Raw genomic sequence first — 57,671 nt, 5'->3', positions numbered from 1 at the left:
CGATGAGCTGCATGCCAATAATTTATTTGCCAGTAAGGAGATGGCTGAAAAATTACGCAAAAGTTGCAACAACATTCTCCGTATCAAAAGAACGCTAAAAAATTATCCCTCCCAACTTCGAGCAGCCATCGCAAGTGAGAAAGAAGCGTTAATCAATTCTTGTACAGCCGTAGAAATAACCTTGATTCAGAATATTAAGTCTCTGGATAAAGAATTTAAAAAACAAAAAGAAAAATACGGTGAAATGAATGAACTTACGCAAGCAGCGAAGCAGCGGCTTGATGATTTCCGTCGCCATGCCTGGGTTAGACGCATTCTTCCCGCCATTGCCTGGCGTGACGAAAAACAACATCTGCTGATCATGACAACCCAAAAGCTGGTTTCATCATTTTACGATGGGCGACGCAAAGTACGTATGTCCAGTAAAGAGTTGCGAAATCACATCATTTTTATTGACGAGTTCGATTATCAGGCTGAAGTATTACAGGAATATTTGGCTCAGGCTCAGTGGGTTCAAGAGCCGCCAGAATGTCTAGGCCAGTTACTGGATGGGGGGCGCAGGTTGCTACAACGTATGCAGCATGTTGCAACAGAGCCAGCTACGATGATCCGACTACGCTTGGCTGAGTTTCTTGAAAATCTGGAAAAAACTTTAGTTGACAAAGATGTTGATTTAACACACGCCAGATCATTGGTTATGCCACTACAACAATATCTTACAGGCAAGTCATTCGGTGAGCATTACTTATTTCGCTCTGATCATTTAGTCACCAGCGAACGACTCATTATGCGAAAAGCTGAGCATGGATATGAAATTATAAGGCCCAACGCTTTACTTCAGAATAATGAGTCAATAATTGATATCAGCGATTTTTTACGTCTGATGGAAAAATTTATTCGGCAGTTTAACCTGATGCTAACAGATCTGACAGCCAGTGAAGACGAATCGCATGAATATATCAAGAAATTAACCCGACTTCTGTTCGATCCTGTCAATGACTATAGACCATCATACTATGGCTCAACCCTGCCAAATATGTCCCGGTTTTTGTTACCACGCACTGATCTGCCCGAACTGCGGGAACTAAGGGAAAGTAATATTTTGCCCAATACACATGCCAGTATTTTTGGGTTAACTAACTGGTTGCTGAAACAAAATGTCGTGGATACCGATATCGACCCATTACGAATACAGATTAAGCGTGCGTTCTTGCCAACAACAGCAGAAGGCCTACTACTGTCATTAGCCAGTCGTAATCTCGTTTTTGCACTATCGGCCACATCATATATTGAAAGAGCCTGCAACCACTTTGATGTCCGGTGGATAAACTCAGCCTTACGCTATATTGCTGAAGCACGTAATCCCGCAGTTACAGAAAGCTTTCTCGGAACTACTTTTGAAAACCGACCTGACTCCTGGCTTAAAGAACCGATACCCTATGTTCAGACCGATGATGACCTTCAGTTACAGAATACCGCAATTGAAGCGATCAACTTTAGCAAGGAAAATATCAGAAAGACACAACTGAATATTGAAATCCATGATTTTAATAATATAAAGAACAGCACATATTCAGCCGAACTACTCGCTTCTCTCCCCCCCGATTTTTTCCAGAATGATGATGAACCTTCAAGAGATTTCGAATCAGAATATCGCCAGAATATTCTACTTAAACTGCTTGATGTGCTGAATCTGGCAGGAAAAAGGCCTCAGCACCGAGGGCATCTTGCTTTTGTTAATTCCATATTTTATTTAAGAAAATGGTTAACCAGTGCAATAGCGACACAAAGCCGAGATTGCCTAACATGGTTAAAGCTTGATCAGCCTTTATCAGACAATCTTTTGCTAAAGAATTTTACTGATATATTTATACCGTTGATTATACATAACGAGCCCGCACTAATCTGTTTGTTAACCGCAGAATGCCAGAAAAAAAAGGGCTTCAGTGATGCTTATCAAGCTGCATTTGCTTCCCGACGTATTGTTATTGTGCTGACACAAACAGCCTCTTCCACAAACGGTATAAATCTGGATTTCAGCCTGCCTGAATCCGGCAAAAATATGGATTTGACCTGTTTATATTTACTGGAATCACGGCATTTTTACTTTTCCGCTTTCCAGACCAGTGCAGATAGCAATGATGATATGGCACATGCAGGTTTCCAGTTACGCAATCTGGAAAAACTACTACGTGCAGGGGAAATTTCACGTAAACAGCATCAGCGCTTCATCCTGCCACTGATGTTGAACAGGAAGAACGAAATCTCCCGCTTAAACGGAGAGTATAAGAGAACCAGCGATTATATAAAAAATACGGCAGCCAATGTTCAACAGCAGGTTGGTCGTATTGAGAGGGCTTGGTGCGAAGTACCCAACGCTGAGATTCACCTTGATGCTGAACTAGCAAAAGACCTGTCTCGCTTTGCTTCATTACCTATCTATACATCAAATCGTCGACAGCTTTCGGCACTCAATCGCCAATTACTGGATACACTTCTGGAGCGTGATGAACTGACACAGAATAAATTTTTCAGCCAGCTCATGACGCCGACTCAGCCTGGAAAACTAGCATTGGATTATATCGATCAGAGACTAGTTCCAGCTATTCGGTTGTTACGGGAACAGTCAACACCAAGAGATGACATCCCATTACTCTGGCGACAACTCGGTAAAGCAGTACTTCAGCATGATTTAGCCTGGAAACCGGAAAAAAACGCTTTCGACATTAATCTTGAATTATATAAATGGGCTTGCTTTGAAAAGCCGAAAGTAACTAATACTGACGGCAAAATCTGGTACTCCCCACAGACATGGCAGTTTTTTGACAAAGCAGCAGAAGGGCTGCGCCAATACAACCCTCAGAAACTGTACCAGTATATCCAACGTCATCCTATCATTACTGACTGGTTCAACCGTAAGGGTTACAGAACGTCCATTATGCCCTTTGCGAACGATTTGGAAGAGCGTTACGCATTCCATCCACTAGTTATACAACGCCTGCTGATGGGACGTCTGGGAGAAGAAGCTATCCGAGCACTTCTTTATTCAGAGAGCATCATTACAACCAGCCAAGTGTGCAGTCACCGGCTTTTTGAGCAGTATGATTTCAGTATAAAAAATTCTGATTATCGTGTGGATGCTAAGTTTTGGAGACAAGATACTCTCGATAAGGCAGATGAAGAATATCAACAATGGTTGGCATCTGGTGCAAATCAAGAGCATACCCCTCTGGGTCTGAGTAAAAAACTTGCACAAATTCGCGCTATCGAGGGTAATAAAACCAAATTGGTTATCGCCAACTTTGTTGCTCCGCATGCTGATAGTCAATTACTGGGTTTCTCTCACCACTTAACACCTGTTCAAAATCCTTATGAGGCGGACATTCTGGTTCTCGGCGGATGCGTGACCCCGGACACCATTTCAGTGGAAACACCAGGATTCTGGCAATTAAAAAAAATCATCAATCAAAACATTATGGAAAGAGCATAACATCATGGCGAAACGTAATGACGAAATAATCCGTTCTCTTCCCCTTTCACACATGATTTACCGGGACAACGAGATCGATCGAGAGAAAGCTGAGAAACTAGTTGTCTATCATTATCCGTTAAGTAAAAACTATCGCTGGAATGAATGGCAAAGCCGAATTGATGATGAGTTAGGCAGTCGTTATTTTCCTTATTTGATGAAATCTCATAAGGATCAATTTGGGCTATACGTTGCTTTGGACTCAGAGCAAGACAAGCCACCAATAATACAAAATGGTGATGGAATTATTGTTGAGCCAACGCGTGTCCATTACGAGGCTATGCTGAATCCAGTATGGATCCGACTTATCATGCGTAAAGTCTCCGCCTTTGGTTCACATTGCAAAGGTAGTCATACCCTGGGATGCCCATTACTTCAGACTGACGTCTGGAAAAGTAAGAATAGTTGCGGTATCAATGCAATTAGTCTGGACTGTCGCACTCAACAAAGAAGCGATAAAAATATCACTGAGGTTATATTATTTCATAAAAATGTTCCACTACGTCCAGTCGATATAAAAGACGAATTATTTAATATTCATCAACCATTATGGATTTATGATAAAAATAACGTTCTTGCCCGCTGGAAAGCGGAAAAAACGACAAAACCTAAATCTCAAATTTACCGGGAAGTAGCCAAAAATAAAGATAAACGCAAGCTACGCCCTTTTCTCGATCTTTCGTCTTCAACCTCACTCAAAAATAGCTGGCCTTGGATCCTTCAACCAGTTCAAAATGAATTTATTGAGCAAGCAAGAAAATTTGGCTTCGGATTATCTCCAGTAGTACTTAAGTTACGCCCTTTACCGCTTAAAACAAAATTCAAAACAGCTGACAAGGCTAAATTCCCAAGTGTGCAGCTTGACAAAGAGATAAAGGTTCTTGATCTACGTTTTTCAAAAAATGTATCTCCACAATACATTGTTAATAACATTCAGTCCCTGCTGAATGAAAAATATCCTGATGCACGCATGTCATTACTACCTGATATAAAACCGGATCAAATTGTGAACATAGAAATTGATGGATCACAGTGTCTACTTGTTTTGCTGGATCAGACTCCGGGTATCATTGACGATCGCTATCCATTGACACAAATATTAAGAACAAAAGCTGCCTGCCAGCATATTAATGTTAATCCTTTTGATCTCTCAGTCGACCCAATTACGGATAACTTACTAATAGAACAGTCTACACCTGACGGTGACACGAGGCTTATTCCTGCCACAGATTCTCGTTACTATGATTATAGTATCAGTGATTTTAAGAAAAAAGTGGTTCAAGAATCTTTGGCACGTAATGTTGAAATTGTATATAAAGAATTAGCCCTGAAGCATTTGCTGCTATGCAATGAGACCAAAATTAGTGTTACGCTTCCGCAGCAGAAGGATCTACTCACTAGCAGTCTCGCTGTAATCACTAATGGCTGTTTGTTTACTGTGAAACAAGACCGCCCAATAATATTACCTTTCCACCCAGCTATGCCAGATGCTGTTTCATCCTGTGATAATATACTCTGTTCATTTGATACTTCTGTAACAGCACTTCTCGCTTTGCTTAACGAAAAGTGGCCTTACCATTATCGCCCCCAAGATATTACACAAGGGATTTGGAATGAAGCAGAGAAGTTGACCCGATTTATTAATCGGTTGACGGTGATAATTCACAAAACGGAAGAAGTGACTATCCTCCTTCAGGATCCACAATATGGAGCACCTCATATGCTTCCGGAGAAATTAAACGATTTAATGACTATTCTGGATTCTCAACGGCAACAACTCCCTCTTAATAAATGGTTATTGCCTGAAATGGATGAACTAATGTTTCATATAGACCAACTTACCGAAGAAGGTGAATTATCCGATACAAATAAAAATACGTTACTTCGTGAACTTGAGTTGTTGTGTAACTTATGGAAATGTGCTTTAAGAAAATTTTATTCCGACAATGAATTCAATGTCACTTATGATGTTTTAAAAAATTATGTTTTTTCCCAATGGCCTGAAAAGAAAAATGCGCTTATGATGGAAGTCGCTAAAAAATCAGTAAAAAGAGCCAGTACATCATTAATAGCATCATGGAATAAATTATTATCTCGTGTCTTCGATTTACCTTTAGGCGATCCTCGCAACTGGCTCAAGAATGTACCAGGTATTACACGACTCTGGCATGATCCAGAGCAAAATTACGTCATTGTTGGCAGTCTTTCCTCCCCTCAACCTATTATTCAACGTCAACCCAGTATTCGCCAATGGCATGCATTGCAGGGTGAACTTAATTCCGAACTTCTTGCCGGACTAGTTGATGTTGATTGGGTCAGAATGAATCAACTAGCGGGCAATCCCTGTGTGGCTACGCTTGTGCGTCGATGGAAAGAATGTCAGGTTCAGCTGGATGATGTGCGTGATGTATCACTGACAGAGTAAAGTTTCAATGCCTCAGGTAATAATGTAGGACCTGAGGCATTGTGAACAACTAAGCTATTAGAAGAATGAAGTTCACATGCAATGTAATAACATCATCTTTGTCGATATCCTATACACAGATTGAGGGACATATGCGCATTCATCAGGTTCAAATAAAGAATTTCCGACTCTTAGCTGACGTGGAGCTTGTATTAGAGGAACAGACGACAGTTATTGTTGGTCGAAATAACAGTGGAAAAACATCTCTCTCAGAGATAATACGCAGATTTTTAGCGGACGGCAGTGCGACTTTTCAACTCGAAGACTTTTCCAGTTCTTGCTATGACCGTTTTTGTGACGCACTGAAAGCGCTAAACGAAGGGGAAGAGGATCATGTCATTCGTGATCTCGTCCCAGCAATTGAACTTCGATTGAAATTCCAGTACGACTCCACGCAACCTCAATTAGGCCCATTGAGCCCCTTCGTGATTGATTTGGATCCGTCGTGTACCGAAGCGCTCGTGGTAGTCAGGTATGAATTGAAAGATGGCCAACTGGCACGGTTTCTCGAAGGACAGCCCACAGAACCACTAACTCAGGAGACTCAGATTACCTTCTTCCGTGCGTTACGGGAACGAATTCCCAACGATTTTTGCGTAAAAATATGGGCTGAAGATCCCAATGATCCAGAAAATCGTCGCGAGTTACAATCTAGCGCACTGCGCGGTCTGGTCAAGTCGGGCTTTATCAATGCTCAACGGGGACTCGATGATGTAACATCCAGAGAATCGGATGTACTGGCTAAAACGGTAGAACATCTTTTCGCAACAGCGTCCTCGGCCTCTGCGGATACAACTGATAAGCAAATTGCCGATGCGTTGAAAGGTGCAGTTCAAGATATTCAGGCTCAGATTGACACAAACTTTGGTAGCCAACTCAAAAGCCTGATTCCTGCGCTGAAAACGTTTGGATATCCCGGACTAGGAGGGCAAGAATTACACACCGAAACATTGCTCGACGTGCGCAAGTTACTATCAAACTTCACTAAGGTTCGGTATTCGGGTTATAGCGGTGTCACACTACCGGAGTCGTACAACGGTCTTGGCACTCGTAATTTAATATTTATTCTGCTGCAGCTGGCTGGTTTCTATAAGGCATTTCGCGCTGAAATTACTGAGCCGGGTGTACATCTGATCTTTATTGAAGAGCCTGAAGCTCATCTGCACCCACAAATGCAGGAAGTCTTTATTCGTCAACTTTCCAAGATTGTGCAACAACTGGTTGACGGCACTGAGGACAGGAGCCCCTGGCCCGTCCAGTTTGTAGTCTCTACACACTCTTCTCACATTGCCAACGCAGCTGGTTTCGAGACCATTCGCTATTTTCTCGGTGCTACATTGCAGGGAACTCAGGAAGGAGTTCGTACAACCAAAATCAAAGACTTGCGTAAAGGGCTTAGACATATTCCAACGGAAGATAGAAATTTCCTTCATCAATACATGACGCTGACCCGTTGCGATCTCTTTTTCGCAGATAAGGCTATTCTTGTCGAGGGATTGAGCGAGCGATTATTGCTTCCAACTATCATCAAAAAACTAGAATCAGCCGAACCAGAAAGACCGAAGCTGTCGAGCCAGTACGCAACGGTGATGGAAGTCGGTGGTGCTTACGCTCATTTGTTCTTCGAGTTATTAGCATTTCTTGAACTTCAGAGCCTGATCATAACTGACCTGGATGCCGTTCTGGCTCCTCGGGGTAAAGCGTGCGCCGTTCATCTTGGTACATATTCCAGTAATGCTTGTTTGAAAGCATGGTTCTCTGAAGATAATCCTTTCACATTAGCTTGTTTGATTGCCAAGAGTGACGATGATAAAGCTCGCAATGGAAATCGTATTGCCTATCAATGTGCAGAAGTGACAGATGGCCCCTGCGGACGCACATTCGAAGATGCATTTATCCTTGCAAACTCGGCTCTATTCGGGCTGGTAGGGAGAAATACTCAGGAACTTGAAATAGAAGCCCGCGATAAAGCGGCTGAGTGGAAAAAATCAGAATTTGCATTGAAATACGCGATTACAGAGACAGAATGGAACGCCCCTAAATACATCGTCGATGGAATTTGCTGGTTAGCTGGCAGTAAAGAGCCCATGACACAAGATCCAGTATTGGCCCAGGTTGTAGAGGCCACAACTAGTATTGAAGAAGGAGCCAGCGCTGATGTCTGAGATCCATTCCCCCGCCGAAGCTGCTAGCCAGCGAGCTTTGGAATCTATGTATGCTTGCCTCAGTGGAGGGCGAAGCTTCCGACTCGAAGCTGGCGCTGGTGCGGGTAAAACATATTCCCTTATTAAAGCACTTCGTTTCTTGATTGAGCGAAATAAGGATTTATTTGAAAAACGTAGCCAGCAAATTGCCTGCATCACCTTTACTAACGTGGCGAAGGATCAAATCGTCGCGCGAACAGATCGAAGCCCCATCGTTTTTTGTGATACCAATCATGCATTCTGTTGGTCGTTAATCAGTAGCTTTCAAAAACCTTTGAGAGAACTGATCGAAACAATGCCAGAGTGGAGAGAAAAGCTCGATGAGGCTGGCGGAAGCCTTGGTAATCGTAGTGTTGAGTATAATCTTGGACATCGCTCCATCCGCGACCATCGTATAACGCTTCATCATGATGATGTCCTTTCTTTAACTATCTCACTCATGGAACACGATAAGTTCCGCAAAGTGATTACAGAACGCTTCCCGATAATTCTGGTCGATGAGTACCAAGACACAGACAAAGACTGGATTGAGGCAATTAAAAGACATTTTCTTGGTCAAACTGGAGCTCCTCTATTTGGTTTTTTCGGCGACCATTGGCAAAAAATCTATGGTGGTGGGTGTGGTAAACTGGAACATCCAGATGTGGTTGAAATAGGTAAGGAGGCCAATTTTCGTTCGGATAAGACAATTGTCGATGCCCTCAATCTCATGAGGCCCGAGTTACCGCAGTGTGTCAAAGATCCCGAAGCTGAAGGTCTGGTACGGGTGTTCCATACAAACAATTGGCAAGGGGTACGCCAAAAAGGTGTGCACTGGGGTGGAGATCTCCCCTTAGCAGAAGGGCAAGCTACTCTGGAACGTGTCAAAGAAACGTTGCAACAAGATGGTTGGGATTTCTCTCCCGCGCATACCAAAATTCTCATGCTGACTCATCGACTTTTAGCCAATCAGCAAGGTTACTCAAATATAGTAGCAACGTTTCGATATAACGAATCTTTTACAAAAAAAGAAAACGAGCATATAGCCTTCTTTATCGACACGCTTGAACCTGCCTGCGACGCATTTGAGGCTCATAAATATGGTGCGATGTTTGAAGTTTTTGGTGGTGCTACACCACAATTACGTAGCCATTCAGATAAGGAAAGTTGGCACAATGCAATGATGCAGTTACTTGCTATACGCGAAACAGGAACTATCGGTGAAGTGGTTGAATACTTGCGTACTCATCGTAAGCCCAGACTTCCAGATAATGTTGAAAAACACGAGCAGGAATTACTCAATTATGACAGGACTGTTGATGCGGAAATACCAAGAAGGCTAAAAGAACTTGAAAAATTGAAAGATATTCTCTATTCCGAAGTAAAGTCACTTCGCCGTTATCTTGATGGTCATTCCCCTTTTGAGACTAAACACGGTGTGAAAGGTGCTGAATTTGAAAATGTCTTGGTAGTTGTTGGACGAGGGTGGAACCAATATAACTTTGGCGAAATGTTGGGCTTTGCTGGAGAGCAAATGCTCCCAGCAGGAAAAGAAGATTCATTTGAGCGTAACCGAAATTTGTTTTACGTTGCATGCTCCAGACCTCAAAAGCGCCTTGCAATCTTATTTACACAAGCTTTGTCTCCTGAGGCACTTGCAACACTTGGGAATTGGTTCGGAGTGGATACTATTGAGCCTGCACCATAATTGGTACGGTTTGCTGACGTTCAATTGGCTAAAGTCAGTGCCTAAATATGTCATTAGTTCTGTAGTGAAATGGTGATCATTCTGGTGGTCTTGACAGCCCTATTTTTAGATTTTGCTTGTCAGTTAGCCATTTAATTGCTAAGGCGCTCCCAAGCAGATGAGCCAAATTTGAAAAGCCTACTTTTTGAAGCAGGCTTTTTTATTTTCATTTTCTCTTCAAGAACATAAGAATTTTGGGCTTAAGTTAGTTCGATAACGGAGTGCTTGCAAATACCCCTTAACGCCAAAATCAGAAAGTTTATACAATCCGAAAAAGGTTTCTAATATAGTCCTGACGTCACTCACTCATACTAGTCAAACGCGCTTCATGGCTTCATAACGATGCGGCCAAGCGGTTTCGCTGTCTCGGCGTATTCATGGGCCGCGGCGGCGTTAGCCAGGGGGAAGATTCGATCAATGACAACCCTGATGCACCCTGCCGCTACAGCCTGCAACATCTCGTCCACGCTTGCCCGAACCTCAGGCCTTTCAAAAAGGGGGCCCATGAAAACCCCCATGAGCGTCTGGTTAGACTGCATTGCCGGCCATAAGTCGGCTGTCAGGCTGCCACCGCCCGCATTACCGACGAAAACAAGACGCCCTTCCGGCGCGAGTGCAGAAAGCGACGCAGGCAACGTCGTCCCTACCGGATCGATGACGAGGTTAACACCGGTGCCACGAGTGACCTGTCGGACACTCTCCACGACGTTATTCTCTACACGATCCACAACATGATCGGCTCCCAGTTCCAGCAATCGGTTTTTTCGCTGCGTTCCGCTTGCCACGGCGATGACCGTCGCGCCAGCTTGTGAGGCAAGCTGAACGGCCGCGAGCCCCACGCCACCCGCTGCTGCCTGAATCAGAACGGTTTCTCCGTGCCGGAGCATGCCTCGTGTGAAGAGGCAGTGATATGCGGTTCCAAAGGAGATCGGTACCACCGCCGCTTCTGCTGCACCCACTCCGTCTGGTATAAGCCAGGTTCGTTCCGCAGGCACAGCCCAACGTTCCGCATGCGATCCCTTCATGCTAAAAGCAGTCACTCTGTCTCCAACCTTGCGGCTACGGACTTTCGACCCGACGGCAACCACCGTCCCCGCGGCCGCGTAGCCAACAATCCATGAAGGAAAAGGCGGCGGAGTTGAACGACGGTTGATCAGATCTCCCCCTTCAATTGAGATAGCCTCGACAGAAATCAGCACATCGTCAGGCCCTGCGACCGGATCCGGAACATCGACATACTGCAGGACGCCGGGAGCGCCTTCCACGTCATAAACCGCTGCCTTCATAAATTTTCCTCTGACTTGCCTTTTGACCGTCGGAAAGATCCGTAACGCTCAGGGTAGCCTGGCAATCACCTTTATCTCAAACTGGAATCCGTACAGCCACGTCACGCCGATCCCGGTCAAGGTTGGGTAAGGTGCCTCCCCCCAGTATTCTGGCAGGACACTCCAGATTGCGTCGAGGTTTGACTCGGGATCGACAACAAAAAGGGTAACGTCAACCACGTCATCGAACGTGCAGCCCGCAGCCGTGAGAACAGCATTAAGGTTATCAAACGCCAGACGGATCTGCGCTTTTATATCCTCTTCAGGCGAACCATCTTCCCGGCTACCCACCTGCCCCGAAACAAACAAGAAGCCATTAGATTTGATGGCCGGTGAATAGCGATTGCGCTCATAGAGCGCCTGGCGTCCGAAGGGAAAAACGGCTTCGCGTGTTGTCATATTTGTACCTTTGTAATGGGGCGAACTCTGCCCGGTGAACGTAAAGAGACTTTACAGCTGCTGAAGCAGAGGGATAAACAGGCGACTTTGTTCATCATTGTTTGTAATATCCAAACAATCGGTGAAAAGAGAGGACAAGGGATGGATCGTTTTGATGCGATGCGCGCCTTTGCTCGCGTGGTGGAGGCAGGCAGCTTCACAAAGGCTGCCCAAACGCTCCATATGAGCAAAACGACGGTGACGCAGCTTATTCAGCAGCTGGAAGCGCGCCTGCGCGTCAAGCTGCTCCATCGCACCACCCGCAGGCTCGGCGTCACTCCCGATGGCGCGGTCTACTACGAGCGCGTTATCCGCCTGCTGGCGGACATGGAAGATGCAGAAAACAGCCTGTCCAGTGCGGCGATGACGCCCAGGGGACGGTTAAGGGTGGATGTGCCCACTCCTCTCGCCCGCCTTGTGCTGGTGCCCGCGCTACCGGCTTTTCACGCGCGCTACCCTGATATCCAGTTCGACATGGGCGTGAGTGACAGGGTGGTGGATCTGATCGGCGACAACGTGGATTGCGTCCTGCGGGGTGGCGAAATCAATGACCAGTCACTGATCGCGCGCCATGTTGGCGATTTGCAAATCGGTGTTTACGTCGCACCGAGTTATGTGGAACGCCTCGGCGCCCCCGCGCATCCGCGAGAGCTGGAAAACACGGACCATCGCATCGTGGGATTTTTGTCCTCACGCACCGGTAAGATTGATCCTCTGGTGCTGTACGGTGAGAGTGAACGTATTGAAATTACGGGCAACTATGTGCTTGCTGTGGATGATGGCAATGCTTACCTCGAAGCTGGGCTAGCGGGATTGGGCGTGATTGCGCTGCCGGTCTATATGGCGGCAGCACATCAGGCTCGCGGTGCCTTGATTCCGCTATTTGAACGCTGGCGTATCGCTCCAATGCCCCTGTACCTGGCATTCCCGCCTAACCGCCACGTCAACGCTAAACTGCGCGTTTTTATTGACTGGATCGTTGAGTTGATGCAGCGGCATGTCCCCACAACTTACAATAAGTGACGACATCCCTGCCCCCTGATTCGGCAGCGCTACCTGGCAAGCCCGAACCTAAATCTGATAATCAATCGCCACTTCTTCCGGCTCCATCACCTGCCGTTTAATCTCATCCACCGACAGCCCGGCATTGCACAGCTCGATAAAGCGCCACACATAGTTACGCTGCAGCTGACCGCGCTTCAGGCCCAGCCATACGGTATTGGCGTCAAACAGATGCCGCGTATCCAGGCGCACCAGGTTCCCGTCCTCGCGTTCGCCGCTGGACTGTTCCGCCACCAGGCCAATGCCCAGCCCCAGCTCGACGTAGGTTTTGATCACGTCAGAGTCCTGCGCGCTCAGCACGATGTCCGGCGTTAATCCTTTACGGTTGAAGGCCTCGTCTATGCGCGAGCGTCCGGTTATGCCCTGGCGATACGTAATCAGCGGCCATTTCGCGATCGCTTCCAGCGTCAGCGGTGAAACCTGATTCAACGGATGATCGATCGGGAGCAACAGGCTGTGGTACCAGCGGAACCAGGGAAAGGCCACCAGCAGCGGGTCGTTGCTCAATCGCTCGCTGGCAATGCCGATATCTGCCCCACCGTTTTGCAGCAGCCCTTCAATTTCCTGCGGCGTGCCCTGGATAAGCTCCAGACGGACGTCTGGGAAAAGTTCGCGGAAGGCTTTGATTACCGGCGGCAGGCTGTAGCGCGCCTGGGTGTGGGTGGTGGCGATGGTGAGCACGCCGGAGGCATCGTTGGTGAAGAGATCCGCCAGGCGACGCACGTTGCTGGCCTCGTTGAGGATCCGCTCCGCGATGGTGAGCAATGCTTTACCCGGCTCCGTCATGCCGAGCAGCCGCTTGCCGCGACGAATAAAGATCTCTATGCCCAGCTCCTCTTCCAGCTCGCGGATATGGCGGCTGACGCCGGACTGAGAGGTATAAAGCATATTGGCGACCTCGGTCAGGTTGTAGTCCCGCCTGGCCGCCTCACGGATAATTTTAAGTTGCTGGAAATTCACGATTCACTCCGGCGCATCTGACATAGCTCTATTGTTAGAGTCAGCCGAGCTGCAGAACAAATAATAAAAACCAGCATCTTATGCTTTTCTGGAATATCAGCTCACGAGCTGGAGTTCACGGTTCTCAAGCGATGGCTTGCTGACCAGCGACATCAAAATCTCTTTTACCGCCTGCGCCTGCGGCGAAAGCGAGCCGCGAGCGGACATGTTCAGCGACAGCGGCAGGCTCATCGAAGGCGTGGTGATCCGCGCCATCCAGCCGTTTGCCGCACCGCACAGCGAGCGCGCGGCGGATTCCGGCAGTACGGTGACACCCATTCCGCTGGCAATGGCCGCGGTAAGCGTGGAGATTGAGTCGATTTCGCCGATGATTTTGGCCGTCAGGCGGCGCAGGGAGAACGCTTCGTCCACACGCACGCGCACGGCGCTGTAGTCGCGCGGCAGATAGAGGTTCATCTCTGCCACGGCGGTAAGATCGACGCTCTGGCCCGGACAGTCGCGGGTACCCACGAGGTAGAGATCTTCTTTCAGCAGCGGCTGGCTGGTGATCCCGGCAACCGGGGAGCGATCGTAAAGGACCGCCATGTCCAGCTGGCCGTTGAGCAGCTTGTCATTCAGTACAGAGCCACTGTTTTCATGCAGATAGACAAGCACTTCCGGAAGCTCAGCGCGGACGGCCTGCAGAAGCGGCATCGTAATAGAGGACGCCGCCGTTCCCGGCGCCAGCCCGATAGAAACGTGCCCGCTCAGGGTCTGGCCCACGTTGTTCACCGCCAGCTGCGCCTGTTCACACTGACGCAGGATAGTGCGGGCATGGGTATACAGGATCTTGCCTGCTTCCGTTGGCGTGACGCCGCGTTTGGTGCGGATCAGTAACTGCTGATCCATCTCGCCTTCCAGAGTAGCCACCTGCTGGCTCAGCGCAGGCTGCGCGATGTGCAGCACTTCTGCCGCTTGAGTCAGGCTGCCGATATCGACGATTTTTACGAAGTATTTCAGTCGTCTTAAGTTCATTTTGCCCCCTGTTCGAAATGCATTGCCGGAACCGGCTGTCGTTGTTGAACAGGTTTTGCAATATGAATGCCACTTTTACCGTACGGTCTGAATCGGGCGCTAAGCGCCTGAAAATAAGGAAACCTAATCATGGAGGGGGGATTTATTACTGAAACAGCAGTTTACGATCTGCCCCATTAGAGGTATATCCGCACCATTACGGTGCATTCCGCTGTCAAAAACATCATTTTGCCGATTTTGTCAGCAAACGATCAAAAGGCGTTGATCCACCCTTTGACAAGGCGAACGCAGGTCGATAATATGCGCCCCGTTCACACGATTCCTCTGTAGTTCAGTCGGTAGAACGGCGGACTGTTAATCCGTATGTCACTGGTTCGAGTCCAGTCAGAGGAGCCAAATTTGAAAAGCCTGCTTTTAAAGCAGGCTTTTTGCTTTTCTGCGCAAGGTAAATGCAAAACGGCAACTGGGTTGCCGTTTTTAGTGTGTTCCCCCTCTCCCGTGGGAGAGGGTTGGGGTGAGGGCACCAGCCCGCACTATGCCCTTACATGCCGATTTTAACCGGCATCCCCGACCGCCGTTCCAGTTCAGCGCCCGCCCCCTCGTTTATCAACTGTGTCTGCTGTGCGGCGGAGATGGGCAGAGGCACTTTCCGGCTCGATTCAAATTCCGCCCGATTACGCGACAGCGGTTCGTGAACCTCCACCCAGCGGCTGCCGTCCGGCTCCGTGGTCACCTTAACGGGCCGATCGATAAGCTGCACGCGGGTGCCCACGGGGACATTATCGAAAAGATATTTAATGTCGTTGTTACGCAGACGAATACAGCCCTGGCTCACCCGCAGCCCAATGCCGAAATTGGAGTTTGTGCCGTGTATGGCATATAGCCTGCCGATATATATCGCATACAGCCCCATCGGGTTATCCGGCCCGGCGGGCACGAAGGCGGGCAGCGTTTTCCCCTCTGCCGCATAGGCACGACGCGTGTTCGGCGTAGGTGACCAAGTGGGGCCCTCCTGCTTGCGCTCAACCGCCGTGACCCAGTTACGCGGGGTTTCGCGACCGGCCTGACCAATGCCGATGGGCAATACTTCAACGGTATTGCTGCCCGGCGGATAATAGTAAAGACGCATTTCCGCCACGTTAACGACAATCCCCTCGCGCACGGTGTCGGGCAAAATCAGCTGCTGAGGAATGACCAGCCGGGTGCCGGATTTGGGCAAAAAAGGATCCACGCCCGGGTTCGCTTCCAGCATATTGCTGAGCCCCAGCCCGTGCTGTGCAGCAAAGGCCTCAAGCGGTAACGTATTGCGCTCGGGAACGGTGATGGTAATCGGGGTTCCCACCAGCCGACTGCCTTCCGGCGGCAGGGTATAGGTTACGGCAAACGCACTGGGAACAGCGGCACACAGCGTAAGGACGAACCAGGTAAGTCGCATCATAATTTCCTGTGCTCACAAAAGAGAAAGCCTGGACTCAGGCAGGCTTTCTCAGTTTACGCTATTACGCTTCGATTTTACGCCATCTGCGCGTCAGCACTTTTTCCGCCTCGACAATAAGGAACATCACAAAACCAATCAGGAAGGTAATGACCCAGTAGCGGAACGGCAGCGCTTCGGTGCCAAACAGCATCTGCATGAACGGGGCGTAAATGATAAGAAGCTGTAGCGCAAGCAGTACGCCGCTCACGATCCAAATCCCTTTATTCGCCAGCAGACCTTTGCTCAACGAGAAGCCGTCATTAACGCGACAGTTGAGCATGTAGAACCACTGCGCGGTCACCAGGGTTTGCAGCAGCACGGTGCGGATGAATTCCGCCGAGTAGCCGCGCGGCTGTAGCCAGGCTTCCAGCACAAAGGCGCTAATGGCAATCATCAGACCGACAAACACCACGCGCCAGATAGCGTAGCCGTCCATCACATGCAGATTCGCCTTGCGCGGTGGCCGGTTCATGATGTCCTTCTCACCCGCTTCAAACGCCAGGCCAAACGACAGGGTTGCCGACGTCGCCATGTTCATCCACAGGATCAAGACCGGCGTCAGCGGAATCAGGTTCCCCGCCAGCAGCGCGATGATGATCAGCAGGGCCTGCGCGATGTTGCTCGGGATAACGAACAGAATTGTTTTTTTCAGGTTATCGTAAACCCGCCGTCCCTCGTGGACCGCACTGGCAATGGTGGCAAAGTTGTCATCCGTTAACACCATGTCGGCGGCTTCCTTGGTGACCTCAGTCCCCTTAATTCCCATGGCGATACCCACATCCGCCCGCTTGAGCGCCGGGGCATCGTTTACGCCATCCCCGGTCATGCCCACCACTTCCTGTTTACTTTGCAGGGCCTGCACGAGGCGGAACTTATCCTCCGGGCTGGTTCGGGCGAAAATATCGTACTGCTGCGCGGCGTCGCTCAGCTGACGGTCGTCCATCGCCTCCAGCTCACGTCCGGTGATTGCGCTTGCGGCGTTACCAATCCCCAGCATTTGCCCGATGCTCATGGCCGTTTGCGGGTGGTCGCCGGTGATCATTTTCACGCGAATCCCGGCCTGCAGACAGTCGGCAATCGCGGTAATGGCCTCCGGACGCGGCGGATCCATCATTCCTGCAATACCCAGCAGGATCACGCCATCATGGAGGTCCGGGTGATCCAGATCGCGCTGTCCCTCGCGGGCAGGTTTCCAGGCCGCCGCCACCATGCGCAGCCCTTCCCGGGCATACTCTTCAATCTTCCCTTCCCAGTAAGGTTGATCGAACGGCTGCAGTCCGTCATTCGTCTGCTGGTACTGGCAGAGGCGGAACAGGACGTCCGGCGCGCCGGTGATTAAAATCGCCTCTTCTTCACCCAGTCGGTAGAGCGTGGACATGTATTTATACTGCGAATCAAACGGGATTTTACTGCGCATTTCCGTATCAAGCGGTGGGAGCGGGATTTTCGCCGCCAGCACCTTCAGGGCGCCCTCGGTTGGTCCTCCGGTGATTTTCCACAGCCCCTGCTCGTCTTTGATCAGCTGGCTGTCATTACAGAGGTCAATGGTGCGCAGGTAGCGTTCCAGCAGGGAACCCTGCGTCACGCTGACGGGGGTCGCGTCATCTACGGGGTGAATATTCCCCACCGGTTCGTAGCTGTCGCCCTCCACGCGATAGGTCGTGTCAGCGGTAATCACCGCTTTGACCGTCATTTCATTCATCGTCAGGGTGCCGGTTTTATCCGAGCAGATGACCGTCATTGCGCCCAGGGTTTCCACCGTGGGCAACTTGCGAATAATGGCCTTACGACGCGCCATGGCCTGTACGCCAAGCGAAAGGATGATGGAAATGATGGCCGGCAGGCCTTCCGGCACGGCGGCAACGGCGAGGCTGATAAGCGACAGCACCAGTTCAGAAACCGGCATATCCCGGAACAGGAGGCTAAAGACGAACAGCGCTACCATCATCACCAGGATAGTGATGAAAATGGTCTTACCGAGCTTGTCCATCTGCACCATCAGCGGCGTGCGGTGCTTTTCAATGTCGGACATCATCTGGTTGATGTGGCCAAGCTCGGTCTCCCCCCCGGTGGCCACCACCACGCCTTTACCGCCGCCGGAGCTGACGGTGGTGCCTGAGTAGAGCAGATTATAGCGATCGCCTAAGGGCAGTTCCCCGCTTAACGCATCGCTGTTTTTCTCAACAACGGTGGATTCGCCAGTCAGGATGGCCTCCTCCACGCGAAGGTTATGCGCCTCAATCACGCGCAGGTCCGCAGGGATACGATCCCCGGCGCGGATCACCACGATATCGCCCGGGACCAGCGCCGTAGTGGGGATCGTTTCATGATTCCCCTGTCGTACCACCACGGCTTCGCTGGAGAGCATATTGCGAATACTCTGCAACGATTTCTCAGCATTGCTCTCCTGGATATGGCCGATCAGCGCGTTAATGATGGCAACCCCAAGGATCACAAACATGTCTACCCAGTGGCCCATAAAGAGCTTAAGCAACGCGGCCACCAGCAGAACGTAAATCAGTACATCGTTAAAATGCGCCAGGAAGCGCAGCCAGGCGGGTTTGCCCTTTTTTTGCGGTAACGCATTCTCACCATGCTGCTGAAGTCGGGCTGATGCCTCAGTACCACTAAGTCCTTCCAGAGTGGAGTGGATATTCGACAGGGTTTCATCAACGGTTTGTTGATAATACAGACGTTCAGGTTTTCCTGTTTTCATTGTTACTTCCTCAGGTTCTATTCAGAAATCACCTTGCTTTCATGAAATTAACGAATAACGAAAACAGGAACATGGGCGTAACGAACAATACTTGCCGCCTCCGATCCTAACAAATGGGTTTGAATATTTGGATTGCGGGAGCCGACGATAATCGCGCCAGCAGCAAGTTCATCCGCCAGCTTAATAACCTCATCACGAACATTTCCGCTGCGAACATGGAGGTGAACGCGCTCTTCTGGCAAATTCAATTTTTTGACCAGGTCAGACAGTTTTTCTTTTGAATTATTAATCATATATTCATCCATCTTTCGCGCATCTGAAATAAAACCGCGCGTCAGCTCGGCTGAAAATTTTGGCATGACGTGCAGCAAATGAATGTCACCCAATGCGCTTTGCGCCAGAAACTGTGCATGCTGCAACGCTTTATCCGCCAGGCTTGTCTCGTAGACATCCACCGGAACGAGAATGTTTTTATACATATCGAGCATCCTTTTTATAACCAACATGAGAGTGAATGAAGCAAAAAAAAACGCATTAAATGCAGGGGGTTGCCCTTAATGCCAGTTACGGTAAAAGAGATGAATAATATTAAACGTAGCACAGGAATTTCAGGTTTAGCGCGTCCCCACTGCTAATGGTTATTTAACATTTATCTTTTCGCCGACTATGCTCATAGTGAGTTACCGCTTCCGGCTCATGGAGGAATGTATGTATGGCATAAGCCTGATCCGACTGGGTATGTTTATTGCGCTTGCCATTATCGCCAGCACGGCGATTGGTTTATTTACCTATATGGTCGTCACTGTTCTGGCAGAATAGTGTCACCCCTGTCCAGGTTATGGAATAAATAAAACAGTTATTTATTAGGGGAATACAGTGAACCGCTACCTCTCTCTTTTACCGTTCGTTTTGTTAACGCTCACGGCGTGCGATCCTAAACCTGAACAAGCCTCCCCCCTGCCCAGAATGGTTAAAGTGGCGGAGGTGACGGTTCCCGGTCATGCCCAGCAGCGCGTTTTTCCCGCCCGCATTGAATCGGGCGATGCCACAGACCTTTCCTTCAAGCGCGCTGGTCAAATTGAAGCGCTCGATGTGCGTCAGGGCGCAGCCATCAAGCAGGGCCAACAGCTTGCAAGATTGAACGCCCGTGAAGCCCAGCAGCGGGTTAACGACAGGCAGACGGCGGCGACGCTGGCCCAGAGGCAGTTCGATCGCTTCCAGACGCTGGCGGGCCGCCAGGCGATTTCGAAAGCCGAAATGGACGTGCAGCGTGCGAACCGCGATTCGGCGAATGCGGCGCTGCAGATTGCCCGAGAAGAGTTGAATCAGATGACGCTCGTCGCCCCCTTCAGCGGGACGGCGGCCAGCGTACATGTCCGAAACCATCAGGTGGTGTCTGCCGGTCAGCCCATCGCGACGTTAACCCGCACCGATCTGCTTGACGTGGTGTTCAGCATCCCTGAAAACCTGTTTAAGACCTTTGATATCCGCAACGCGCAGTATCGTCCGGTCGTGAGAATTAACGCCATTCCGGATCGGGAATTTACCGCCGTCTACAAAGAGCACTCGGGCAGCAGCGACAGTAATACCCTGACCTGGCAGGTGATACTGACCATGCCGCGACCAGATGATTTTCCCGCCGTCGGTGGCGTAAGCGGTACGGTGACCATCAATTTAACCAACCTCCCGGCTGGCGCGGACGCTCAGGCGCTGGTTGTACCGGTTGAGGCCGTCTTTAACCCGGACAACAGCCCACGCAATGAGCCGCACGTCTGGGTTGTGGCGGGAGAAGGCGACACGCTCCATCTTGAAGACCGCAAGGTCAGCGTGGGGCAAGTGATAACCGAAGGCGTGACGATCACCAGCGGGCTTAAGGCGGGCGAGCGCGTGGTGGCCGCAGGCGTGGGAGAGCTCCATGCTAACCAGCCGGTGCGTATCTGGACGCGTGAGCGGGGACTGTAATGGATATCACTCGTCAATTTATTAATAACCCGGTTCGCGTCTGGCTAACGATTCTGCTGCTGGGCATTGGGGGGGTTTTCGCCCTGTTGAATATCGGCAGGCTGGAAGATCCCGCCTTTACCATCAAAACCGCTGTGGTGGTTACCCACTACCCCGGCGCATCCGCTCAGCAGGTTGAAGAAGAGGTGACGCTGCCGCTGGAGAATGCCCTTCAGCAGCTGCCTTATCTGGACAACGTGAGCTCCATCTCATCAAACGGGCTGTCGCAAATCACCGTTAACATCGCTTCACGCTATCACTCGAACGAACTGCCGCAGATTTGGGATGAGCTGCGCCGCCGAGTGGGCGATGCCTCGCGTCAGTTCCCGCCCGGCGTCGTCACGCCCTTTGTGAATGACGATTTCGGCGACGTGTTCGGCTTCTTCTTCGCCATTTCCGGGGATGAATTCAGTAATCCTGAACTGGTGAGATATGCAGAGCAGCTGCGCCGCGCGTTGATTCTCGTTCCCGGCGTCGCGAAGGTCGCCATCGGCGGGGCCATTAGCCAACAGGTCAACATCGATATTTCCCTGACCAAAATGGCCGCGCGCGGCATTACGCTGAACCAGCTTTCCGCCCTGCTCAGCAGGCTCAACGTCGTTTCCAGCGCCGGAGAAATCACCTCGGGCAGCGAATCCATTCGTCTGCACCCCACCGGTGAGTTCGAGAATCTCGATGAACTGGCGGATCTCATCATCACGCCTTCCGGCACCGGGGCGGCGACGCGCCTGCGGGATATCGCCACGCTGTCGCGCGGGCTGAACGAATCGCCCGCCAGTATCTACCATGCCAACGGCAAAAAAGCCGTCACCATGGGCGTCTCGTTTATTCCCGGCGTGAACGTGATCGACGTGGGCCACGCGCTGGAGGCGAAGCTAAACCAGATGTCGGCGGAAAAACCGGCAGGCATACAGATAGATCTGTTTTACGATCAGGCAGCCGAAGTGGGCCACTCTGTTAACGGTTTTATTATTAACTTCCTGATGGCGCTGGCGATTGTCATCGGCGTGCTGCTGATCTTTATGGGCGTACGCAGCGGGATCATCATCGCGGTTTCTCTCGCCCTTAACGTGCTGGGCACGCTGCTGATTATGTATCTGTGTGGCATTGAGCTACAGCGCATCTCGCTCGGGGCGCTGATTATCGCCCTCAGCATGCTGGTGGATAACGCCATCGTGATTGTCGAAGGGGTGTTGATTGCCCGGCAGCAGGGCTCCCCGCTGTTAACCGCCGTTAACAACATCATTCGCCGCTCCGCCCTGCCGCTGCTGGGGGCGACGGTGATCGCCATCCTTGCGTTTGCCCCTATCGGGCTATCGCAGGATTCCACCGGGGAATACTGTAAATCTCTGTTCCAGGTGCTGCTGATTTCCTTGATGCTGAGCTGGTTCTCGGCGCTCACCCTCACCCCGGTGCTGATTAAGTGGTGGTTGTTTAAAAACGACAGCGCGCCGGACACTACTGACGAGTCAGATCCTTACGACAAACGTCTCTACCGCCTTTACCAGCACCTGCTGAACGCACTGCTGCACCATAAAGCGCCGACGCTGGTAGTGATGGCCGCCCTGCTGGCCGCGTCTGTCTGGGGGTTTGGCGCGGTGCGGCAAAACTTTTTCCCGTCGTCCAATACGCCGATTTTCTTTGTCGACCTCTGGTTACCCTACGGGACCGATATCAAATGGACCGAGAAAATGACCGGCGACATTGAGAAAACCATCAAGGGACGGCCCGGCGTGGAAACCACCGTCTCGACCATCGGTCAGGGGAGCATGCGCTTTATTCTGACCTACAGCGGACAGCGGCAATACAGCAACTACGCGCAGATCATGGTGCGAATGGATGACCAGCGCAGCATCTCCGCGCTGACGCGCTACGTGGATGAGTACATCGCGCGTAACTACCCGCAGGTCAACGCCAGCACGAAACGGGTGATGTTTGGGCCCTCCGGCGACAGCGCCATTGAAGTGCGCATTAAAGGCCCGGATCCTGACAGGCTGCGTCTGATTGCCAGCCAGGTGGACGATATCCTGGCGCGCGACCCGGCCACGGGGAGCGTCCGAAACGACTGGCAAAACCGCAGCAAAGTGATCCGTCCGCAGTACGTCGCCGCGCTGGGACGCGAGCTTGGCGTGGATAAGCAGGACGTCGACAACGCGCTGGAGATGAATTTCTCCGGCAGCCGGGCGGGGCTTTATCGGGAAGGCAGTGACCTGCTGCCCGTGGTGGTGAGGCCTCCGGAAAGCGAAAGGCTGGACGCCAGCCACCTGAACAACGTGCTGGTGTGGAGCCATGCGCGACAGCAGTATATCCCGCTGAGTAACGTCGTTAGCAGCTTCACGCTGGAGTGGGAAGATCCGCTCATCCTTCGACGCGACCGCTCGCGGGTACTAACGGTTCAGACGGATCCGGACCCGCTGAGCCAGCAAACCTCCGGTGATATTCTCGCCCGCGTGAAGCCGCAGGTGGATGCCCTTCCCCTGCCACACGGCTACAGCATCGAGTGGGGGGGCGACGCGGAAAACTCCAGCGAAGCGCAGCAAGGACTGTTCACTACGCTACCTCTCGGGTATCTGGTGATGTTTGTTATTACAGTGCTGATGTTCAGCTCGGTAAAAAATGCCGTCGCGATCTGGCTGACCGTACCGCTGGCGTTGATTGGCGTCACGCCAGGATTTTTAATTACCGGCATTCCCTTTGGCTTTATGGCGCTGATTGGTCTGCTGAGCCTGAGCGGAATGCTCATCCGCAACGGCATCGTGCTGGTGGAAGAGATTGAACAGCAGAAAACGCACAAGGATCAGCACAGCGCGATCGTTTATGCCGCCACCTCGCGCCTGCGCCCTATCCTGCTCACCGCGTTCACGACCGTACTTGGCCTGGCACCGCTGCTGCTGGATGTTTTCTTCCAGAGCATGGCCGTTGTGATTATGTTTGGACTGGGGTTTGCTACAATCCTGACGCTACTGGTACTCCCCGTGATCTATGCGTGTTTCCATCGTAAGGACGAAGCCAAACAACAATGAATGCGACAGGGCTGAACATTATCAAGACGCTGGGCTGTATGACGGCGGTCACCTTCTTCACCATCTACAATACCTGGGATCATTATGACTATGACTATCACTGGATCCTGGGCTTTTTAACCTTTATCTCGACCATCGCCACGCCGCTGTTCTTTGTGGTGTCGGGCTATCTCGACGGGCAATCCCGGCACGGCACACGCTGGCAGCTGGGTAAAATAAAAAGTCTGGTGATTGTTTTTCTGTTCTGGATAACGATCTACTACCTGTGGGAGCCTTATCAGCGCGGGTATTTAATTCAGCCCTGGTTCGTGTTCGCCTTTGTCGTGATTTACACCTTCCACCCGGCGGTGGAGTGGCTTAGCCAGCGGAGATCGCTGTTCTGCGGCGCGATTGCTGCTCTGCTGTGCTTTTCCTACGGATACGATCTGTTATCGGCGCTTTATCCTGAAACGCACGTCCTTTCGCTTTCGCCGCAGTATCGGCTGTGGACATGGCTGCTGTTTTATCTGACCGGGCAGCTCTTCTGCGACCCAAAAGTCGCCGAGTGGATAAGCCGCAAAAACGTGGTTCGGGCGGCGGTTGTCGCCATCCCGTTTATCTATCTCTTCACCTGGTTTTACGAGCGCCACTTCTTTTTTGCCCTGTTTAAGGCCGACAGAAACGCCTTTATTCTCACCGGCTCGCAGATCTACATCCTGATTATTGCCCTGGTGATTGCGGCGAACGGCGTTCGCTTTCGCCGCAATGCTGAATTAAAGGAGTCCATTCTGGCCGCCATCAGCAAAACGATGACCGGCGTATATATTGTGCACTACTCGGTGTTTCATCTGCTGACGGCGCTGATACCGGTGACCTCTCTCGGCATGAAGCTGGCGCTGATTGTGCTTACGTTCGTCACCTCTGTTCTATTCTCCATGCTGGTCTTGTCTAACGCCGTGGCAAAAAAGGTGATCACCCTTTAAAAGCCTAAGCGCAGCCAGGCAAAGAGCACGTTGCCGTTGTTATACGTTCCGGGAATATAGGTGAACTGGACGGTAACGCGCTTATAGCCAGCTGAAAACAGCGGGAAGATGAACGGCAGAGGCACATAGTTTGCAAAATCATCTCGCGCCGTGATGCCCGCGGCGGCACCGAGCCCAAGGCGGAAATCTTTGGCATTATCCAGATACCAGCCCTTCTCCCAGCCATAGCCCATCGCGGGCTGCCATTCGTTGTGCGAGTCCTTGAACATCATTGCGAAAAGCGCGCTCCAGTTGCCCTCTTCGTTATAGCGGGACACGCCCAGGCCGCCGCCCCACGGCATTTCGTTGTACTCGTCGGTTTTTTCTTTGTCGTACATAAAGCGGGCGTGCCAGCTCAGAAACGGCAGGTACAAATCGTAACGTTGCGGCTCTTCCCAGGTCTGGGAGATATTATCCGTCAGCGCATTCCACCAGCCGCTAATACGCTGTTCGCCATAGACTTTCGGCTCGGCATGAAGCGGTGCGGCGAATAAAAACAGGACCATCCAGAATGCCGAAAAGTTACGTTGCATCGTTTTTCCCTCAGCTTTAGTCACGCAGCGGTATCTATTACTGTAATCCATTCAGCACGAACCGGAGCCAAACAGACGGATTTATCTCGAGGCAGGGGAAGATGAAATTTATTTATTCAGCGCCTATCGGAAAGATAAAAACGTTTTCTCAGGCGTTTTGTCGCGGTAGTCTCAGAGGTTCCGTTTATATGACGGCAGCTATGTGAGTGACATTTTCTTATACCAATAATAAAAAACAGTACGGACAGGATAACTATGGACTCCACCCTCATCTCCGATCGTCCCAACGAGGAGACACCTTCGCTCAATCGCGCCCGCCGCGCTGCACTCGGCAGCTTCGCAGGTGCCGTCGTCGACTGGTATGATTTTCTGCTCTACGGCATCACCGCCGCGCTGGTGTTTAACCGCGAGTTTTTCCCTCAGGTTAGCCCCGCGATGGGCACCCTCGCCGCGTTTGCCACCTTCGGCGTTGGCTTTCTGTTTCGCCCGCTGGGCGGGGTGATTTTCGGCCACTTCGGCGACCGGCTTGGCCGCAAGCGGATGCTGATGCTTACCGTCTGGATGATGGGGATTGCCACCGCGCTGATTGGCATTCTTCCTTCGTTTTCCGCTATTGGCTGGTGGGCGCCGGTGCTGCTGGTGACGCTGCGCGCCATTCAGGGCTTCGCCGTGGGCGGCGAATGGGGCGGCGCGGCGCTGTTATCCGTTGAGAGCGCGCCAAAAAACAAGAAAGCGTTTTACAGCAGCGGCGTGCAGGTCGGGTACGGCGTCGGGCTGTTGCTTTCCACCGGGCTGGTGTCGTTAATCAGCCAGCTCACCACCGACGAGCAGTTTCTGAGCTGGGGCTGGCGCATCCCGTTTATCTTCAGTATCGTGCTGGTGATTGCCGCACTGTGGATCCGCAACGGGATGGATGAGTCGGCAGAGTTCGAACAGCAGCAGCGTGAGGAGCCGTCCGTCAAAAAGCGGCTGCCGGTGATGGAAGCCCTGATTCGGCACCCTGGCGCTTTTCTGAAAATCATCGCCCTGCGCCTGTGCGAGCTGCTGACGATGTATATCGTCACCGCCTTTGCGCTGAACTACTCGACGCAGAATCTCGGCCTGCCGCGCGAACTGTTCCTGAATATCGGCCTGGTGGTTGGCGGGATAAGCTGTCTGACCATCCCCTGCTTCGCCTGGCTGGCGGACCGGTTTGGTCGCCGCCGCGTCTATATCACCGGCGCGCTGATTGGGACCCTCAGCGCCTGGCCGTTCTTTATGGCGCTGGAGGCGCAGTCTGTGTTCTGGATTGTCTTCTTCGCCATTATGCTCGCCAACATCGCCCACGATATGGTGGTCTGCGTGCAGCAGCCGATGTTTACCGAACTGTTCGGCGCCAGCTACCGCTACAGCGGCGCGGGCGTGGGCTACCAGGTGGCAAGCGTGGTCGGCGGCGGGTTTACGCCGTTTATTGCCGCCGCGCTGGTGACCTTCTCCGGCGGTAACTGGCACAGCGTGGCGATTTATCTGCTGGCCGGCTGCCTGCTGTCGGCAGCGACGGCGCTTCTGATGAAAGAGACGAGCCACCGCTGATCTCCCTTTTGTTTCACAGGCGTGTGACATACTATCGGATAGAGTCGCACACCTGTGGAACAAGGAGACAGAGATGAATAATAAGGGCTCCAGCCTGACCCCGGCTCAGGCGCTGGAAAAACTCGACGCGCTGTATGAACAGTCCGTCAACGCGCTGCGCAGCGCCATCAGCGAATACATCGAAACGGGGAAACTTCCCGATCAAAAGGCCAGAAACGAAGGCCTTTTTGTTTATCCATCGCTCTCTGTGACCTGGGACGGCAGCGCAAGCACGACGCCGAAAACCCGCGCCTACGCCCGTTTTACCCACTCCGGCTGCTACAGCACCACCGTCACCCGCCCTGCACTGTTCCGCCCCTATCTGGAAGAGCAGCTAACGCTGTTGTATCAGGATTACGGCGCGCACATTGCCGTGGAGCCTTCGCAGCACGAGATCCCGTATCCGTACGTGATTGACGGTTCGGCGCTAACTCTTGACCGCTCCATGAGCGCGGGACTGACCCGCCACTTCCCAACGACGGAACTGTCACAGATTGGCGATGAGACGGCTGACGGGATTTATCACCCGGCAGAGTTTTCACCCCTGTCGCACTTTGACGCCCGTCGGGTGGATTTCTCCCTGGCGCGCCTGCGCCACTACACCGGCACGCCCGCCGAGCATTTCCAGCCGTTTGTGCTGTTTACCAACTACACCCGCTACGTGGACGAGTTCGTTCGCTGGGGCTGTAGCCAAATCCTCGATCCGGACAGTCCATATATCGCCCTCTCCTGCGCGGGCGGGATCTGGATCACCGCCGAGACCGAAGCGCCCGAGCAGGCCATCTCCGATCTGGCGTGGAAAAAACACCAGATGCCCGCCTGGCACCTGATCACCGCCGACGGTCAGGGGATCACCCTGATCAACATCGGCGTCGGTCCGTCGAACGCCAAAACCATCTGTGACCATCTGGCGGTGCTGCGCCCCGACGTGTGGCTGATGATTGGCCACTGCGGCGGCCTGCGCGAAAGCCAGCTGATTGGCGATTACGTGCTGGCCCACGCCTATCTGCGCGACGACCATGTGCTGGATGCGGTACTGCCGCCGGATATCCCAATCCCGAGCATCGCCGAAGTACAGCGCGCGCTGTATGACGCCACCAAAGAGGTGAGCGGCATGCCGGGTGAAGAGGTGAAGCAGCGCCTGCGTACCGGTACGGTGGTGACAACGGATGACCGCAACTGGGAGCTGCGTTACTCCGCCTCCGCGCTGCGCTTCAACCTGAGCCGAGCGGTGGCGATTGATATGGAGAGCGCCACCATCGCCGCCCAGGGGTATCGCTTCCGCGTTCCTTACGGCACGCTGCTGTGCGTGTCCGATAAGCCGCTGCACGGCGAAATTAAGCTGCCGGGTCAGGCCAACCGTTTCTATGAAGGGGCGATTTCCGAACATTTGCAGATCGGCATTCGCGCCATCGACCTGCTGCGGGCGGAAGGCGACCGACTGCATTCGCGTAAGCTGCGCACCTTCAACGAGCCGCCGTTCCGCTAATAACAATAAGGAAAAACCATGCACACCCCTACTCCGCTCTCTGCCCTGCGTCAGTGGCTTCAGGAAAACAGCCTCGACGGGATGATCGTTCCGCGCACCGATGCCTGGCAAAGCGAGAATTGCGCGTCGAACGACGAAAAGCTGGCCTGGCTGACAGGCTTTAACGGCTCTGCTGGCGTCGCGCTGGTACTGAGGGATAAAGCGCTGCTGTTCGTCGACGGGCGCTATCAGGTGCAGGCCCGCGTTCAGGTGAATATGGATGAGGTTGAGATCCACCATCTGCACAACGAGCCGCTGGCAGACTGGCTGACGGCCAACGTCGCGGCGGGCACGCGCATCGGTTTCGACCCAATGCTGATGACGAATACCGAGTTTACGCAGCTGTCTGCCACACCGTGCGCGCTCGTGCCGCTGAATGCGTCACCGTTTGACGCCTTATGGACCGATCGCCCTGCCGCACCGGCGGGGCTTATCCGTGAGATGCCGGTTGCGATAAGCGGTGAAAGCAGCGAAGACAAATGTCAGCGCGTTGCCGCCGTGCTGGCCGCGAACAACGCTGACTACCTGGCCGTTACGCTGCCGGATAACATTGCGTGGCTGCTCAACGTGCGCGGCTCAGATATCCCCACCAGTCCGGTACCGCTCTCATTTGCCCTGCTCGGTCGCGACGGCCGCGTTGAGTGGTTTGTTAACGATAATAAGCTCGCAGAACTCCCTGATGCAGTTCTGAACGCCTTCACGATTGCGCCACAGGACACCTTTATTGAGCGCTGTCAGCAACTTGCTGAAGGGAAGCGGGTGATGGTTGATGCCGACTCCGCGCCGGTGGCCCTGCGTTTTGCCATTGAACCGCGCGGTGAAATTGTCTGGCGAACCGATCCCATTACCCTAATTAAGGCTACCAAAAACCCGGTCGAGCTGGCAGGGTATCGCGAGTGCCATCTCCAGGACGGCGCCGCGTGGGTCAACTTCCTGGCCTGGCTGAGCCGCGAAGTGCCGCTGCGTGCGGCGGCGGGACAACCGCTAACGGAGCTGGAAGTGCAGGCGCAGCAGCTGGCATTTCGCAAACAGCAGCCCGATTTTATCGAGCAGAGTTTCGCGACCATTTCCGCCTCTTCGAGCAATGCGGCGATGTGCCACTATCATTCAAGCGAGGCCAGCAACAAGCCCATCGGCCATAACCATTTTTACCTGAACGATTCGGGCGGTCAGTACGCTAACGGCACCACCGATGCCACGCGCACGCTGGCGTGGGGTAATGTCCCCTCGCAGCAGCGTCTGCACTACACCGCCGTGCTGAGAGGTTTTCTGTCGCTGATTACCCTGCAGTTCCCTTCCGGTACGCAGGGGCACCAGCTGGATGCTTTCGCGCGTCGTCCGCTGTGGGAGATGGGGCTGGATTACGATCACGGTACCGGGCACGGCGTGGGCCACCAGCTTCTGATCCACGAAAACCCGCATCGCATCGCCAAAAAGGTCAACCCGTGGCCGCTGGTGGCAGGGAACATCATGACCATTGAGCCGGGATACTATCTGGGCGATAGCCACGGTATCCGTATTGAAAACCAGGTGGAGATAGTGGAGAGCCGTCCGGGGTTTTGCAAATTTGCTTCTCTGACGCTGATCCCGATTGATTTAAGCCAGGTCGAGCTGGATCTGTTGAGCGAGCAGGAAAAGCAGTGGCTGGATGAGTATCATCAGCAGGTACGTGAGGCGCTGACGCCGCTGGTGAATAGCGAGGCGCGTTCGTGGCTGGAGGCGGCGACGGCGCCGGTTCGTATGTAATTTCGTGCGGTATGATGCCCTCACCCCATCCCTCTCCCACGGGAGAGGGTGAAAACACTAAAAACGGCAATAAGGTTGCCGTTTTGCATTTACTTGACGCAGAAAAGCAAAAAGCCTGCTTTAAAAGCAGGCTTTTCAAATTTGGCTCCTCTGACTGGACTCGAACCAGTGACATACGGATTAACAGTCCGCCGTTCTACCGACTGAACTACAGAGGAATCGTGTGAACGGGGCGCATATTATCGATGCTCCCCGATGATGTCAAAGGCAGAATGCATATTTCCGATCGTTTGCCGAATTATTCTCCATTTCGCGCAATTGTCAGGCATTTTGTCGCGGATATTTCCACAGCCAGCGCCCGCTGACCATGCGCCAGTAGAACAGCGCCCCGCGTACGGCCCAGTCCAGGAACATCCCCAGCCAGACGCCCACCACGCCCCAGCCCAGCACCACGCCCAGCGTATAGCCCGCCACAACGCGACACCCCCACATGCCAAGCATGGACACCCACATGGCAAAACGGGCATCGCGCGCCCCTTTCAGCCCGGCAGGTAACACCCAGGATGCCGCCCAGATGGGCATAAAGGCGGCGTTGAGCCAGATAAGGATCTTCACCACCTCTTTCACGTCATCTTCGTGGGTATAGAACGCGGCCATCAGCCCGGCAAACGGCGCGGTGCCCCAGGCGATCAGCGTCAACCCAATCGTCGACAGCCAGAACACATGGCGCAGCTGCCGCTCCGCCTGGCCTATCTGCCCTTTCCCGAGCCGTTTACCCGTGATGATGGTTGATGCCGACCCAAGGGCGTTACCCGGCAGGTTAATCATCGAGGCGATGGAGAAGGCGATAAAGTTACCGGCGATAACGTCGGTGCCCATTCCGGCGACAAACATCTGCGTGAGCAGCTTCCCGCCGTTGAACAACACGGATTCAATGCTCGCGGGTATACCAATCCCCATCACTTCCCAGATAATGGCGAAATTAAAGGGCCGGAAGTAGCTCTTAAGCGTGAGACGCAGCGAGGGGGTAATCCCCGTCATCAGCACCCCGATGATGGCCGCCGCACCAATATAGCGTGATATGGTTAATCCCAGCCCGGCCCCGACGAACCCCAGACCATCCCACGAGAACGCGCCGTAGATCAGAACGCTGCTGATGATGATATTCAGGATATTCATCCCACCGTTGATCAGCAGCGGGATTTTGGTGTTACCTGCCCCGCGCAGCGCGCCGCTGCCAATCAACGCGATGGCCGCCGCCGGATAGCTTAAGACGGTCATTTCGAGATAGGTCAGCGCCAGTTCCTTCACCTCGTTCGTGGCTTCCCCGGCGACAAAATCGATAATCTCTTTACCGAAATAGTGGATCACCGCCGCAAGAACAATCGAAAAGAGGGTCATGATCATCAGCGACTGACGTGCAGCCTCGCGCGCGCGTTTGGGATCCAGCTTGCCGAGACTAAAGGCCACCACAACCGTCGTCCCGAGATCGATGGCGGCAAAGAATGACATCACCACCATGTTAAAGCTGTCTGCCAGCCCGACCCCCGCCATCGCCTCTTTCCCCAGCCAGCTCACCAGGAAGGTGCTCAGCACTCCCATCAGCAGAACGCAGGTATTTTCCAGGAAAATAGGCACGGCAAGAGGGGTGATTTCACGCCAGAACAGAACACGATAGCTTTTACGTTTTGCGTACCATGGCGTGCGCACGATCGCCTGGCGCAGAGGGGCAGTGACGTTCAAAATGGACCTTAGCGAGAATAGTTGAAACTCCATTTCAAATGATGGGGGAGAAATGCTAATCCTGCAAAGTATTTTCCTGAAAAAGATGTGTGTATTTACAACAAACTGACGACAGAATCGGCAATCAGTCGATTTTCCCTAAGATCAGGTTTGACAAAAGTTTTTTCGCCGCTAAGATAAGCCTCCACAACGATTCCTCTGTAGTTCAGTCGGTAGAACGGCGGACTGTTAATCCGTATGTCACTGGTTCGAGTCCAGTCAGAGGAGCCAATTTCCTGTTTTCATGCATCCTTTCGAATCATTATATGATGTTGGTTCAATAGGTTAGCGTGAAAAGTCTTCCCGGTGCATTTTGATTTTACCCTCCGCATCGGGAAAAATTGGTGGTCAAATCTGGGGTCAGGTTAGTTCGATAATGGAGTGACCCCCATATGTTCCTTACCGACGCGAAAATCCGCACTCTCAAGCCTTCTGATAAACCCTTTAAAGTATCCGATTCCCACGGTCTGTATCTGCTGGTCAAGCCGGGTGGCTCACGTCACTGGTATCTCAAGTACCGTATTAACGGTAAAGAATCCCGCATTGCGCTGGGTGCCTATCCTGCCATCTCCCTGTCTGAGGCGCGACAGCAGCGTGAAGGTGTCCGTAAAATGCTGGCGCTGAACATCAACCCGGTACAGCAGCGGGCTGCTGAACGTGACTCACGAACACCGGATAAAGTTTTTAAAAACGTGGCGCTGGTGTGGCATAAAAGTAACCGGAAATGGTCGCAGAACACCGCTGACCGTCTGCTTGCCAGCCTGAACAATCACATCTTTCCGGTCATCGGGAACCTGCCTGTATCAGAACTTAAACCCCGTCATTTCATTGACCTGCTGAAAGGGATCGAGGAAAAAGGTCTGCTGGAAGTTGCGTCCCGCACGCGGCAGCACCTGAGTAACATAATGCGCCATGCGGTCCATCAGGGGTTAATCGATACGAACCCGGCAGCAAACCTTGGCGGCGTGACCACACCTCCTGTCAGACGGCACTATCCTGCCCTGCCACTGGAGCGGCTGCCTGAACTGCTTGAACGTATTGAGGCATATCATCAGGGCCGCGAACTTACCCGGCTTGCCGTCCTGCTGATGCTGCATGTGTTCATTCGCTCCAGTGAACTGCGTTTCGCCCGCTGGTCAGAGATTGATTTCACAAACCGGGTCTGGACGATACCCGCGACGCGAGAACCCATTATTGGCGTGCGTTATTCCGGGCGCGGGGCCAAAATGCGAATGCCGCATATCGTCCCCCTCTCAGAACATGTCATCGCCATTCTGAAACAGATTAAAGATATCACCGGTAATAATGAACTGGTCTTCCCCGGCGACCATAACCCGTATAAGCCAATGTGTGAAAACACGGTTAACAAGGCATTGCGGGTGATGGGCTACGACACAAAAAAGGATATCTGTGGCCACGGCTTTCGGGCGATGGCATGCAGTGCGCTGATGGAATCGGGTTTATGGTCAAAGGACGCAGTAGAACGCCAGATGAGTCATCAGGAGCGTAATACCGTGCGCATGGCTTATATTCACAAGGCAGAACATCTGGAAGCCCGCAAGGCGATGATGCAGTGGTGGTCCGATTATCTGGATATATGCCGTGAAGCCTACGTTCCACCATATTTTCTTATCAGAAAATAAAGCATTACGCCAGATAGTTCATGAACTATCTGGCGTAACAAATCAACCCCATATCGGCGTCAATTGATATGGTTTTTTTAGTTTAAATCCCATGACTGCGAAGGAGTAATGGCTCCTGTAAGGTATTTTCTTTTGAAAAAGACTATAGCCTCTTTACGGAGGTTCTCTACAGGACATTTACAGTGAACATTTGCGCATGAATATCGACAGTTGCAGATTAGTGTGTCGCCGTCGCTGCTTCGAGTTGCGCAGGTTCCATCAGTGCGAATGCTGTGCGCATTTTACGCGTCTCCTCTCCGGGGCTGCGACCAAACAGTCTTTTGAACTCCCGATTGAACTGCGACGCACTTTCGTAGCCGACCCGCGCTGCTGCCCCTGCTGCAGTAACGTTGTCCCGTATCATCATCAGTCGCGCCTGATGAAGACGCACTGACTTGATGTACTGGATGGGAGAAGTCGCCGCAACGGCTTTGAAATGTGCATGAAAAGCCGGAACGCTCAGGCCAGCTTCGTGCGCAAGTGAAGCCACATCCAGTGGCCGGGCGTAATCGAGGTGGATACGCCGTAACGTACGCGCAATACGTCCAAAGTTGCCATGACAGGCCAGCGCAGCACGAATGGCTCCGCCCTGTTCACCCAGCAGAACACGAAAAATGAGCTCTCGCACAATCCCCGGCCCCAGAACCCGCGCTTCAAGTGGTGAAAATAATACCTTCAGAAGACGAACTGTCGTATCTGCCAGCGTGTTGTCAAGTGGTGTGGAGACAATGCCAACGGGTGAACCTGATGCAGTGGCATGGTGATCGACAGCCATAACCAAGTCTACCACAGCTGTCATATCCAGACGAATGGTCACAGCAAGCAAAGGCTCTGCCGGACTGGCATCTGTCTCGCTTGAAAATGGCAGAGGTACTGACAGCACCAGGTAGTGCAATGTGTCGTAGTGGTAAACCCTGTCGGCCAGGTAACCTCTTTTGTGCCCCTGACAGACAATAACAATGCCTGGTTCGTACAACACGGGGGTAGGCCCCAGCGCGCCGTCAGCACGCATCAGACGCACGCCATTCAGCAATGTAAGGTTGTGGCCTTGGTATGTGTCAAGAACACTGAGTAACTACGGCTTCACTTACATCTCAAGGGGCAATAAACATTCCACAGGAAGCCCAACACCAGCTATATTCCCGGTGAAATATCCTTTTGCAAAGGGAAATAAACCTCAGGTCGCCATTAAAGCTGTGGCCCGAAAGTTGATGGATTTTATGTGAGACATTGCATTCACTGCCTGACCGTCTAATTGCGCTCTTATTTCTTCTCAAATCTTGCGCTTTACCATATGTACTGTATAGTACAGTACATATTAATATTCAGACTGAAATAATGAAATGTTAGCTAACGAAAGAACCTCACCCCCTATGCACAGGACTGCCAGAGGAGCCCAACGAGTCCGTGACCTGATTGATGCCGCCAGCGAGTTGTTCCTTGAACGGGGCTTTGATGCAGTCGCTGTTGATGACTTGATTGCACGTGTTGGCGGGTCACGAAGCACCATTTACAGCCACTTTGGAGGCAAAGAAGGTCTTTTCAGGCATGCAATGATCGACCTATGTACCGAGGTTGCCAAGCCGCTAGAGCAACTGAACATCGCGGATGGAGAGCCAAGTAAGGTACTCCCAGTTCTCGGCCAGCAACTGCTGAGATCCGCCCTGTCTCCGCGCACACTGGCTTTGCATCGACTTCTGGTCAATGAAGGCCGGCGCTTTCCAGACGTTGCCAGGGCTATGTGGGACGTTAGCTACGGCAAAGCCATTCAAATTCTTTCTGTCTGGATTGCCGCGCAACAGCAGCCGGGAAAAGGATTAGGCCACGACGTCCCCGCCAAAGCGCTGGCGGAACATTTTGTCAGTCTGGTGGCCGCTAACACTAAGCTTCATGTTGCATCAGGACTTCGATCACCATCATTGTCCGATGCCGAGATTGAGGAAATCGTTGGTCATGCAGTACAAATCTTTCTTCACGGCGCATCAGCGGGTGGGCGTACGGACTAGAACTGTAAGAAATGACACGTTTTTTAACCACGTAGCAACCAGTAGAAAGGATCGAGGTAGAAACGTATGAATACACAAATTAGTCAGACTGGTAAAGAGCAGGCCAAAAAGAATGCGGTCAATGAAAAAGTTGCCAGCCCCCAAAAAAAACACTGGGCACAACCGAGTTTTTTCAACGACAACGTGCTGCTTGATGCGCTGGTCAAGCACATACTAGGCTTAATGCCCTATGGCATGACCGACTTCGGCGAGGTCATGGATGTGGTGCACCAGCTCAGGGGCAGCGACGAAGAGGCCTGGGTCAGTGCCTGGGCCGCGCTGGCAACCCGGTTGCAAGACAGGGCCGAAGATGCGGACAGAAATGGCAGGTCCATCACTGCGGCCAGCGCCTACCTTCGCGCTTCGACGTACTGGCGCTGTGCTTTGCTGTACTTCAGCGACTTCGAAGATAAGCGTATGAAGGAGTACGCAATCGCCAGCGCATCGTGCTATGAACGACACATCTCTCTGTCCGGCTATCCAGCCGAACGCATCGAAATTCCCTACGAAGGCAGCTTCCTACCTGGCTATTTCTACAGATCACCTCATGCTGGCGAGAAAGCCCCGCTGCTCATCGTCACACCGGGTAGGGATACCTGGGCCGAGGACACCCGATGGGTTTGCGAAGGTGCGCTTCAGCGGGGCATCCATTGCCTGACCTACGATGGTCCTGGGCAGGGTTTCGCACTACGTATGAACAACCTGACATTCCGCCCCGACTGGGAGAAGGTTGTCAGCCCGCTGATCGACTTCGCGCTCGAGAAATTCGCGGAGATAGACGCCTCCAATATCGCGCTGATGGGCCTGAGCTTCGGCGGCTATCTGGTGCCTCGCGTGGCTGCGTTCGATAAACGCATCAAGCTCTGCATCACTGATCCGGGCAATATCAGTTGGGGACGTCAGATCATCGCGGAACTGGAGCGTTTCGCCGACCGGCCGCTGGCCGAGCTTCCTAAGCAGTTGCAGAATCTGGTAAGCGATTACGCATGGAAGCATGGCGTACCCAACTCTATTAAGGATGTAGTGCAGGCACTCAAGCCCTATGACAACTCGGCTATCCTAGACCAGGTGACCTGCGAAACGCTCGTGCTGGACGGCACCGGCGAGGTCTTCCACGGAGCCAGGCCGTTCTTCGAAGCCTTGAATTGCCCCAAAGAGTATCTGTTATTCGATGAATCTTCGACGGCACAGTCGCACTGCCAGATCGGAGGCTACGCCACGGCCACCGAACTCATTTTCGACCGGATTGCAGACCGGCTTGAGCGCGCGTAAATGCGCATCTCGCTGAACCTTTCGGTCCTCTCAAATTTTATCGGAGCATGACATGGACTTATCGGCTACACCCTCCCTTGAATTCCATCTCGGCGGAGATCTACCGATCAGTAGGCTCGGCTTTGGCGCCATGCGACTGCCTTGCAATGGTTTTCGCGGTCCGGCTCGCGATCCGGAGACCGGCCGCGCAGTGCTAAGCCGCGCGGTTGAACTTGGCGTCAACCTGATCGACACGGCCGAGTTCTACCAAAGCACAGATGGTACAGTACGAGCCAATGCGCTCATTCGCGACGCGCTACACCCCTATCCATCCAATTTGGTGATCGCAACTAAGGTTGGTGTTGTATTCAATTCAGACGGCAGCCACCGGCCCGCTTCGGGTGGGGATATGCGCAAGCTTGTCGAGGAGAACCTAGCAAGCCTCGGCGTAAACCGCCTCGACCTTGTGTACCTGCGCATCGGTGAGATGACTGTGCCCCACGGTGAGTCGCTGGCGGAGCGCTTCGAGGCGTTGGCCGCACTTCGCGAAGAAGGCTTGATTCGCCACCTCGGCATCAGTAATGTCGATATCGGGCATTTCAATGAGGCCCGCGCTATCGCTCCGGTCGTGGCTGTGCAAAACAACTTCCATATCGGCAAGCGCGAGGATCGGAACATGTTGCTGACGTGCGAAGCATCAGGTATCGCCTTCTGCCCATTTTTCCCGCTAGGCGGCGGTATGGGCGAGATCGACGATGGGCGGCTTACCCGCGCGGCAAAGCGGCACGGTGCTACGCCTGCCCAAGTCGCGCTAGCGTGGTTGCTGGCGTCCTCGCCGGTCATGCTGGCCATACCTGGTACAGGGTCGGTCAAACATCTTGAAGAAAATGTCGCCGCTCTCGGCATCCGGCTCACTGATGAAGATCATGCCGAACTGGCCTAAACCGGTTCGCCGCAGAATTCTGGGTCGCCCGAGGTGCCGTTTTATGCTGTTCGCAACGGCCGTGGTCGCAGCGGGCATATTGGCCGGCTGCGTAAGCGTAAAACTAAGCGCCCCGCCCGCTGCAGCAGTGAGCTTCGAGGACTATCGACGAGAAGCGATCCAACATATACAGGCAAGTCGTAGCTTCCAGCTTGCCGATCACGATGTCGAACTGACGTGGAATACACCGCAGGAGTGGCGGCCCTCGTCGTCGGAGAACGGCAGTCGTCCCCGAAAGGGAATATTGCTTGTGCATGGTTTGGGCGACTCGCCGTGGTCATTCTGGGACCTTGGCCAGCCGCTGGCAATGCAAGGGTTTCTTGTGCGAACGGTGCTTCTCCCCGGACACGGGACCCGCCCTGAGGATCTGTTACAAACCACAGTAGAGCAATGGCAGCAGGTCGTGTGGGAACAGGCCAACGCATTGCAGAAGGATGTCGAAGGACCAGTCTACATGGGGGGCTTCTCCACGGGCGCCAATCTGGTTCTCGACTACGCCTACTCCCATCCAGAAATCGCAGGGCTGGTGCTGTTTTCGCCAGGGTTCAAGAGCATGCCATTCGATTGGCTTGCGCCACTGGCAGCCCATATCAGGCCCTGGCTCATCACGCCGGACGGCAACGTTCCGATGCAGAATGCCGTCAAATACTTCAATATACCGGCCAACGGTTTCGCACAATTCTACCGGACCAGCGCCAACGCACGCCGACTATTGCGCGAGCGGGCCTATGACAGGCCGGTGTTTATGGTGGTCGCCGGGCATGACTCCGTGCTGGACACCGGCTATCTGCTAGACGTTTTCCAGCGGCGCTTCACACACCCGGACAGCCGCCTGATCTGGTACGGCGTTGCACCGGACGGTCTGGTGGATAAGCAACGCGTTATGATTCGTCCCGACAGGCTCGCCGCATGGCGCATTAGTCAGTTCTCGCACATGAGCCTGACATTTGACCCGGCCAACCCCGTGTATGGCGAAGGCGGAATTATTCGTATCTGCCTGAATGGCTTTAGTGCAAAAGACACGCAGGCCTGCGAGCAAGGCGTACCTGTCTGGTATTCGGACTGGGGCTATCGTGAGGAGGGAAAAGTCCACGCGCGGCTGACTTTCAATCCCTATTTCAACTGGCAGAACTCGGTGATGGCGACGGTTTTGGGCAGGCCGCAGACAGCGGATGCTTCCTGCGAAAGGCCGACAGCTGCCAGAGGCAAAGACATCGACATCACTATTGCGCTGCGCGACGCGGTGACGTTCTAAATACCATTGTCATTACGAGGCATCCATGAAGAGAGTCCAGTTCAACCGCTACGGCGGCCCCGAAAAAATGTCGCTTGCAGAATATTCGCTGCCAGCCCTCGAACCCCGGCGAGTCCGCGTGCGCGTGAAGGCCGCAGCAATCAACCCCCTCGACTGGAAGATTCGGCGTGGCGTCATGAAGTTCGTGACTGGCAACCGGTTTCCCCAAGGCATGGGGTCTGACTTTGCAGGCATTGTCGACGAGGTTGGCACCGCCGTGACAGACGTCCGGGTGGGCGATGAGGTGTTCGGCACAGTAGAAATCAAAAGGCAGGGTGCGTTTGCCGAGGTCGTCGATGCTGACGCGAGGCTAGTTGCCCCCAAGCCCGCCGCGCTGTCTTTCAGTGAAGCTGCGTGCTTACCCATTCCATTCGCTACCGCTTGGGCGGCCATTGTGGGCGCAGCGTGTGCAGGCAGCGAGTCGCGGATATTCATTCACGGCTGCAGCGGCGCGGTCGGCAGCAGTGCTTTGCAACTAGCTCAGGCCTATGGAGCGCAGGTTTCTGGCGCCTGCGGCGAAGCCTCGCTGGCAAGCGTAGAGCTGGCCGGTGTACGCCCGGCCTTTACCTACGTGAACAAAACGTCCTTCGCCGCTTATGGTCCTTACGACGCGGTGTTCGACACGCTCGGCACGCTCGACGTCGCCGATGGCCTGGCGATGCTGAAGTCCGGGGGACGCTTCATCGACATTAATCCGACACCGGGCAGAATGCTGCGCGGCTTTATTTCAGGGCGCTACCGGATGGTGTTCGCAACAGGGGGATTCAGGAACCTGCGGGAGATAGCCCGACTGGCCTGTGAAGGAAAAATCCATGTATCCATTGGACTGGAAGCTCCGTTCACCGACGCGCTGACTGTCATCAGGAACGCAGAACTCGGCCGGCGGCCTGCCGGGCGGATTGTGCTGATCATGTAATCAGCTACAGACCTGTCTCAGTAACCCGGCAATAGCCGTTTTCTGCCATTGCCGAACATAATACCAACTGAAACTCAGTGGTGATCATGACGGTGCATGGCGACTCTGATTAAACAAGATTGTTCATGGAAGAGCAATGCCACAGCAATATCGCATGGACTAAAGCAACGAAACGACTCCAGCCTAGCCCGGGCGGCAAGGTACACGGATCGCCAGTGGTGCACGAGAATACGGGTCTTACAGCGACACAGGTATCGGCACCTACTGCTGTACCGTGACGAAGGTTCCGGGCAGCATGTTGTCGGTGGTGACCTGTGCTCTTTCGCTCTGAATTTGGGCTTTGCGATGAGAAGGTCAGACCGAGAACAATGGTTACTGTCCTCCGTCGTTGCTGCCACTGCCATAAGCCCGAAGGAACACATCGACCGCTGTTGCTACAGCTTCCTTTGGTGTAAACCAGGGTTGAGCACCAAATAACAATGGTTCAATAAATCCGATTTCTATCAAACCCTTTAGATGCGCCGCGGCTACTCGAGCGTCTACCGGACGAATCACACCATTCTCCTGCTGACGAGCAATATAGTTTGTCATTTGTTCCCACGCTCGCCCGGCCCCCATCTCGTAGAGAATGGCTCCCAGCGTAGAATTTGCCCCTTCGGCAATGGCAGCTCGCATGATGGCAAGCGTATCTGCAGAAGTCAGCAAAGCAAGCAGGGCCTCACCAAAACGCCGAAGTGCCAGTGAAACATTCGGTTCGGAAAGGTCAAGCAGCGCCATGAGTTCATCTGCCTGCTTTTCCATAACTGCCATCATGGCAGCAGCGAATAACGCTTCCTTGGATTTGAAGTAACCATACAGGGTGCCTTTCGATCCTCCGATTCGCGCTGAGATCATCGCCATGCTGGCGCGCGCATAACCGACCTCGCGAAAAATCTCGATTGCCACATCAAGGATCGCCTTACGACGATCGTCTGTCTTTACTCTCATTCAAAGCCTCACTTTTTTCATACAGCACTGTACGATTTTGCATTGACACCTGCAAGATCATATATCTAAAATGACCATACAGTATGGTTATAAAGAGACATATTATGGTGTCGTCAAATTTCCGATGGCGGACCACGGCGTCGGGAGGGGTCACCGCCTTTGTGGTTGTGCTCATGCTAAGCAGCTGTGCTCCCATGCCACAAAAAAATGACGTGGTGCCTGCAGGGCCAGAAAGCTTCGCGAGTTCAACAAGCTTTTCCGCACCCGGGAGGGTTTGGCCCTCGGATCGCTGGTGGGAAGAATTTGGCGACGCCCAGCTCAATGCACTGATCACCGAGGGATTGAAGGGAGCGACCGATTTGCGCGTGGCTTCAGCACGTTTTGCCCGTGCCGAAGCACTCGTTCAGGAGACCGGGAGTCGGTTGTTTCCCGCCGTCACAGCAAATGGTGAGGTCGGATCGAGCAAGCAAAGCTACAACTATCTTTCCCCGGCAAGTGGGCTGCCCGAGGGCTGGCGTGATTATGGTCAGACAACCCTCAATCTTACCTGGGAGCTCGACTTCTGGGGCCGCAACCGCGCTGCATTAGCAGCAGCGCGCTCACAAGCCGAAGCAACAGGTGCCGAAGCTGCGGCCACTCGTCTGGCTGTGTCAGCAGGCATCGCCAGCGCCTACGGAGTTCTGGCCGGAGATTATGCCGAACATGATGCCGCCGAACATGCTATTGAAGTGCGTAAGCGCACACTGGAACTGATAGAGGGTCGTAATAAGCAAGGGCTGGAAAATAAAGGTGCGGTTGAGCGCGCCCGTTCAGCACTCGCCACAGCTCAGGGCGATCTGGCTGAACAGAATGAATCCCTATCCCTCACTCGTCACCGGATTGCAGCACTGATTGGGGCTGGCCCTGATCGCGGACTGACTATATCGCGTCCGGGCGCGACCATTACTGTCAGCTTCGGCCTGCCAGCCAATCTACCGGCCGAATTAATCGGACGACGCCCTGACATCATTGCCGCACGGCTCCGGGCAGAAGCTGCTGCGAGCCAGATCAAGGAAGCCAGGGCGGCCTTCTATCCAAACGTCAATCTGACAGGTCTGATTGGCCTGCAGGCTCTCGGCATTGGAAATGTGTTTGAGTCAGGCTCCGATTTTGGAACAGTCGGCCCGGCCATCAGTTTGCCGATCTTCGACGGCGGGCGTTTGCGCGGACAGTACCGTGCCGCCGAAGCCGATTACCAGGTGGCCGTTGCTCAGTATGACGGCGCATTAACGCAGGCGCTGCGAGATGTGGCAGATGCAGCCACAAGCACACGCGCGCTGGACCTGCGGCTTGACCACGCACAGGAGGCAGAGCGCGCTGCCAGTGCCGCATGGTTCGTTGCCAGCAATCGTTATCGTGGCGGCCTTGCGACCTATCTTGATGTGCTGGCTGCCGAAGACGCCCTCATCAGCACCCGCCGCACGGTTGCGTCTCTGAAAAGCCGCGCCCTTGTCCTCAAGATCGCCCTCATCCGTGCGCTCGGTGGCGGCTATCGCTCATGAAGGAAATCCGAGCCATGTCTGAGTCCACCAACACCATTGAACAAGATGTTCCCGCTGCAAACAATACTGCTGCGGATAGCAGAACGCAAAACTCCAAGAGAAAGCGGCTATTTCTGGGCCTGCTGGCGAGCGTTGCTACGCTCGGTGGTGGCTATTACGCATATGATCTTTTCGTCGCATCCCGTCATGCTGAAACCGACAACGCCTACGTTGGGGCCAATATCGCGCAAGTGACGCCACTGATCGGTGGTCCTGTACGCGAAGTGCTGGTGGATGACGCTGTGCCCGTGCGGCAGGGCGACGTTCTTATTCGACTGGATGATACGGATGCCAGAATCGCGCTAGCACGCGCCGAAGCGCAACTGGCGTTAACCGAGCGCCGCGTGCGCGGACTTATTGCCACCGATGGGGGCCTTGACGCGCAAATAGCGGCACGGGCTGCCGACGAAGTGCGCGCCCAGGCGCAGGTCTCTTCTGCACAGGCTGACCTTGCCAGAGCGAAAATCGATCTTGACCGCCGCAACGCCTTGGCTGAGTCGGGCTCCGTCTCAGGCGAAGAGTTGACGACAGCGCGCAATGCCTACAGCACTGCGCTCGCCAGTCTGAGAGTTGCTGAAGCAGCCCGTACGCAGGCCGCGGCCAATCGTGCCACTGCCATCGGGAACCGTGACGCCAACCGGGCACTTATAGACAAGAGTACACCTGACACCAATCCCGAGGTGCTGGCAGCCCGTGCTGCACGGGAGCAGGCTCAGGTCGACCTCGAACGCACCATTCTTCGTGCACCCGTTGATGGGATCATCTCCCGTCGCCAGGTGCAGGTTGGTCAGCGTGTGCAGCCTGGTGCAATGTTGATGGTCGTGGTCCCGATCCACGCCAGCTATGTGGACGCTAACTTTAAGGAGGGTCAACTCAGGAAGGTTAAGCCTGGCCAGTCAGTTAAGCTCACCTCAGACCTCTACGGTAATAGCGTTAAGTATGACGGCAAAGTCGTCGGTTTCTCCGGCGGTACCGGCTCGGCCTTTTCTGTAGTGCCGGCGCAAAACGCAACCGGCAACTGGATCAAGGTCGTCCAGCGCCTGCCAGTGAGGATTGCACTCGATCCCAAACAACTTGCAGAGCATCCTCTTCGTGTCGGTCTGTCTATGACCGCCGATATCGACGTTTCCAACTGATTGCGAGGAACCAGACGATAATGGTTGATTCCATGTCTCAGCATGAAAATCCAACCGCCCGGTCATTAAGGGGCGGGAAACTCATCCTCGCCGCTATCCTGATCGGGCTGGGCAATTTTTTGGTCGTACTGGATACCACTATCGCCAACGTCTCGATCCCCCATATCGCCGGCGGGTTAGGGGTCTCGTCCAGCCAGGCAAGCTGGGTTATCACCTCCTACGCAGTGGCCGAAGCGATTACTGTGCCGCTTACCGGGTGGCTCATGCGCCGCTTCGGTGGTTATCGTGTGTTCATTACCTCTTATCTGGCCTTCGGCGTGCTCTCGCTAGTGTGTGGCCTGTCGGGCACGCTTGGCATGCTCGTCGCCGGGCGCATATTCCTGGGTTTGGCTGGTGGCACGATCATTCCCCTGTCGCAGACTCTTCTGCTGCGTATCTTCCCACCGGAGAAGGCGACAATCGCGACAATCATATGGGCGATGACAACCACAGTCGCACCGATCGCCGGCCCCATTCTTGGCGGCACGATCTCCGATAACATCGGGTGGGAGTGGATATTCTTCATCAATGTGCCGGTTGCTGCCGCCGGTGGCCTTGGACTTCTGTACCTGATGCGAGGCCAGCAGGAAACGGTCACCCAGTCTCCGATTGATGTAGTGGGTCTTGGCCTGCTTATTGTGTGGGTTGGTGCTCTCCAAATCATGCTTGATGAAGGCCGCAACCATGACTGGTTCGCTGCAACAGAAATCCGCGTGCTTGCCGTGATTGCAGTAATCGGCTTTGTCGCCTTCTTGATATGGGAACTAACTGAGAAAAACCCCATCGTTAATCTGCAGGTGTTTCGCCATCGCGGCTTCGTCGCTGCTTCCGTGACCTATTCCGTTGCCTTCGGTGCATTTTTCGCGGGCATTGTTCTGATCCCGCTTTGGCTGCAGCAAAACATGGGCTACACCGCCACATGGGCAGGTTACGCCACTGGAATCATGGGTATCTTCGCGGTACTTAGTTCACCCGTTATCGGTCAGGTCGCCGGAAAGCTTGACCCTCGGTTAATCGTATCGATCGGAGTGTTGGGGCTAGGCGGCATATCCGCATGGCGCGTGGGATTCACGCCCGACATCACCTTCCTCCAAATGGCGTGGCCCATGCTGTTAACGGGACCATTCCTAATGATGTTCTTCATTCCCGTCACCGGCCTGTGCATGGCCAGCGTCAAGGCAGAGGAACAGGCCGACGCCGCCGGGATCTCGAACTTCATGCGCACGCTCGCCGGCGCATTCGCGACCTCGATAGTTCAGACCGGCTGGGCTAGCGCGACACGTGAAAACCAAACCGAGCTGGCCAGCGCGATGACGCAAGGGCAGATTACCCTCGACGGCATGATGGCAAGCGGCATGTCGAGGGAAGCCGCCACGGCCATGTTGACCAGCATCGTCGAGGGCCAGAGCGTCATGCTAGCTACGCTCAATATGTTCGCCGCGATTGCCATCTGTTTCGCCTTCGCAGCCGCATTGATCTGGTTCTCTCCGAGACCAAAGGGACCCATTGACATGAGCGGCGGCCACTAGAAAGACGGGTATGCGACTTTGACAAAGAAACTATATGTCTCCGAGAGCCTCGCGGTGTTTCCGGACCTCGTTGTCTGCGAGCACTGCGATAGCGTGTACCGGCGCATCGCTCTGACCTCGGGCGAGGTGGCACGCTGCGACCAATGCGCCGCCATTCTCTACCGTGCCAACCGTCTCGATGTCGATCGCTGGCTGGCGCTGACCCTCACCGCGGCCATCTTGGCCGTGATCGCCAACGTGTGCCCAGTCGTGCGCATCAGTCTGCAGGGGTTGCACAACGAGGCCACGCTCTGGCAGTCGGCGGCGGCGCTCGCGCACGGGCCAGCCTCTCCCATCGCAGTGCCGACGGCAATATCGATCATTGTGGTGCCACTCATCCAGATCGGTCTGCTGGCTTGGGTACTGACTTATGCTCGCATGGGACGTCGCGCACCAGGTTTCGCGCAGGCAATGAGGATACTGGTCATGCTACGCCCCTGGAGCATGATCGAGGTCGGTCTACTCGGCATTTTGGTGGCAGTCATCAAACTGTCTAGTTTTCTCCAAGTGGCCCCTGGACCGGGTATCTGGGCTACAGCCGGGTTGATGCTGCTGATCACGTTGATCGCCAACCGCGACGTCCATTGGCTGTGGGACCTGACTGAATACAACCGGCCGCGCAAGGCGGCACTTGTATGACCCCGCCGCCTCGCGCAGGACAGCTGGGCGTCCTCGGCTGCCATACCTGCGGGCTGGTCTGCAAGGACACGCCCGCTGATGCCGGGCGTGCGCGTTGTCCGCGCTGCGGGGTAGCACTGCATCGCACACACCCCGACAGCATTGCACGCGCCTGGGCTTTGTTGATCGCTGGTGTGATCTTCTACATCCCGGCCAACGTGTTGCCAGTTATGTATACCAGCTTACTCGGCAGCGGGACCGACAGCACCATCATGGACGGTGTCATCGAATTCTGGAAATCAGGATCTTACGGCATCGCCGTGGTTATTTTCATCGCTAGCGTGGCAGTCCCTTGCACCAAGTTTCTTGTCCTCGGACTGCTACTGATGACTTCACAGCAACGCAGCAGCTGGGCCAGGCGCGAGCGCGCCAAGCTCTATCGCCTCGTTGAGTTGATTGGTTATTGGTCAATGCTCGACGTACTGGTGGTAGCTGTAATTGCCGCATTGGTCCAGTTCCCGGGCCTGAGTGATATCGAGCCACGCATTGGAATTTTCTTCTTTGGCATGGTGGTGATTCTGACCATGCTCTCGGCCATGAATTTCGACCCTCGCCTAATATGGGATGGTGACAAGGAATGAACGACGTGCGCACACAGACGCAAGAACCACGCTATCCCACTGTGAACCAACGCCGCTGGCGAATTTCGCTAGTTTGGCTGGTGCCAGCCTTGGCCGCACTGATCGGTCTGTCCATGCTGGCGCATGCTTGGCTATCGGCGGGTCCCGAAATCACCATCACCTTCCGCACGGCGGCGGGACTGGAGGCTGGCAAAACACCGGTCAAATACAAGGACGTGACTGTGGGCGCGGTAACGGCGATAACGCTGAGTGACGATGGATCACACGTGGTCGCCACGGTATCATTGGCCAAGAGCGCGGGGAGTCTGACACGCAAGGACACGCGGTTCTGGGTCGTCCGCCCGCGCATCGGAACCGGGGGGGTATCAGGCATCGATACACTGCTTTCTGGTGCATACATCGCAGTTGATGCAGGATCGGAGCAGGCGTCCAGCAAAGTGTTTACCGGCCTTGAAATGCCGCCTACGGTGATTGGTGGAATGCCCGGGAAGTCATTTATCCTGCATACCGAGGATCTGGGATCGTTGGACGTTGGCTCGCCGGTTTACTATCGGCGCATTCAGGTGGGCCGTGTGGCCTCCTACAAGCTTGATGATGATGGCAATCACGTCAGCTTGCAGGTCTTCGTCGACGAACCCTACGACAGCTTCGTCACTACCGACACCCGGTTTTGGAACGCCAGTGGGGTAGATGTCTCGTTGGGTGCCGACGGGCTCAAGCTCAAAACGCAATCCGTGGCCACGATTGTTGCGGGCGGGATTGCCTTCGCCGCCCTCCCGCGCACCCAGGATAATGTTGAAAAAGCGCCTGAATATGCGCAGTTCACACTCTCTCCAGACCAGGCCAGCGCCATGGCGCCGCCGGATGGTCCGGCGCAGTATGTCCAGCTACGCTTCGATCAGTCGTTACGCGGCTTGTCCATCGGTGCTCCCGTGCAATTCTCAGGGGTAGATCTGGGCAAGGTTGTCTCCATAGACCTCGACTACGATCCGAGCACGCGTCGCTTTCCCACGACTGTTGGCATCGTGGTGTACCCCCAACGGCTCGGACGTCTGCTAGATAAGCTGCCGGGTACAGATACCGAACAACAAGCTGCACAGTTTCTGCGTGATATGGTCCAACATGGTCTCCGAGCACAAGCGCGCTCGGGCAATCTACTGACCGGGCAGCTCTATGTTTCGCTGGAATTTTTTCCGAATGCCCCGAAAAGAACGATTGACGTATCGGCACGGCCACTAACTGTTCCCACGATCAGTGGAAGTTTCGATCACTTGCAGGCGCAGGTGGCCAATATCGTCGCCAAGATCGAGAAGATGCCGCTCGACTCGATTGGGCGCAACCTCGATACCACACTGGCAGAATTGGATAAGACCCTGAAGCAAGTCAATGCCCAGACGTTGCCACAAACCACTCGTACCTTACTGCAGGCTCAGCAAATCTTCGGAGCTGCACAAGGTGCACTGGCTGAGGATGCACCATTGCAGCAAAACCTGGGCCAGACGTTACAGGAGGTGCAGCGGGCGTCACGCTCACTGCGTGTGCTCACCGACATGCTCAGCAGGCATCCTGAATCCCTGCTGCGTGGCCGACCAGTTGATCAGTCCTCGCCACCAACAGGAACTGACAGGACAACCGCTTCACAGGAACCCCTTCGATGAATTATTTCCGTCTTCTTGGGCCTGCCGTGCTTGCCTTGCTCCTGAATGCTTGCACCTCCGCGCCGATCAATTACTACACGCTTCTCGCACCGTCTTTAGGAACAGGGACGGCGGAGCCACCTGCTCCTTTCGTGATTGACGTGTTACCTGTTGGCATCCCGTCACAGTACGACCAGTCGCAACTGGTGGTGCGCCAGGGCGGCACAGGCGCCGTCGTCCTTGATGGCGAGCGTTGGACTGGCTCATTCGATGACGAAATTCGCAGTGCTTTGTCGTCGGCGCTGACACATCAGTTGGCCACTCAAGATGCTGCGGGGTTGCCCCCGCCCTCTGCCAAGCCTGTAATGAGGATCAAGCTCCAGCTTCGGCGGCTCGATGCCTGGCCCGGACAGCGGGTTCAGCTCGATGCCGACTGGAGTTTGAGCTTCGCGAATGAGCAGGGAAAACCACGACTAATTTGCCGTAGCCAATTGGGGGAGCCTGCACCAGGTGGCTATGCTGAAATGGTTCAAGCCCAACAACGTATGATCGCAGCCCTTGCGAAAAGAATTGCGACCAACGCTCGTGCGTGGGAACGTTCACGCCAAGGACTTTGCACGGATCGGCAGTAGTAGTAATAACTTAAAACCCTGTGTTCCTCCAGAAGACTAGGCTTAATTCAACGAGGTGAGCACCTACATCAAGCAAGGTTTCTCTTGAATCTTCAATCCGACATCGCGATATAGCATCTGGGACTAAGCCCGCCCTGCCCCAAAGCGGCGCCGACCAAAGTGTGAGTCAGGTTGTCCACGACAAGAAACTCCCAGTTTGGTTGTTTATTGGGCGAATCGGCCCTCTTGAGAAGCTCATGCAGACGACTCCTCCAAGCCCACCATCACGGCACTCTCGCGCCACAAGCGCTCCTGGGCCTCACGGTCGCGAGCCAGCTCCGAGGGATCGGGAAAGGTGGGATTACCCTTGACGAGGGAGATGTAAATGCGTCCATCCGGCAGGGAAAGCGTTCCGAGCGCCACGTCGGACAGCATTCGACCCGAGTGCTCGGGCGCATTCATCACGAACTCGGGGCGGAAGAGACCGACCAGAGGGAAGATCGTGCGCATCACGATGCCAAGGAGCGCCTTCTGCAACGCAGACGCCTCGCGGCCGGCAGCGCCACCCGTTAGGCCCGGGTTGAAGGCGATGACCTCGATCTGGCGCGCCACCACCGTGTCATGCCGGGCCAAGGATAGTGCCGTCATCTGGTTGCACAGTTTCGAGGCCGTGTAGGAGCGTATGCCGTCGCCCGCCCCGCCTTTTGACGGATGCGCCCACTCCTGAAGGTCGAGTGTCTTGGGGCCGATCGCCTTGATGGGTGGGTTGTGCATGTTGCTCGACGTGATCACCACCCGGCCCTGCTCGGCAATGTGCGGCAGCAGGAGCCGCGCCAGCAGATAGTGGGCAAGGTGATTGACCGCGAACGTGAGGCCATAGCCCTCAGCGCTTCGCTTATCAGCGGCCGTGCCGTGCAGGCCGGCATTGAGGATAAGGATGTCGATGCGCTTGTCACCGAGCTGCCGTATCACGGCACCAACAAAGTCACGGACGCTGGCCAGAGAGGAAAGATCGAGTGGGAGCACCTCGACGCCCTTCGGCACTGTGCGGTTGTTTCCTCGCGCGCCCACGATCACTCTCGTGTCAGGAGAAACGGCGAGATCCTGGAGGGTGAATACACCAAAGCCACTTGTGGCTCCGGTCATCACGACGACATACTGCGAGTTCACGGGTTCCACCTCGTTTCTTCTTGGGTCAGACCATCTGCGCGACGGTCTAGTCGCTGCAGCGAGAACGCGATTTCTTCCATCAGAACCGCCTGCCAATGGTGAAGCTCCCAAAGGCCGGCCGCTCGCGCTGTCCATCGAACTCGCGGGTCCGGTGGTAGCGCGCGAAGGCGAAGCGCCAGTGGCCATGGGTCAATGCGAAACCGAAGCCGATATCTGCAACCAGTGGGCGCTTGTCCACGCTGTGGCTGGAGCGGAAGGTATTGCCGTCAAGCGTGATGTCGCGCTGGACCCAACGCGCATCGGCAGCGACGAAGAAGTGGCCGCGCCAGCCCTGTGTCGGGCTCGTGCGGATCGGCGATGTGTTTTCACCCGCCGGCCGCAATGGCGCCGTACCGAAGTCGTCCGGCAGCAAGTAGCCGAACCGAAACTCAATCCCGGTATTGGCGTAGGTGGCGAAGTTGCCCAGACTGCCGCCCCAATGGGCGATCGCATCCCACCGCCATGGGCCAGCAGGCTGCTGCAACGCGAAGCGCTTGCGCCGCTCGTGAATGAACTGGACCACGGGTTCATTGTGTAGTTGGTTGTCCCAGCCATTGAACCTGTCCACGCCAATGACGCCGTGCCACCAGTCCTGAACTTCTCCGGCTTTGGCAGCCGGCCCCACGATGCCCAACCGTAGTTGCGAAGTCCGCAGGTCGTCGCCTTTTCGAGCGTTGTAGCCCACGCTGAACATCAATGCGCCAGCGTAAGGCCGGTCGTCTGCAATGAGTTCGCGCGGCTCGCGGTCGGTAGGCGTGTACATCATCTGACCGAGTCCGATGGTCATGTTCAACTCATCGAACCCGCCAGGCTGCAAGCCGGAAAACGCGTGGTTCAACCGTCTGGCGATATCGGGCAGGCACGGGTCGTCCGCACGGTGGATCAGGTTCGGCGAAACCAGCGTGAGCAGGAAGCCATTGGAGTAGCCCTGGTCCTGCCCGAGACCGCCGAACATATCGTTATCGATCCGCAGATTCACCGTGGATTCGGCCGCAATGCCTTTGCGGTCGCAGCGCTCCTCAGCCAGCGCCGAGCCACTCCAGAGCATTGCCCCAATCGCCATCCAGCCTTTCCACGCAGGGGATTCACTCGCTACATGTGGCAAGCGGCCAGAGCGCTTCGCCGCCAGGCGAACGGAGCACAGCGTCTCCAGTTCGGGCATTTCTGTCTGGCACATGACCGGCTCGCATGCGCCGTCGATGAAGCGTTGTCGGCGCGGCGTTGCAGCACGTGACGGCGCGGACCGCCGCTGTAGAGCCGGCTTATTCATTTGGACGTCGCACTTCTGCGGTTTCGCCAACGGCGAGAACCCGCTTTCCTGATGCATTCAGCCCAAGTCTTTCCCACTCCGTCGCCAGGCGAACCGGAGGTTCATCGAGCGGTTCGTAGGTCAACTTGAACGTCCCCCAGTGCATGGCGAAAAAGCTCCGCGCACCCAGGTTCAGATAGGCCTGGACAGCTTCCTCTGGATTCATGTGTTGCGCCCGCATGAACCAAGCCGGTTCGTAGGCGCCGATCGGGAGAAGCGCCGCGTCAATCGCCGGAAAGCGACGGCCGATTTCCCGGAAGCCGTCGAAATATCCCGTATCGCCCGAGTGATAGACGCAGGCGGATGGCCCTTCGACAACGAATCCGCCCCACAGCGTTTCGTTGGCGTCGGTGAGGCCTCGACGGCTGTAGTGCTGAGCAGGCACGAACGACACCTTGGTGGAGCCAAGTTCGATGGATTGCCACCAATCCAATTCGCTTGCGGGAATGCCCTTCTTCGCCAGGAACGCCTGCATGCCCAGACCGGCGATTACCGGCGCACCGACCTGCTGTACGGAGGGAAGATCGAGGTGATCGTAGTGGTTGTGCGTGATCAGCACGGCGTGGATGGGCGGTAGATGCTCGGGCAACACGCCGGCCGGAACATTGCGCCCCCCTGGCCCCAGGGCAAGGTCGCCAAAGATCGGATCAATGAGAAGCGACTTGCCCTCTAGCTGTACCAGCCAGCTTGCATGTCCAATCCAGGTAAGGCGAGCGCCTTCGCCCGGTCCCGGCGGAATCGCGATCCCTGCGAGGTCGGCCTCGATACGCGGGACGGGTGCTTTTCTTGAAACACCACGGCCACGCCCGGCAAGGCTGTCCAGGACCAACATGCGAAATGCCGGCACCACCGTACCGGGAGCCGCGCTGCCGTCGAGATTCCTGAAACGTCTGGAGCCATTGCGAGTTGCCATAGCTACCCCTCTCACAAAAGAAGATCGAGATGAACGCAGTTGGAAGTGGCCCGCCAGCACACATTCCCAATGCCCTGCGTCCCGCTCATTTCGAGTCAAATCCCAAACACGGCAAAAGCCCACAACGGGCCATGCCATGAATCGCTTTCTCAGAACCGATACTGGTAGCCGAGTCCCACGCCGTACTGCGTGCTCTTTTCGACCAGCGGGCTGTTGCGGATTGAACTGCCCATGTGCTTGGCGCCCATATCGAGGAACACCGTGTGCTTGGGCACAGGCTGCCAGTCAACGCGAAGTCCGATTTCGGTATTGACCGAGGAACTGCCGCTGTAGGCCGGACGCCAGCTTTGCGCTTCGTCCGACCTCACGCCGTAGTAGTAATCCACGTACTTGCTGTCCACCCACTCGGCCGCGAGCCGCGGTGTCAAACCGATCGGACCTGCGGTGAAACGCCGATCGATCTGCAGCGTCGCCCGCGTTCCCTTGCTGTTGCTCATGGCATCGGTCAGCACTTCGGCGGACAGGTTGGCAATGCCGGTGCGCCAGATGGCGGCACCGCCGACCCAGAAGCTGGAATCCCGGTCACGCATACCCGCGAAGTACGGCGAGTCGCCAGAATCGAACTCCTCCATGAGATACCGGCCACGCAGCCTGAAAGACACCGGCCCCAACGACGGGAGCTTGACGTCCAGGCCAGGGCCGGCCACCTGAATCCACTTGTTCTCATAGGTGATCATCGGCAAGCCACGCACGCGGTTATCGAAGTCCCGGTAAACCCGGTACTGCATGCCACCGGCGACGCCGATCCCCCACGTCGATTCACTGCGCTCGGCTTCGGCCATGGCCTGGCCTCTCGCGGACTTCTTCGTGTCGTCGGTCTGAGCAAATGCGGCTGGAGCGGAAAAAATGCCAGCGACCAGAATCGGCAACGCTGCATAAGACGGATGGCGTCGCAGCCGGGCTGCGCAATGAAGGCGTGATGACATGATTGATCCCTTTCAAGGAGAACGTGAAAAATGCCTCTCCCCATGCAGGGGAACGGCTGCTGGCAGACCGCGCCATCGAACTGCGCCGATAGGCTCGCGGACCATCGGCAGATGGCCGCACTCCACCGTCTGCCTGACTTCCATCTCGCTTTGACGACCCGACGTCGTCTCGCACCAGTCCGGCCACACGCTGCTCGCCATGCAGGGATGCGACGGACGTGCTGCGGGAGTGCCGCATCGTGGCGAAGGCTGCTGTGTCATCGTTCAAGCGCCCCCTCGCCGGCGGTTGCGCGCTCGGCGTGTCGAAAGAACCCGAGCGATGCCAGCCATTTCTCGAATTTGTCCACGTACAGGAATACCGCAGGCACGACGAGCAGGCTCAATGCGGTCGATGTGATCAGGCCGCCGATCACCGCCATGGCCATGGGCCGGCGGAAGCTCGAATCCGCGCCAAGCCCCAGCGCGATGGGCAACATGCCGGCGATCATTGCGATGGTGGTCATCACGATGGGGCGCGCGCGCTTGTGGCACGCGTCCAGCAAGGCGTCGTGAACCGACAAGCCGCGATCGCGCATGCCGATGACCGCATACTCGACGAGCAGAATGGAGTTCTTGGTGACGATCCCCATCAGCATGACCAGCCCGATCATTGAAGGCACGCTCAACTGGCTGCGCGTGACCAGCAACGCGAGGAACGCACCACCGATGGACAGCGGTATGGCCGAAAGTATGGTGATGGGCTGGAGGAAGTCCCTGAACAGCAGCACCAGCACGCAGTAGATGCACAGGACACCGACCACGAGCGCCATGCCGAAGCCCGCGCCGAGTTCGGCAACGATCTCTGCATCGCCGGCCTCGACCACCTTCACGCTGGACGGAAGGGACTTGATCGACGGCAGGTTGGCGGCTGCCGCTTGCGCCGTTCCGAGTGCGGTGCCCCCCAGGTCAGCCGAAATGGTGACGTTGCGAAGGCGGTCGTGCCGGTCGATCTGCGCAGGACCACTCTCCACGGACAGACTGGCAACGCTGGCAAGTGGCACCGGCCCGTCGCGGCCCGGAACACGCATGTTGCCGATCGTGTCAATGTCCTGCCGTGCTGCATCGGGAATGCGCGCACGGATATAGACCTGCCGGTTGTCCAGGTTCAGGCGCGCGACCTGCGAATCGAAATCGCCGCTCGTCGCCACCCGTACCACGTCGCCGATCGCTGCGGTCGTCACGCCACGCTCGGCCGCGCGCTCCGGGTCGGGGCGGATGATGATCTCGGGACGTTCCAGGCTCGCGGTGGAGGCGATGCCCGTGAGGCCCTTGACGTTGCGCAGTTCGGATTCCACCGCCTCTGCGCTCGCCTTGAGCACCTCGGCATTGTCGCTGGCGAGGATGATCGAAAGTTTCTCACCCGGCCCTCCACCACCAACAGCGAAGCGCGCGCCTGCAACGTTGAGCAGGCGCTCTCGCACAGCTTTCTCAATGACCTGCTGCGATGGCCGATCGCCACGCGGCCCCATCGTGAGCGTGAGCGACGCCCGCCGAACTTCGCCAGCACGCGTGCCTCCTGGCCCGGCACTCTGCGCAGTGCCCACCGTGGCGAAGACGTGGGCGATGCCATCGACATCGCTGACGGCCTTGCGCGCAAACTCGGCAACCGCCAATGTGTCCGCCATCGAACTGGCCGGCGGCAACTCGATGCTCACGGTCGTCGTGCCACTGTCGGAGGCCGGGATGAAGCCCGTCTCGATGAAGGGTACAAGGGCGAGCGAAGCGGCCAGAAAGATGACCGCGCCGCCCAAGGTGGTCTTGCGGTGCTTCAGGCACCAGCGCGCCGTTGCCATGTACCAGCGCATGACCCGGCCATCTTCCTTCTCGGGAATCGGCTCGGGCTTGAGCAGGTAGGCTGCCATCATTGGCGTGAGCAAGCGCGCGACGAGCAGCGACGCGAGCACGGCGATCACGGCGGTCCAGCCGAACTGCTTGAAGACCAGGCCGCCAATGCCGCTCATCATGGCGGTCGGCAGGAAGACGACCACCAGGCTCATGGTGGTCGCCATGACGGCCAGGGCGATCTCGGTCACGGCATCCTCTGCTGCCTTCCGGATCGATTTGCCCATGTGCCGGTGGCGCTCGATGTTCTCGATCTCGACGATGGCGTCATCGACCAGGATGCCCACGACCACCGCAAGCGCCAGCAGCGTGACGGTGTTGAGCGTGAAGCCCAGCCAAGCCATGGCCGCGAACGCGGGCAGGATGGACAGCGGTAGCGCGGTCGAGGCGATCAGTGTCGCGCGCCAGTCGCGCAGGAAGAGCCAGACGACGATCATCGCCAGGATGGCGCCTTCGTACAGCATCGCCATCGAACCTTCGTATTGCTCCAGCGTCTGGCCGACCGACCCCGAAATCTCCGTCAGGCTGAGCGCCGGGTCGGCCTGCTGGAGGCTGGCCAGGGCCTCGCGAACGCCCTCGGCCAGCCGCACTTCGTCAAAGCCCCTGGCGCGATACACGCTGAAGCCGACCACGTGCTTGCCATCAAGCAAGGCCGCGTGCGTGGGATCAGCCTGACCATCGATGATGGTCGCGATCTGGTCCAGCCTGAAGCTCGTGCCGTTCGACAGCGAGATCCGCAGGCCCGCAAGCTCCGATGCCTGGCGAACCGTGGCGATCGTGCGAACCGACTGCTCCTCGCCGCCGAGCTGTCCGCGGCCACCAGAGGACTGCTGCTGTACCTGGCGCAACGCTCGGGAGACATCCGCCGCGGTGATGCCAAGGGCAGACATGCGCAGCGGATCGACCTCGATCCGAACCTCGCGTTCGATACCGCCAAGCCGCTCGAACCGGCCAACACCGGACACGCCGAGCACGGTCTTGGCGACTGTATCGTCCACGAACCAGGAAAGCTGCTCCTCGCTAAGACGGGAGGAAGCGATGGCATAGGTGAGCACCGGAGCACCGACGCTGTTGGACGCGCTGACCGTCGGTTGCAGCAGATCAGGCGGGAGGTCGGAGCGAATGCCGTCCACCGCGTTCTTGGTCTCGATCAGCGCGTCCGACAGATTCTTTTCCAGTACGAATTGCACCTGGATCGACACCAAGCCATCCGTGACTGATGTGGTCAGATGGTTCAGCCCGCTCAAGGTCGCGAGCGCGTCCTCGACCTTGCGTGCGACCTCCGCTTCGAGTTGAGCGGGGGCCGCCCCCGGCTGCGACAACGCTACCGTAACCATCGGCAGATCGAGGTCGGGCAAGTCCTGCGTGGGCAGCTTCTGGAATCCCCACAATCCGGCGAGCGCCAGCAGCGCGAACAGCAGGATCGAGGGTATGGGATTGCGAATGGACCAGGTGGCGAAGTTCATGGCTTGGCCGCTCCTGCCGGACGGCCTTGGGAGATGCGCACCAGATCACGATCCTTGAGGAACCCTGCGCCCTGGACGACGACATGTTCATCCTTGCCAAGCCCGTCGGTGATCTCGACCTCCCGGCCATTGCGCCGGCCGACAGTGACGCTTCGCAGCGACACCCGGGGCGTTGAGCTGGCGTCGGCCAACGCGAGCACATGGCTGCGCCCATCGCGAATGACGACGCTCTCGGCGGGCACGACCAACGCCGCGCCGCTCCCCAGCCCAAGGCTGCCGCTGGCGTACATGCCAGCCCGGGCCGAGCTACCTGGTCGGAGGTCGGCATAGACGATGGCCAGGCGCGAGGCGCTGTCCAGCACGGGCGAAGTCTGTCGAACGGTCGCCGTCGCGGTGTTGCCGTCGGGAAGTTCAAGAGTGACTTCCTGGCCGATCTTGACTTGGGCCAGTTGTCCGGCTGTCAGCTCGCCACGCCATTCCAGGCGCGCCTGGCGAATCATCCGGAACAGTTCCTGGCCCACCGGGACGACGGTGCCGAGGGTCGCCGTTCTGGCGCTGATGACACCATCATCGGGCGCCCTGACGTCGGTGTAGCGCAGCCGTAGCGCATTGGCCGCGAGCAAGGCATCGGCGGTCTTGGATTGGGTCACGAGCTGCAGCACGTCCTGATCGCTGATGGCGCTGCTACGCTGCAACGCCAGACCGCGCTGGCGGTTGGCGGCCGCTTGATCGGCATTCGCCTTCAGTTGCGCGTGTTCCGCCTCCAACAGCGCGCGATCG

At 55.2% G+C, this 57,671-nt stretch carries 42 protein-coding genes and 3 tRNA genes (2 of these 45 only partly in view); 26 read left to right on the top strand and 19 right to left on the bottom strand.

The window, feature by feature from the left end:
* The 4 genes from IM303_RS05325 to IM303_RS05310 form a co-directional block, all read left to right on the top strand.
* Positions 1-3,490: the 3' portion of a hypothetical protein gene (locus IM303_RS05325; RefSeq protein WP_193359685.1), read on the top strand. It extends 410 nt beyond the left edge of the window; only the last 3,490 of its 3,900 coding nucleotides appear in the window; its start codon lies off the left edge, out of view; the stop codon is at positions 3,488-3,490.
* Between the two features lie 4 nt (positions 3,491-3,494).
* Complete coding sequence (locus IM303_RS05320) at positions 3,495-5,954, top strand: hypothetical protein (protein ID WP_193359684.1); 2,460 nt, start codon at positions 3,495-3,497, stop codon at positions 5,952-5,954.
* Positions 5,955-6,085: 131 nt separating this feature from the next.
* Positions 6,086-8,158 carry an ATP-dependent endonuclease gene (locus tag IM303_RS05315; protein WP_193359683.1) on the top strand — a complete coding sequence of 691 codons (2,073 nt, stop codon included), beginning with the start codon at positions 6,086-6,088 and terminating at the stop codon, positions 8,156-8,158.
* Positions 8,151-9,884, top strand: a complete 1,734-nt coding sequence (locus tag IM303_RS05310; protein ID WP_193359682.1) for a UvrD-helicase domain-containing protein — start codon at positions 8,151-8,153, stop codon at positions 9,882-9,884. Before IM303_RS05315 ends, IM303_RS05310 begins: the two co-directional genes overlap by 8 nt.
* Before the next feature lie 365 nt (positions 9,885-10,249).
* Here the strand turns inward: IM303_RS05310 and IM303_RS05305 are convergent, their stop codons facing one another.
* Both IM303_RS05305 and IM303_RS05300 read right to left on the bottom strand, forming a co-directional pair.
* Complete coding sequence (locus tag IM303_RS05305) at positions 10,250-11,209, bottom strand: zinc-binding alcohol dehydrogenase family protein (RefSeq protein WP_193359681.1); 960 nt, start codon at positions 11,207-11,209, stop codon at positions 10,250-10,252.
* Positions 11,210-11,257: 48 nt separating this feature from the next.
* Positions 11,258-11,647, bottom strand: a complete 390-nt coding sequence (locus IM303_RS05300; protein ID WP_041909204.1) for a RidA family protein — start codon at positions 11,645-11,647, stop codon at positions 11,258-11,260.
* A 141-nt stretch (positions 11,648-11,788) separates the two neighbouring features.
* Between IM303_RS05300 and IM303_RS05295 the strand changes: the two genes are divergently transcribed.
* The gene (locus tag IM303_RS05295) at positions 11,789-12,709 is read left to right on the top strand and encodes a LysR family transcriptional regulator (RefSeq protein WP_193359680.1); all 921 of its coding nucleotides are present in this window, start codon (positions 11,789-11,791) and stop codon (positions 12,707-12,709) included.
* Positions 12,710-12,757: 48 nt separating this feature from the next.
* On the opposite strand, the gene cbl is transcribed toward IM303_RS05295, so the two are convergent.
* Both cbl and nac read right to left on the bottom strand, forming a co-directional pair.
* Positions 12,758-13,708, bottom strand: a complete 951-nt coding sequence (cbl, locus tag IM303_RS05290; RefSeq protein WP_192972127.1) for an HTH-type transcriptional regulator Cbl — start codon at positions 13,706-13,708, stop codon at positions 12,758-12,760.
* Positions 13,709-13,804: 96 nt separating this feature from the next.
* Positions 13,805-14,722: a nitrogen assimilation transcriptional regulator NAC gene (gene nac, locus IM303_RS05285; protein WP_028013742.1), complete on the bottom strand. Its 918-nt coding sequence runs from the start codon at positions 14,720-14,722 to the stop codon at positions 13,805-13,807.
* Between the two features lie 320 nt (positions 14,723-15,042).
* On the opposite strand from nac, the gene IM303_RS05280 reads away from it, so the two are divergent.
* Positions 15,043-15,118 (top strand) — tRNA-Asn (locus IM303_RS05280).
* A 145-nt stretch (positions 15,119-15,263) separates the two neighbouring features.
* Here the strand turns inward: IM303_RS05280 and ldtA are convergent.
* The 3 genes from ldtA to IM303_RS05265 all read right to left on the bottom strand — a co-directional run bounded on the left by ldtA (position 15,264) and on the right by IM303_RS05265 (position 19,394).
* On the bottom strand, positions 15,264-16,160 hold the full coding sequence (gene ldtA, locus IM303_RS05275) for a L,D-transpeptidase (protein WP_045260382.1): 897 nt from the start codon (positions 16,158-16,160) through the stop codon (positions 15,264-15,266).
* A 61-nt stretch (positions 16,161-16,221) separates the two neighbouring features.
* Entirely contained in the window at positions 16,222-18,915 is a 2,694-nt protein-coding gene (locus IM303_RS05270) for a cation-transporting P-type ATPase (RefSeq protein WP_193359679.1), read from the bottom strand.
* Positions 18,916-18,962: 47 nt separating this feature from the next.
* Positions 18,963-19,394 (bottom strand): universal stress protein, encoded by a 432-nt coding sequence (locus IM303_RS05265; RefSeq protein WP_028013745.1) that lies wholly within the window; start codon positions 19,392-19,394, stop codon positions 18,963-18,965.
* A 397-nt stretch (positions 19,395-19,791) separates the two neighbouring features.
* Between IM303_RS05265 and IM303_RS05260 the strand changes: the two genes are divergently transcribed.
* Genes IM303_RS05260 through IM303_RS05250 form a run of 3 tightly spaced genes read left to right on the top strand, consistent with a single transcriptional unit; the run spans position 19,792 to position 24,901 of the window.
* On the top strand, positions 19,792-20,877 hold the full coding sequence (locus tag IM303_RS05260; protein ID WP_028013746.1) for an efflux RND transporter periplasmic adaptor subunit: 1,086 nt from the start codon (positions 19,792-19,794) through the stop codon (positions 20,875-20,877).
* Entirely contained in the window at positions 20,877-23,939 is a 3,063-nt protein-coding gene (locus IM303_RS05255) for an efflux RND transporter permease subunit (protein ID WP_192987325.1), read from the top strand. The genes IM303_RS05260 and IM303_RS05255 overlap by 1 nt, the downstream gene beginning before the upstream one ends.
* On the top strand, positions 23,936-24,901 hold the full coding sequence (locus tag IM303_RS05250) for an acyltransferase (protein ID WP_045629806.1): 966 nt from the start codon (positions 23,936-23,938) through the stop codon (positions 24,899-24,901). The genes IM303_RS05255 and IM303_RS05250 overlap by 4 nt, the downstream gene beginning before the upstream one ends.
* Here the strand turns inward: IM303_RS05250 and pagP are convergent.
* Positions 24,898-25,473: a lipid IV(A) palmitoyltransferase PagP gene (gene pagP, locus IM303_RS05245; protein WP_192987327.1), complete on the bottom strand. Its 576-nt coding sequence runs from the start codon at positions 25,471-25,473 to the stop codon at positions 24,898-24,900. The two genes, IM303_RS05250 and pagP, sit on opposite strands and share 4 nt — an antisense overlap.
* A gap of 255 nt (positions 25,474-25,728) precedes the next feature.
* Between pagP and shiA the strand changes: the two genes are divergently transcribed.
* The 3 genes from shiA to IM303_RS05230 all read left to right on the top strand — a co-directional run bounded on the left by shiA (position 25,729) and on the right by IM303_RS05230 (position 30,358).
* Positions 25,729-27,045, top strand: coding sequence for a shikimate transporter (gene shiA / locus IM303_RS05240; protein ID WP_047367875.1), 1,317 nt, complete (start codon positions 25,729-25,731; stop codon positions 27,043-27,045).
* 73 nt (positions 27,046-27,118) lie between these two features.
* On the top strand, positions 27,119-28,573 hold the full coding sequence (locus IM303_RS05235; protein ID WP_041909184.1) for an AMP nucleosidase: 1,455 nt from the start codon (positions 27,119-27,121) through the stop codon (positions 28,571-28,573).
* A gap of 18 nt (positions 28,574-28,591) precedes the next feature.
* Entirely contained in the window at positions 28,592-30,358 is a 1,767-nt protein-coding gene (locus IM303_RS05230) for an aminopeptidase P family protein (RefSeq protein ID WP_192987329.1), read from the top strand.
* 142 nt (positions 30,359-30,500) lie between these two features.
* Here the strand turns inward: IM303_RS05230 and IM303_RS05225 are convergent.
* The 3 genes from IM303_RS05225 to IM303_RS22370 form a co-directional block, all read right to left on the bottom strand.
* A tRNA-Asn gene (locus IM303_RS05225) sits at positions 30,501-30,576 on the bottom strand.
* A gap of 103 nt (positions 30,577-30,679) precedes the next feature.
* Positions 30,680-32,134: a multidrug efflux MATE transporter EmmdR gene (emmdR, locus tag IM303_RS05220; protein ID WP_192987636.1), complete on the bottom strand. Its 1,455-nt coding sequence runs from the start codon at positions 32,132-32,134 to the stop codon at positions 30,680-30,682.
* 62 nt (positions 32,135-32,196) lie between these two features.
* Positions 32,197-32,289, bottom strand: coding sequence for a DUF5951 family protein (locus IM303_RS22370; RefSeq protein ID WP_219358334.1), 93 nt, complete (start codon positions 32,287-32,289; stop codon positions 32,197-32,199).
* 6 nt (positions 32,290-32,295) lie between these two features.
* Here IM303_RS22370 and IM303_RS05215 point away from each other — a divergent pair.
* Positions 32,296-32,371: transfer RNA gene (locus IM303_RS05215), tRNA-Asn, on the top strand.
* 161 nt (positions 32,372-32,532) lie between these two features.
* Complete coding sequence (locus tag IM303_RS05210) at positions 32,533-33,783, top strand: integrase arm-type DNA-binding domain-containing protein (RefSeq protein ID WP_193359678.1); 1,251 nt, start codon at positions 32,533-32,535, stop codon at positions 33,781-33,783.
* Between the two features lie 217 nt (positions 33,784-34,000).
* Here IM303_RS05210 and IM303_RS05205 read toward each other — a convergent pair whose 3' ends face one another.
* Entirely contained in the window at positions 34,001-34,855 is an 855-nt protein-coding gene (locus IM303_RS05205) for an AraC family transcriptional regulator (protein ID WP_193359677.1), read from the bottom strand.
* A 310-nt stretch (positions 34,856-35,165) separates the two neighbouring features.
* Between IM303_RS05205 and IM303_RS05200 the strand changes: the two genes are divergently transcribed.
* The 5 genes from IM303_RS05200 to IM303_RS05180 all read left to right on the top strand — a co-directional run bounded on the left by IM303_RS05200 (position 35,166) and on the right by IM303_RS05180 (position 40,310).
* Complete coding sequence (locus tag IM303_RS05200; protein WP_193359676.1) at positions 35,166-35,828, top strand: TetR/AcrR family transcriptional regulator; 663 nt, start codon at positions 35,166-35,168, stop codon at positions 35,826-35,828.
* Positions 35,829-35,894: 66 nt separating this feature from the next.
* Entirely contained in the window at positions 35,895-37,139 is a 1,245-nt protein-coding gene (locus IM303_RS05195; protein WP_193359675.1) for a S9 family peptidase, read from the top strand.
* 52 nt (positions 37,140-37,191) lie between these two features.
* The gene (locus IM303_RS05190; protein WP_047727086.1) at positions 37,192-38,061 is read left to right on the top strand and encodes an aldo/keto reductase; all 870 of its coding nucleotides are present in this window, start codon (positions 37,192-37,194) and stop codon (positions 38,059-38,061) included.
* A 43-nt stretch (positions 38,062-38,104) separates the two neighbouring features.
* Complete coding sequence (locus tag IM303_RS05185; RefSeq protein WP_193359674.1) at positions 38,105-39,355, top strand: alpha/beta fold hydrolase; 1,251 nt, start codon at positions 38,105-38,107, stop codon at positions 39,353-39,355.
* Between the two features lie 25 nt (positions 39,356-39,380).
* The gene (locus IM303_RS05180) at positions 39,381-40,310 is read left to right on the top strand and encodes an NAD(P)-dependent alcohol dehydrogenase (protein WP_193359673.1); all 930 of its coding nucleotides are present in this window, start codon (positions 39,381-39,383) and stop codon (positions 40,308-40,310) included.
* 372 nt (positions 40,311-40,682) lie between these two features.
* On the opposite strand, the gene IM303_RS05175 is transcribed toward IM303_RS05180, so the two are convergent.
* Positions 40,683-41,297: a TetR/AcrR family transcriptional regulator gene (locus IM303_RS05175; protein WP_047727083.1), complete on the bottom strand. Its 615-nt coding sequence runs from the start codon at positions 41,295-41,297 to the stop codon at positions 40,683-40,685.
* A gap of 83 nt (positions 41,298-41,380) precedes the next feature.
* Here IM303_RS05175 and IM303_RS05170 point away from each other — a divergent pair, with 83 nt between their 5' ends.
* From IM303_RS05170 to IM303_RS05140, 7 genes are read left to right on the top strand one after another with little or no spacing between them, the layout of a single operon-like run.
* Positions 41,381-42,838: an efflux transporter outer membrane subunit gene (locus IM303_RS05170; protein WP_370552690.1), complete on the top strand. Its 1,458-nt coding sequence runs from the start codon at positions 41,381-41,383 to the stop codon at positions 42,836-42,838.
* A gap of 14 nt (positions 42,839-42,852) precedes the next feature.
* Positions 42,853-44,013 carry an HlyD family efflux transporter periplasmic adaptor subunit gene (locus tag IM303_RS05165; protein ID WP_193359671.1) on the top strand — a complete coding sequence of 387 codons (1,161 nt, stop codon included), beginning with the start codon at positions 42,853-42,855 and terminating at the stop codon, positions 44,011-44,013.
* Positions 44,014-44,033: 20 nt separating this feature from the next.
* Complete coding sequence (locus IM303_RS05160) at positions 44,034-45,581, top strand: DHA2 family efflux MFS transporter permease subunit (RefSeq protein WP_104093108.1); 1,548 nt, start codon at positions 44,034-44,036, stop codon at positions 45,579-45,581.
* An 18-nt stretch (positions 45,582-45,599) separates the two neighbouring features.
* Positions 45,600-46,259 (top strand): paraquat-inducible protein A, encoded by a 660-nt coding sequence (locus IM303_RS05155; RefSeq protein WP_193359670.1) that lies wholly within the window; start codon positions 45,600-45,602, stop codon positions 46,257-46,259.
* The gene (locus IM303_RS05150) at positions 46,256-46,879 is read left to right on the top strand and encodes a paraquat-inducible protein A (RefSeq protein ID WP_193359669.1); all 624 of its coding nucleotides are present in this window, start codon (positions 46,256-46,258) and stop codon (positions 46,877-46,879) included. The genes IM303_RS05155 and IM303_RS05150 overlap by 4 nt, the downstream gene beginning before the upstream one ends.
* Complete coding sequence (locus tag IM303_RS05145) at positions 46,876-48,537, top strand: intermembrane transport protein PqiB (protein WP_193359668.1); 1,662 nt, start codon at positions 46,876-46,878, stop codon at positions 48,535-48,537. Before IM303_RS05150 ends, IM303_RS05145 begins: the two co-directional genes overlap by 4 nt.
* Positions 48,534-49,148 (top strand): membrane integrity-associated transporter subunit PqiC, encoded by a 615-nt coding sequence (locus IM303_RS05140; RefSeq protein ID WP_193359667.1) that lies wholly within the window; start codon positions 48,534-48,536, stop codon positions 49,146-49,148. The genes IM303_RS05145 and IM303_RS05140 overlap by 4 nt, the downstream gene beginning before the upstream one ends.
* Positions 49,149-49,382: 234 nt before the next feature.
* Here the strand turns inward: IM303_RS05140 and IM303_RS05135 are convergent, their stop codons facing one another.
* The 6 genes from IM303_RS05135 to IM303_RS05110 all read right to left on the bottom strand — a co-directional run.
* Entirely contained in the window at positions 49,383-50,297 is a 915-nt protein-coding gene (locus tag IM303_RS05135; protein ID WP_370552689.1) for an SDR family NAD(P)-dependent oxidoreductase, read from the bottom strand.
* Between the two features lie 79 nt (positions 50,298-50,376).
* Positions 50,377-51,606, bottom strand: a complete 1,230-nt coding sequence (locus tag IM303_RS05130; RefSeq protein ID WP_227014125.1) for a lipid A deacylase LpxR family protein — start codon at positions 51,604-51,606, stop codon at positions 50,377-50,379.
* Positions 51,599-52,558: an MBL fold metallo-hydrolase gene (locus tag IM303_RS05125; RefSeq protein WP_193359666.1), complete on the bottom strand. Its 960-nt coding sequence runs from the start codon at positions 52,556-52,558 to the stop codon at positions 51,599-51,601. Before IM303_RS05125 ends, IM303_RS05130 begins: the two co-directional genes overlap by 8 nt.
* A gap of 149 nt (positions 52,559-52,707) precedes the next feature.
* Positions 52,708-53,544, bottom strand: coding sequence for a MipA/OmpV family protein (locus IM303_RS05120; protein ID WP_227014124.1), 837 nt, complete (start codon positions 53,542-53,544; stop codon positions 52,708-52,710).
* Positions 53,545-53,801: 257 nt separating this feature from the next.
* Complete coding sequence (locus IM303_RS05115) at positions 53,802-56,891, bottom strand: efflux RND transporter permease subunit (protein ID WP_193359665.1); 3,090 nt, start codon at positions 56,889-56,891, stop codon at positions 53,802-53,804.
* A protein-coding gene (locus IM303_RS05110; protein ID WP_193359664.1) for an efflux RND transporter periplasmic adaptor subunit crosses the window boundary here: on the bottom strand, positions 56,888-57,671 show its 3' portion. Its footprint extends 350 nt past the window's final position; the window shows 784 of its 1,134 coding nt (coding positions 351-1,134); its start codon lies beyond the right edge, outside the window — the gene reads right to left on this strand; it ends in the stop codon at positions 56,888-56,890. The genes IM303_RS05115 and IM303_RS05110 overlap by 4 nt, the downstream gene beginning before the upstream one ends.

This window comes from Enterobacter cloacae complex sp. P38RS (assembly GCF_014930775.1).
GTDB lineage: Bacteria > Pseudomonadota > Gammaproteobacteria > Enterobacterales > Enterobacteriaceae > Enterobacter > Enterobacter bugandensis.
The sequence above is the reverse complement of the archived record's forward strand: the minus strand, read 5'-3'. Positions and strand labels throughout refer to the sequence as shown.

Bases quoted from the DNA above. Each gene is read 5' to 3' on its own strand.
- IM303_RS05305 (WP_193359681.1), bottom strand. From the start codon at position 11,209: ATGAAGGCAGCGGTTTATGACGTGGAAGGCGCTCCCGGCGTCCTGCAG.
- IM303_RS05310 (WP_193359682.1), top strand. From the start codon at position 8,151: ATGTCTGAGATCCATTCCCCCGCCGAAGCTGCTAGCCAGCGAGCTTTG.
- IM303_RS05150 (WP_193359669.1), top strand. From the start codon at position 46,256: ATGACCCCGCCGCCTCGCGCAGGACAGCTGGGCGTCCTCGGCTGCCAT.
- pagP (WP_192987327.1), bottom strand. From the start codon at position 25,473: ATGCAACGTAACTTTTCGGCATTCTGGATGGTCCTGTTTTTATTCGCC.
- IM303_RS05200 (WP_193359676.1), top strand. From the start codon at position 35,166: ATGTTAGCTAACGAAAGAACCTCACCCCCTATGCACAGGACTGCCAGA.
- IM303_RS05160 (WP_104093108.1), top strand. From the start codon at position 44,034: ATGGTTGATTCCATGTCTCAGCATGAAAATCCAACCGCCCGGTCATTA.
- IM303_RS05250 (WP_045629806.1), top strand. From the start codon at position 23,936: ATGAATGCGACAGGGCTGAACATTATCAAGACGCTGGGCTGTATGACG.
- IM303_RS05115 (WP_193359665.1), bottom strand. From the start codon at position 56,891: ATGAACTTCGCCACCTGGTCCATTCGCAATCCCATACCCTCGATCCTG.
- IM303_RS05195 (WP_193359675.1), top strand. From the start codon at position 35,895: ATGAATACACAAATTAGTCAGACTGGTAAAGAGCAGGCCAAAAAGAAT.
- IM303_RS05190 (WP_047727086.1), top strand. From the start codon at position 37,192: ATGGACTTATCGGCTACACCCTCCCTTGAATTCCATCTCGGCGGAGAT.
- IM303_RS05255 (WP_192987325.1), top strand. From the start codon at position 20,877: ATGGATATCACTCGTCAATTTATTAATAACCCGGTTCGCGTCTGGCTA.
- IM303_RS05230 (WP_192987329.1), top strand. From the start codon at position 28,592: ATGCACACCCCTACTCCGCTCTCTGCCCTGCGTCAGTGGCTTCAGGAA.
- nac (WP_028013742.1), bottom strand. From the start codon at position 14,722: ATGAACTTAAGACGACTGAAATACTTCGTAAAAATCGTCGATATCGGC.
- IM303_RS05235 (WP_041909184.1), top strand. From the start codon at position 27,119: ATGAATAATAAGGGCTCCAGCCTGACCCCGGCTCAGGCGCTGGAAAAA.
- IM303_RS05300 (WP_041909204.1), bottom strand. From the start codon at position 11,647: ATGACAACACGCGAAGCCGTTTTTCCCTTCGGACGCCAGGCGCTCTAT.
- ldtA (WP_045260382.1), bottom strand. From the start codon at position 16,160: ATGATGCGACTTACCTGGTTCGTCCTTACGCTGTGTGCCGCTGTTCCC.
- IM303_RS05270 (WP_193359679.1), bottom strand. From the start codon at position 18,915: ATGAAAACAGGAAAACCTGAACGTCTGTATTATCAACAAACCGTTGAT.
- IM303_RS05120 (WP_227014124.1), bottom strand. From the start codon at position 53,544: ATGTCATCACGCCTTCATTGCGCAGCCCGGCTGCGACGCCATCCGTCT.
- emmdR (WP_192987636.1), bottom strand. From the start codon at position 32,134: ATGGAGTTTCAACTATTCTCGCTAAGGTCCATTTTGAACGTCACTGCC.
- IM303_RS05125 (WP_193359666.1), bottom strand. From the start codon at position 52,558: ATGGCAACTCGCAATGGCTCCAGACGTTTCAGGAATCTCGACGGCAGC.
- IM303_RS05315 (WP_193359683.1), top strand. From the start codon at position 6,086: ATGCGCATTCATCAGGTTCAAATAAAGAATTTCCGACTCTTAGCTGAC.
- IM303_RS05165 (WP_193359671.1), top strand. From the start codon at position 42,853: ATGTCTGAGTCCACCAACACCATTGAACAAGATGTTCCCGCTGCAAAC.
- IM303_RS05320 (WP_193359684.1), top strand. From the start codon at position 3,495: ATGGCGAAACGTAATGACGAAATAATCCGTTCTCTTCCCCTTTCACAC.
- IM303_RS05210 (WP_193359678.1), top strand. From the start codon at position 32,533: ATGTTCCTTACCGACGCGAAAATCCGCACTCTCAAGCCTTCTGATAAA.
- IM303_RS05170 (WP_370552690.1), top strand. From the start codon at position 41,381: ATGGTTATAAAGAGACATATTATGGTGTCGTCAAATTTCCGATGGCGG.
- IM303_RS05145 (WP_193359668.1), top strand. From the start codon at position 46,876: ATGAACGACGTGCGCACACAGACGCAAGAACCACGCTATCCCACTGTG.
- IM303_RS05130 (WP_227014125.1), bottom strand. From the start codon at position 51,606: ATGAATAAGCCGGCTCTACAGCGGCGGTCCGCGCCGTCACGTGCTGCA.
- IM303_RS05140 (WP_193359667.1), top strand. From the start codon at position 48,534: ATGAATTATTTCCGTCTTCTTGGGCCTGCCGTGCTTGCCTTGCTCCTG.
- IM303_RS05175 (WP_047727083.1), bottom strand. From the start codon at position 41,297: ATGAGAGTAAAGACAGACGATCGTCGTAAGGCGATCCTTGATGTGGCA.
- IM303_RS05295 (WP_193359680.1), top strand. From the start codon at position 11,789: ATGGATCGTTTTGATGCGATGCGCGCCTTTGCTCGCGTGGTGGAGGCA.
- IM303_RS05180 (WP_193359673.1), top strand. From the start codon at position 39,381: ATGAAGAGAGTCCAGTTCAACCGCTACGGCGGCCCCGAAAAAATGTCG.
- IM303_RS05185 (WP_193359674.1), top strand. From the start codon at position 38,105: ATGCTGTTCGCAACGGCCGTGGTCGCAGCGGGCATATTGGCCGGCTGC.
- IM303_RS05265 (WP_028013745.1), bottom strand. From the start codon at position 19,394: ATGTATAAAAACATTCTCGTTCCGGTGGATGTCTACGAGACAAGCCTG.
- shiA (WP_047367875.1), top strand. From the start codon at position 25,729: ATGGACTCCACCCTCATCTCCGATCGTCCCAACGAGGAGACACCTTCG.